Source organism: Modestobacter sp. NPDC049651, assembly GCF_040659695.1.
Taxonomy (GTDB): domain Bacteria; phylum Actinomycetota; class Actinomycetes; order Mycobacteriales; family Geodermatophilaceae; genus Modestobacter.
The window spans coordinates 1-55,835 of record NZ_JBFAOG010000011.1 but is presented as its reverse complement, the minus strand read 5'-3'; the positions used below and the strand labels follow the sequence as shown (position 1 = coordinate 55,835).

At 75.1% G+C, this 55,835-nt stretch carries 53 protein-coding genes, 4 tRNA genes, 1 other RNA gene and 1 pseudogene (1 of these 59 running past the window's edge); 33 read left to right on the top strand and 26 right to left on the bottom strand.

Annotated features, from left to right (window positions below):
* The 6 genes from AB0J00_RS15645 to AB0J00_RS15620 form a co-directional block, all read right to left on the bottom strand.
* Window positions 1-146 carry the 5' end (the start) of a glycosyltransferase family 2 protein gene (locus AB0J00_RS15645; RefSeq protein WP_357746128.1) on the bottom strand. Its footprint begins 895 nt before the window's first position, so 146 of the gene's 1,041 nt are visible here — the first part of the coding sequence; its start codon is at window positions 144-146; its stop codon lies off the left edge, out of view.
* The gene (locus AB0J00_RS15640) at window positions 143-1,078 is read right to left on the bottom strand and encodes a glycosyltransferase family 2 protein (protein WP_357746125.1); all 936 of its coding nucleotides are present in this window, start codon (window positions 1,076-1,078) and stop codon (window positions 143-145) included. The genes AB0J00_RS15645 and AB0J00_RS15640 overlap by 4 nt, the downstream gene beginning before the upstream one ends.
* Window positions 1,079-1,442: 364 nt before the next feature.
* Window positions 1,443-2,996 carry a hypothetical protein gene (locus AB0J00_RS15635; RefSeq protein WP_357746123.1) on the bottom strand — a complete coding sequence of 518 codons (1,554 nt, stop codon included), beginning with the start codon at window positions 2,994-2,996 and terminating at the stop codon, window positions 1,443-1,445.
* 207 nt (window positions 2,997-3,203) lie between these two features.
* The gene (locus AB0J00_RS15630) at window positions 3,204-4,241 is read right to left on the bottom strand and encodes a PHP domain-containing protein (RefSeq protein WP_357746262.1); all 1,038 of its coding nucleotides are present in this window, start codon (window positions 4,239-4,241) and stop codon (window positions 3,204-3,206) included.
* Between the two features lie 11 nt (window positions 4,242-4,252).
* Entirely contained in the window at window positions 4,253-4,801 is a 549-nt protein-coding gene (locus AB0J00_RS15625) for a DoxX family protein (RefSeq protein ID WP_357746121.1), read from the bottom strand.
* A gap of 119 nt (window positions 4,802-4,920) precedes the next feature.
* Window positions 4,921-5,103: a hypothetical protein gene (locus tag AB0J00_RS15620; protein ID WP_357746119.1), complete on the bottom strand. Its 183-nt coding sequence runs from the start codon at window positions 5,101-5,103 to the stop codon at window positions 4,921-4,923.
* A 194-nt stretch (window positions 5,104-5,297) separates the two neighbouring features.
* Here AB0J00_RS15620 and AB0J00_RS15615 point away from each other — a divergent pair, with 194 nt between their 5' ends.
* Together AB0J00_RS15615 and AB0J00_RS15610 are read left to right on the top strand one after the other, a co-directional pair.
* A complete protein-coding gene (locus AB0J00_RS15615) occupies window positions 5,298-5,711 on the top strand; it encodes a VanZ family protein (protein ID WP_357746116.1) in 414 nt (137 codons plus the stop codon).
* Between the two features lie 60 nt (window positions 5,712-5,771).
* Window positions 5,772-5,930, top strand: a complete 159-nt coding sequence (locus tag AB0J00_RS15610; protein WP_357746114.1) for a hypothetical protein — start codon at window positions 5,772-5,774, stop codon at window positions 5,928-5,930.
* Here the strand turns inward: AB0J00_RS15610 and AB0J00_RS15605 are convergent.
* The 4 genes from AB0J00_RS15605 to AB0J00_RS15590 form a co-directional block, all read right to left on the bottom strand.
* Complete coding sequence (locus tag AB0J00_RS15605) at window positions 5,921-6,382, bottom strand: hypothetical protein (protein WP_357746111.1); 462 nt, start codon at window positions 6,380-6,382, stop codon at window positions 5,921-5,923. The two genes, AB0J00_RS15610 and AB0J00_RS15605, sit on opposite strands and share 10 nt — an antisense overlap.
* Before the next feature lie 473 nt (window positions 6,383-6,855).
* The gene (locus tag AB0J00_RS15600) at window positions 6,856-7,434 is read right to left on the bottom strand and encodes a DUF6318 family protein (protein ID WP_357746109.1); all 579 of its coding nucleotides are present in this window, start codon (window positions 7,432-7,434) and stop codon (window positions 6,856-6,858) included.
* A gap of 104 nt (window positions 7,435-7,538) precedes the next feature.
* Window positions 7,539-8,975, bottom strand: coding sequence for a phosphatase PAP2 family protein (locus AB0J00_RS15595; protein ID WP_357746106.1), 1,437 nt, complete (start codon window positions 8,973-8,975; stop codon window positions 7,539-7,541).
* A 54-nt stretch (window positions 8,976-9,029) separates the two neighbouring features.
* Window positions 9,030-9,560 (bottom strand): CGNR zinc finger domain-containing protein, encoded by a 531-nt coding sequence (locus AB0J00_RS15590; protein WP_357746104.1) that lies wholly within the window; start codon window positions 9,558-9,560, stop codon window positions 9,030-9,032.
* A gap of 105 nt (window positions 9,561-9,665) precedes the next feature.
* On the opposite strand from AB0J00_RS15590, the gene AB0J00_RS15585 reads away from it, so the two are divergent.
* From AB0J00_RS15585 to AB0J00_RS15570, 4 genes are all read left to right on the top strand, one after another.
* A complete protein-coding gene (locus AB0J00_RS15585) occupies window positions 9,666-10,877 on the top strand; it encodes an MFS transporter (RefSeq protein ID WP_357746101.1) in 1,212 nt (403 codons plus the stop codon).
* A 98-nt stretch (window positions 10,878-10,975) separates the two neighbouring features.
* Window positions 10,976-11,065, top strand: a tRNA-Ser gene (locus tag AB0J00_RS15580).
* Window positions 11,066-11,092: 27 nt separating this feature from the next.
* A tRNA-Arg gene (locus AB0J00_RS15575) sits at window positions 11,093-11,165 on the top strand.
* A gap of 106 nt (window positions 11,166-11,271) precedes the next feature.
* Window positions 11,272-12,543, top strand: coding sequence for an FAD-binding protein (locus AB0J00_RS15570; protein ID WP_357746098.1), 1,272 nt, complete (start codon window positions 11,272-11,274; stop codon window positions 12,541-12,543).
* Window positions 12,544-12,710: 167 nt separating this feature from the next.
* Here AB0J00_RS15570 and AB0J00_RS15565 read toward each other — a convergent pair whose 3' ends face one another.
* A complete protein-coding gene (locus AB0J00_RS15565; protein WP_357746095.1) occupies window positions 12,711-14,006 on the bottom strand; it encodes an alpha-hydroxy-acid oxidizing protein in 1,296 nt (431 codons plus the stop codon).
* A 220-nt stretch (window positions 14,007-14,226) separates the two neighbouring features.
* On the opposite strand from AB0J00_RS15565, the gene AB0J00_RS15560 reads away from it, so the two are divergent.
* The 10 genes from AB0J00_RS15560 to AB0J00_RS15515 all read left to right on the top strand — a co-directional run bounded on the left by AB0J00_RS15560 (window position 14,227) and on the right by AB0J00_RS15515 (window position 24,972).
* Window positions 14,227-15,303 carry a hypothetical protein gene (locus AB0J00_RS15560; RefSeq protein ID WP_357746093.1) on the top strand — a complete coding sequence of 359 codons (1,077 nt, stop codon included), beginning with the start codon at window positions 14,227-14,229 and terminating at the stop codon, window positions 15,301-15,303.
* A gap of 4 nt (window positions 15,304-15,307) precedes the next feature.
* Window positions 15,308-15,829, top strand: coding sequence for a MarR family winged helix-turn-helix transcriptional regulator (locus AB0J00_RS15555; RefSeq protein ID WP_357746091.1), 522 nt, complete (start codon window positions 15,308-15,310; stop codon window positions 15,827-15,829).
* A 128-nt stretch (window positions 15,830-15,957) separates the two neighbouring features.
* Entirely contained in the window at window positions 15,958-17,079 is a 1,122-nt protein-coding gene (locus AB0J00_RS15550; RefSeq protein WP_357746088.1) for an acyltransferase, read from the top strand.
* A gap of 174 nt (window positions 17,080-17,253) precedes the next feature.
* On the top strand, window positions 17,254-18,753 hold the full coding sequence (locus tag AB0J00_RS15545) for an HAD-IIIA family hydrolase (protein WP_357746085.1): 1,500 nt from the start codon (window positions 17,254-17,256) through the stop codon (window positions 18,751-18,753).
* Between the two features lie 41 nt (window positions 18,754-18,794).
* On the top strand, window positions 18,795-19,784 hold the full coding sequence (locus AB0J00_RS15540; RefSeq protein WP_357746082.1) for a glycosyltransferase family 9 protein: 990 nt from the start codon (window positions 18,795-18,797) through the stop codon (window positions 19,782-19,784).
* Window positions 19,781-20,758: a glycosyltransferase gene (locus AB0J00_RS15535; RefSeq protein ID WP_357746080.1), complete on the top strand. Its 978-nt coding sequence runs from the start codon at window positions 19,781-19,783 to the stop codon at window positions 20,756-20,758. The genes AB0J00_RS15540 and AB0J00_RS15535 overlap by 4 nt, the downstream gene beginning before the upstream one ends.
* Window positions 20,755-21,963: a glycosyltransferase gene (locus AB0J00_RS15530; RefSeq protein WP_357746077.1), complete on the top strand. Its 1,209-nt coding sequence runs from the start codon at window positions 20,755-20,757 to the stop codon at window positions 21,961-21,963. Before AB0J00_RS15535 ends, AB0J00_RS15530 begins: the two co-directional genes overlap by 4 nt.
* Window positions 21,960-22,643 carry an SIS domain-containing protein gene (locus AB0J00_RS15525; RefSeq protein ID WP_357746074.1) on the top strand — a complete coding sequence of 228 codons (684 nt, stop codon included), beginning with the start codon at window positions 21,960-21,962 and terminating at the stop codon, window positions 22,641-22,643. Before AB0J00_RS15530 ends, AB0J00_RS15525 begins: the two co-directional genes overlap by 4 nt.
* Window positions 22,640-24,013 (top strand): D-glycero-beta-D-manno-heptose 1-phosphate adenylyltransferase, encoded by a 1,374-nt coding sequence (gene rfaE2 / locus AB0J00_RS15520; protein ID WP_357746072.1) that lies wholly within the window; start codon window positions 22,640-22,642, stop codon window positions 24,011-24,013. The genes AB0J00_RS15525 and rfaE2 overlap by 4 nt, the downstream gene beginning before the upstream one ends.
* A gap of 50 nt (window positions 24,014-24,063) precedes the next feature.
* A complete protein-coding gene (locus AB0J00_RS15515; RefSeq protein ID WP_357746069.1) occupies window positions 24,064-24,972 on the top strand; it encodes a glycosyltransferase family 9 protein in 909 nt (302 codons plus the stop codon).
* Between the two features lie 46 nt (window positions 24,973-25,018).
* Here the strand turns inward: AB0J00_RS15515 and AB0J00_RS15510 are convergent, their stop codons facing one another.
* From AB0J00_RS15510 to AB0J00_RS15480, 7 genes are all read right to left on the bottom strand, one after another.
* On the bottom strand, window positions 25,019-26,653 hold the full coding sequence (locus tag AB0J00_RS15510; protein ID WP_357746067.1) for a substrate-binding domain-containing protein: 1,635 nt from the start codon (window positions 26,651-26,653) through the stop codon (window positions 25,019-25,021).
* A 170-nt stretch (window positions 26,654-26,823) separates the two neighbouring features.
* Window positions 26,824-27,795: a UDP-glucuronic acid decarboxylase family protein gene (locus AB0J00_RS15505; RefSeq protein WP_357746065.1), complete on the bottom strand. Its 972-nt coding sequence runs from the start codon at window positions 27,793-27,795 to the stop codon at window positions 26,824-26,826.
* A 150-nt stretch (window positions 27,796-27,945) separates the two neighbouring features.
* Window positions 27,946-29,301 (bottom strand): ABC transporter substrate-binding protein, encoded by a 1,356-nt coding sequence (locus AB0J00_RS15500; RefSeq protein WP_357746063.1) that lies wholly within the window; start codon window positions 29,299-29,301, stop codon window positions 27,946-27,948.
* A gap of 105 nt (window positions 29,302-29,406) precedes the next feature.
* Window positions 29,407-30,555 carry a branched-chain amino acid ABC transporter permease gene (locus tag AB0J00_RS15495; protein WP_357746061.1) on the bottom strand — a complete coding sequence of 383 codons (1,149 nt, stop codon included), beginning with the start codon at window positions 30,553-30,555 and terminating at the stop codon, window positions 29,407-29,409.
* A 2-nt stretch (window positions 30,556-30,557) separates the two neighbouring features.
* Window positions 30,558-31,442 carry a branched-chain amino acid ABC transporter permease gene (locus AB0J00_RS15490; protein ID WP_357746058.1) on the bottom strand — a complete coding sequence of 295 codons (885 nt, stop codon included), beginning with the start codon at window positions 31,440-31,442 and terminating at the stop codon, window positions 30,558-30,560.
* A gap of 36 nt (window positions 31,443-31,478) precedes the next feature.
* Window positions 31,479-32,231, bottom strand: coding sequence for an ABC transporter ATP-binding protein (locus AB0J00_RS15485; protein ID WP_357746055.1), 753 nt, complete (start codon window positions 32,229-32,231; stop codon window positions 31,479-31,481).
* A complete protein-coding gene (locus tag AB0J00_RS15480) occupies window positions 32,228-32,995 on the bottom strand; it encodes an ABC transporter ATP-binding protein (RefSeq protein WP_357746052.1) in 768 nt (255 codons plus the stop codon). The genes AB0J00_RS15485 and AB0J00_RS15480 overlap by 4 nt, the downstream gene beginning before the upstream one ends.
* 258 nt (window positions 32,996-33,253) lie before the next feature.
* Between AB0J00_RS15480 and AB0J00_RS15475 the strand changes: the two genes are divergently transcribed.
* Window positions 33,254-34,519, top strand: coding sequence for a helix-turn-helix domain-containing protein (locus AB0J00_RS15475; RefSeq protein ID WP_357746050.1), 1,266 nt, complete (start codon window positions 33,254-33,256; stop codon window positions 34,517-34,519).
* Here AB0J00_RS15475 and AB0J00_RS15470 read toward each other — a convergent pair.
* Both AB0J00_RS15470 and AB0J00_RS15465 read right to left on the bottom strand, forming a co-directional pair.
* A complete protein-coding gene (locus AB0J00_RS15470) occupies window positions 34,507-34,740 on the bottom strand; it encodes a DUF2630 family protein (protein WP_357746048.1) in 234 nt (77 codons plus the stop codon). The two genes, AB0J00_RS15475 and AB0J00_RS15470, sit on opposite strands and share 13 nt — an antisense overlap.
* Window positions 34,741-34,855: 115 nt before the next feature.
* Window positions 34,856-35,782: a prephenate dehydrogenase/arogenate dehydrogenase family protein gene (locus AB0J00_RS15465; protein ID WP_357746046.1), complete on the bottom strand. Its 927-nt coding sequence runs from the start codon at window positions 35,780-35,782 to the stop codon at window positions 34,856-34,858.
* A 12-nt stretch (window positions 35,783-35,794) separates the two neighbouring features.
* On the opposite strand from AB0J00_RS15465, the gene AB0J00_RS15460 reads away from it, so the two are divergent.
* The 4 genes from AB0J00_RS15460 (at window position 35,795) to AB0J00_RS15445 (ending at window position 37,498) form a co-directional block, all read left to right on the top strand.
* The gene (locus tag AB0J00_RS15460) at window positions 35,795-36,313 is read left to right on the top strand and encodes a tRNA adenosine deaminase-associated protein (protein ID WP_357746043.1); all 519 of its coding nucleotides are present in this window, start codon (window positions 35,795-35,797) and stop codon (window positions 36,311-36,313) included.
* Window positions 36,310-36,948, top strand: coding sequence for an HAD family hydrolase (locus tag AB0J00_RS15455; RefSeq protein WP_357746042.1), 639 nt, complete (start codon window positions 36,310-36,312; stop codon window positions 36,946-36,948). Before AB0J00_RS15460 ends, AB0J00_RS15455 begins: the two co-directional genes overlap by 4 nt.
* Window positions 36,945-37,403 (top strand): nucleoside deaminase, encoded by a 459-nt coding sequence (locus AB0J00_RS15450; protein ID WP_357746040.1) that lies wholly within the window; start codon window positions 36,945-36,947, stop codon window positions 37,401-37,403. The genes AB0J00_RS15455 and AB0J00_RS15450 overlap by 4 nt, the downstream gene beginning before the upstream one ends.
* Window positions 37,404-37,413: 10 nt before the next feature.
* Window positions 37,414-37,498 (top strand) — tRNA-Ser (locus tag AB0J00_RS15445).
* Window positions 37,499-37,554: 56 nt separating this feature from the next.
* Here AB0J00_RS15445 and AB0J00_RS15440 read toward each other — a convergent pair.
* The 3 genes from AB0J00_RS15440 to AB0J00_RS15430 are packed head-to-tail and all read right to left on the bottom strand — an operon-like array spanning window position 37,555 to window position 40,261.
* Window positions 37,555-38,082, bottom strand: coding sequence for a hypothetical protein (locus AB0J00_RS15440; protein ID WP_357746038.1), 528 nt, complete (start codon window positions 38,080-38,082; stop codon window positions 37,555-37,557).
* Between the two features lie 48 nt (window positions 38,083-38,130).
* Complete coding sequence (locus tag AB0J00_RS15435) at window positions 38,131-39,864, bottom strand: serine/threonine-protein kinase (RefSeq protein WP_357746035.1); 1,734 nt, start codon at window positions 39,862-39,864, stop codon at window positions 38,131-38,133.
* Window positions 39,865-39,907: 43 nt separating this feature from the next.
* Window positions 39,908-40,261 (bottom strand): hypothetical protein, encoded by a 354-nt coding sequence (locus AB0J00_RS15430; protein WP_357746033.1) that lies wholly within the window; start codon window positions 40,259-40,261, stop codon window positions 39,908-39,910.
* Window positions 40,262-40,425: 164 nt separating this feature from the next.
* On the opposite strand from AB0J00_RS15430, the gene AB0J00_RS15425 reads away from it, so the two are divergent.
* Window positions 40,426-40,510, top strand: a tRNA-Ser gene (locus AB0J00_RS15425).
* A gap of 66 nt (window positions 40,511-40,576) precedes the next feature.
* Here the strand turns inward: AB0J00_RS15425 and AB0J00_RS15420 are convergent.
* Window positions 40,577-41,395: pseudogene (locus AB0J00_RS15420) on the bottom strand (EamA family transporter); the annotation flags it as partial.
* 203 nt (window positions 41,396-41,598) lie between these two features.
* Here AB0J00_RS15420 and ffs point away from each other — a divergent pair.
* The 5 genes from ffs (at window position 41,599) to recR (ending at window position 45,968) form a co-directional block, all read left to right on the top strand.
* An RNA gene (ffs, locus tag AB0J00_RS15415) (signal recognition particle sRNA small type) lies at window positions 41,599-41,694 on the top strand.
* 95 nt (window positions 41,695-41,789) lie between these two features.
* Window positions 41,790-42,461 (top strand): YceI family protein, encoded by a 672-nt coding sequence (locus AB0J00_RS15410; protein WP_357746030.1) that lies wholly within the window; start codon window positions 41,790-41,792, stop codon window positions 42,459-42,461.
* 57 nt (window positions 42,462-42,518) lie between these two features.
* Window positions 42,519-44,915 (top strand): DNA polymerase III subunit gamma and tau, encoded by a 2,397-nt coding sequence (locus tag AB0J00_RS15405; RefSeq protein WP_357746027.1) that lies wholly within the window; start codon window positions 42,519-42,521, stop codon window positions 44,913-44,915.
* Window positions 44,916-44,974: 59 nt separating this feature from the next.
* Entirely contained in the window at window positions 44,975-45,304 is a 330-nt protein-coding gene (locus tag AB0J00_RS15400; protein WP_357746025.1) for a YbaB/EbfC family nucleoid-associated protein, read from the top strand.
* 64 nt (window positions 45,305-45,368) lie between these two features.
* Window positions 45,369-45,968, top strand: coding sequence for a recombination mediator RecR (gene recR / locus AB0J00_RS15395; RefSeq protein WP_357746022.1), 600 nt, complete (start codon window positions 45,369-45,371; stop codon window positions 45,966-45,968).
* 44 nt (window positions 45,969-46,012) lie between these two features.
* On the opposite strand, the gene AB0J00_RS15390 is transcribed toward recR, so the two are convergent.
* Window positions 46,013-46,366 carry a Rieske (2Fe-2S) protein gene (locus tag AB0J00_RS15390; RefSeq protein ID WP_357746020.1) on the bottom strand — a complete coding sequence of 118 codons (354 nt, stop codon included), beginning with the start codon at window positions 46,364-46,366 and terminating at the stop codon, window positions 46,013-46,015.
* A 155-nt stretch (window positions 46,367-46,521) separates the two neighbouring features.
* Here AB0J00_RS15390 and AB0J00_RS15385 point away from each other — a divergent pair, with 155 nt between their 5' ends.
* Together AB0J00_RS15385 and AB0J00_RS15380 are read left to right on the top strand one after the other, a co-directional pair.
* Complete coding sequence (locus AB0J00_RS15385) at window positions 46,522-47,283, top strand: VOC family protein (RefSeq protein ID WP_357746019.1); 762 nt, start codon at window positions 46,522-46,524, stop codon at window positions 47,281-47,283.
* A 38-nt stretch (window positions 47,284-47,321) separates the two neighbouring features.
* A complete protein-coding gene (locus AB0J00_RS15380; RefSeq protein ID WP_357746017.1) occupies window positions 47,322-49,478 on the top strand; it encodes a TPM domain-containing protein in 2,157 nt (718 codons plus the stop codon).
* 22 nt (window positions 49,479-49,500) lie between these two features.
* Here the strand turns inward: AB0J00_RS15380 and AB0J00_RS15375 are convergent, their stop codons facing one another.
* A complete protein-coding gene (locus AB0J00_RS15375; protein WP_357746015.1) occupies window positions 49,501-49,941 on the bottom strand; it encodes a PPOX class F420-dependent oxidoreductase in 441 nt (146 codons plus the stop codon).
* Between the two features lie 182 nt (window positions 49,942-50,123).
* Between AB0J00_RS15375 and AB0J00_RS15370 the strand changes: the two genes are divergently transcribed.
* The 4 genes from AB0J00_RS15370 (at window position 50,124) to AB0J00_RS15355 (ending at window position 55,722) form a co-directional block, all read left to right on the top strand.
* Window positions 50,124-51,779 carry an ABC transporter substrate-binding protein gene (locus AB0J00_RS15370; protein WP_357746013.1) on the top strand — a complete coding sequence of 552 codons (1,656 nt, stop codon included), beginning with the start codon at window positions 50,124-50,126 and terminating at the stop codon, window positions 51,777-51,779.
* 127 nt (window positions 51,780-51,906) lie between these two features.
* Window positions 51,907-53,016, top strand: a complete 1,110-nt coding sequence (locus AB0J00_RS15365; protein ID WP_357746011.1) for an ABC transporter permease — start codon at window positions 51,907-51,909, stop codon at window positions 53,014-53,016.
* A gap of 1 nt (window position 53,017) precedes the next feature.
* Window positions 53,018-54,049, top strand: a complete 1,032-nt coding sequence (locus AB0J00_RS15360; protein WP_357746008.1) for an ABC transporter permease — start codon at window positions 53,018-53,020, stop codon at window positions 54,047-54,049.
* Complete coding sequence (locus tag AB0J00_RS15355; RefSeq protein ID WP_357746005.1) at window positions 54,046-55,722, top strand: ABC transporter ATP-binding protein; 1,677 nt, start codon at window positions 54,046-54,048, stop codon at window positions 55,720-55,722. Before AB0J00_RS15360 ends, AB0J00_RS15355 begins: the two co-directional genes overlap by 4 nt.
* The last annotated feature ends 113 nt before the right edge of the window (window positions 55,723-55,835 follow it).

The following is a 55,835-nucleotide window of genomic DNA, read 5'->3' as shown; positions in this document are numbered from 1 at the left end:
AGCCGCTCCAGCAGCAGGTCGTTGTGGTCGACGACGACCACGACCTCGGCCGGGTGGGTCTGCGCCTGCACCGACCGGACGGCGCCGACGATCTCGCCCCAGCGCTGCTCGGTGAAGCAGGGTATGACGACCGACACCGAGGTCACGCGACACCCCGCTGCTGGCCGGCGACCTCGTTGTGCGCGGCGCCGAGCAGGTCGGAGACCGTGTTCCCGGCGTCGTGCAGCACGGTGTTCGGCTGGAGGACGGTGTTCGGCTGCACGCTGAACTCGGCCTCGAGGCGGGCGGCGTCCTGCAGCTCCTGGGCCCGGCGGCGGTTGACCGCGGTGCCCCGGCCGATGCCGTTGAACCGCTCCACCAGGAGGGCGCGGAGCACGCGCATGCCGTCCCGCCAGGTGTTGAGGTTGCTCTCGCCGTGGATGCGCTCGAACTCGAAGCTCGGCACCTCGGAGATCAGCAGGCCGGCCTTCGCGACGCGGGTGTTGATGATCGTCTCGATCTCGAACCCGTCACCCCACAGCTTGCCGTCCTTGCCGACGTCCGACGGGTCCAGCTGCAGCACCGGCAGGCAGTGCGCCCAGAAGGCGTTGTAGCCGTAGCAGAGGTCGGTGTACGAGGTGCCGAACAGGACGTTCACCGCGCGGTTGAGCCAGCGGTTGCCCCAGGCGCGGGTGGCGGTGATGTCCGAGCTGCCGCCGCCCCCGGCGAACCGGGTGCCCTTGGCGAAGTCGGCGCCCTCGGTGAGGGCGGCGACGTAGCGGGCGATCTCCCGCGGGTCGGCCGAGCCGTCGGCGTCGAGCATGACGATCACGTCACCGGTCGCGGCGGCGAAGCCGCAGGCCAGTGCGTTGCCCTTGCCGCGGCGGTTCTGCCGGACGATGACCACGTCCGAGCGCAGGGACTGGGCCATCTCGATGGTGCCGTCGACGCTGCGGCCGTCGACGACGATCACCTCGTGCAGGTCGTCGGGCAGCAGGCCGAAGACGTGCGGGAGGTTCTTGGCCTCGTTGTAGGTCGGGATGATCACGCTGATGCGCGGCGTCATGGTGGTGCGGGCCGTGCTCTCGTGGGGGGCCATGCCGGTCCTCTCTTCGAAAGACGGGTCCGGTTTCGCCACTGCTCACCGTCGGGCATGCGGCGACCAGGTCGCCCGACGGGTCATAGCTACCCGTGTTGCTGTTGTGTGTTCGGCGCTCGGTGCGGTCGTGGACGGTTCACCGGCGCGGGTGGGACGTAGGTCACATCGCGGGCTCCCGCTGGCCCGGCCTGCTTCGACACTACGCAGAGTCACGCGCACGAGGTCATCCCGCGGAGGGAGACCCACCCGGTCGTGTGACCGGGCCCCTGGATCGGGTGACATGCCGACGACGACGGTCGCCGGCCGGCGCGGACCCACCGGCGCGGCTTGCGGGAGCAGCCGGTCCGGGGTCGGGGGCGGGAGATCAGTCGGGGTGCCGGCCGGGCTCGTCCGCGCCGCTGACGACCGCCGGGGCGGACGCGCTGAGCTGGGAGAGGCCGGGCTGCGGCGGCGTGAGCGCCGTGCCGGAGGTCAGGACGGCGTCGAGGTGCAGCTCGCTGCCGGAGTGCGCGGCGCCGGCACCGGCGGAGCTGCCGCCGTAGCTGCCGCACGGGGCGGTCGGTGCGGGCGGGGGAGCCGCGGGCCCGGGGTCGACCGGCGCGCGCAGCGGGACCACGGGGAGCTCGTCCGGGTCGCTCGACGCGGCGACGGGCACGTGCCCGGAGGAGTGCACGGACGCCGTCCGGTGGGCCACCGGGTGCGGCCGCGGTGCGGTGCCCGCCCGGGTGGGGGTGAGCACCGCACCCTGCGCCGTGAGGGCGATGGGGGCGCACAGCGGCGAGGCGGTGACGACGGGGCCGGTGAGCGGCGCGGGCGCGGGCTTCGGTGCCGCCTGGACCGGAGCCGGGTCCGGCGCGGTGGCCGGCTCCTCCACGACGTGCGCCTTGGGGGCGGTGGGGGCGGTGCCCGGGCGCTCCACGGCCGGGGTGGCGGGAGCCGTGCAGCCGGTCGCGGGCGTCGTGCTCGTGGTGGCCGTGGTCGTGGTGGCCTTGCTCGTGGTGGCCGTGGCTGTGGTCGCTGTGGTCGAGGCCGGCGTTGCGGTGGTGGTCGCCGCCGTGGTGCTCGCTGTGGTGGTCGTCGACGTGGTGCCTGACGTGGTGGTCTTGGTGGTGACCGGGCAGGCGGAGGCCGTGGCCGTGGCGGCCGGAGCCGTGGCCGCCGGGGCGGTCGCGGCCGGGGCCGGCGTGGCCGGGGTCGTGGCCGCCGGGGCCGGCGTCGCGGGTGCAGGGGTCACGGGGGCCGGCGTGGCCGGGGCGGGCGTCGGCGTGGCCGGCGGGGTCGTGCCCTTGCCGTTCCCGCCGGTGGCGGGCGTGCTGCCGGTGCTCGTGCTGCCCTTACCGCCGGTGCTGCTCTGGCCACCTGTGCTGCTCGCGCCACCGCTCGGGACGCCGGTCCCGGTGCCGCCGTTCGCGGTACCGCCGGTGTTGGTGCTGCCGGTGCCGTTGCCGCTGGTCCCGTTGTCCGTCGGGTGCTGGGGCGGCGAGGCAGGGGTGTCGGGGGTGCTCGGCTGCTCGGCCGGCTGCTCGGCCGGCGGCTCGTCGGCGGGAGCCGGCTCGTCGGCGATGTCGTCGGTCGCGGCGTGCTCGGGCTCGTCGGCCGTGACGTCCGCGTCCAGCGCCGGGGCGGCGTCCGGGCCCACGGGGGGCCGGGGCGGGCAGGGCGGGCTCGGGATCCGCGCGGGCACGCCGGGGGCGCAGGCGCCGGGCGTCGGGGCGCCCCCGGAGGTGGACGACGTCCCCTCGTCGGCGCGGGCGGCGCCGGCGACCACGGCCAGGACCAGCCAGGAGGCGACGAGGAGACCGGCCCCGACGAGGGCACGCAGCAGCAGCTCCCGGCCGCGACCGGCAGCAGGAGAGGCGTTCCCCCGCGCCAGGCCGGAGCCGGGAGCTGCGACTGTGCTCCCCCTCAGGCTGTCCACTCTCGTCCTCGTGCTCCCCGTGGTCTCGGAACCGGACTGCACCGCACCTTGTCGGGCCGGAGGCGGCGAGGGGAAGTGCGTAGCGGTGTGAAACGATCTGGACGAGCCTGGGGCGGAGTGTTGGTCACAGGCGGTCACTGACGAAACGCGCGACGCAATGTTGCAGGTCACGGGCGCGATGTCGTCCCGCGTCGGAGCGGTGACAGGTCAGCCGCGGGTGCGCGTGAGCAGCTCGTCGGCCGGTGCGGTGTTGATGACCCGGTCGGCGGTCACGCCGCACTCGACGGCACGCACGCAGCCGTTGTCCTGCCAGTCGAGCTGCCCGGGCGCGTGCGCGTCGGTGTCGATGGAGAAGTCGCAGCCGAGCTCGACGGCGAGGGTCAGCAGCCGGCGCGGCGGGTCGAGCCGCTCAGGGCGGGAGTTGATCTCGACCGCCGTCCCGTGCTCGACGCAGGCGCGGAAGACGGCGTCGGCGTCGAACTCGCTCTCCGGCCGCGGGCGCTGGCTGCCGTTGCGCTGCCGGCGGCCGATGACCAGCCGGCCGGTGCAGTGGCCGAGCACGTCGGTGTGCGGGTTCGCGACGGCGGCGAGCATCCGCTCGGTCATCTGGGCGCGCGGCGCCCGCAGGTCGGAGTGGACGCTCGCGACGACGACGTCCAGCCGGCCGAGCAGCTCGTCGGTCTGGTCCAGCGAGCCGTCGGCGAGGATGTCGACCTCGATGCCGGTGAGGATGCGGAACGGCGCGAGCTCCTCGTTCAGCACCGCCACGACGTCCAGCTGCTGCTCCAGCCGCTCGGGCGTGAGCCCGTTCGCGACCGTCAGCCGGGGGGAGTGGTCGGTGAGCGCCAGGTACTCGTGGCCCAGGTCGATCGCCGTCTCGGCCATCTCCCGGATCGGGCTGCCGCCGTCGGACCAGTCGGAGTGCGCGTGCAGGTCGCCGCGGAGCGCGGCGCGCAGGGCGGCGGCGTCGTCGGCCAGCGGGGCGAGCTCGGCGTGGGAGTCCTCGAGCGCGGCCAGGTAGGCCGGCACCTCGCCGCGGTGCGCCTCGGTGATGACCGCGGCGGTCCTGTCGCCGATGCCCTTGAGGTCGGTGAGCGTCCTCAGGTGCACCCGGCGGTCGAGGTCGGCGTCGTCCAGGGCGGCGACCACCGTGGCCGCCGTCCGGAACGCGTTGACCCGGTAGGACGGCTCGCGGGCGCGCTCCAGGAGGAAGGCGATCCTCCGGAGCGCGCCCGCGGGCGTCAGCGCCCTGTCGTTCAGGACGTGAGCTTCTTCGCCTGCTTGGCGGCCTTCTTCTGGGCCTTGGCCGCCTTCTTCGCTGCCTTCTCGTAGCTGGCCTCGGCGCCGGCGACGACGCTGCCGGCGGTCTGCTTGGCCCGGTAGCCCACCGACGGCTTGCCCTCGGTGTCGACGGCGGCCAGCAGCAGGCCGCCGAACATCGACAGGTTCTTCAGGAAGTTGCTCGTCTGCCCGAACTTCTCCTTCGGGTCGTCGTGCTCCCAGAACCGGTGGCCGGCGAAGGTCGTCGGGACCAGCGACGTGGCCAGCGCCAGCGCGGAGAACCGCGGGAACCGGCCGAGGGCCAGCAGGCTGCCGGCGGTCACGTGCACCCCGGCGTTGACCTTGACCCAGAGCTCGACGTCCTTGGGCACCTCGATGGGCAGCTGCTTGTCGGCGATCTCCGTGATCTGCTCGACGATCGGGGCGGCTCCGGGAACCCGGCTCTGCGGGTTGCGCAGCGTCTGGATGCCCCCGTAGATGAACGTGCCGGCGAGCAGGGGCCGGGCGATCCGGCGGACCAACATGGAGAACCTCTTCCCTCGGTGGCGTCAGCGGGTGATCAGTGCCCGGGCTGCGGCCCGGGCAACCGTTGATCGGCGACGCTAGCGAGGGGGCGGGGTGTCCGCCGGGTGAGCGCGGCGGCTCAGTGCTGGGGCTGGGTGACGTTCCGGCCGACGATGTCGGCGACGGTGAGCTCCGCGGGCAGCCCGGCGAGGTGGTCGGTCATCGGAGCGCGGCGGTCGGCGAGCCGGATGGCGCCGGCGACCACCAGGGCAGCCGCAACGGCGAGGACCATCCACGCGACGGCGATCAGCACGAAGATCACACGTCCTTCCTACTGGTGAGGCCTTGGGGCAGTCCGAGCGTTCCCCGGGCGATTCCTGCCAAAGCCCGGCGAGGCATGTTGGGGTGTCCCTTTCCCCGTGCGGCCTGGCTCACACCTGGCTTCCCGGAAGGGGCGGGAGACTCGTCCTGGGGCCGCTGAGGCGTCCACCCGTACCGACGTCGAGAGGCCGGTTGATGCGCGATCGCACCGCGGCCGTGGTGCTGCGGGCGCGGGTGCTGCTGGTCGCCTATCTCGTCGTCGTCGCGGCGCTGACCGTTGCGCCGTTGGTCGAGCCCTGGGTGCTGTCGACGCTCGTGCGGCTGGTCGGCGAGATCTCCGGCCAGCGCGGGCACCGGACCGGCGTGTGGGTGGAGCGCGGGTCGAACGTCGCGTTGTTCGTGCCGCTGGCGCTGCTGCTGTGCTGGGCGCTGCCGCGGGTGCCGCGGACGGCGGTGTGGCTGGGGTGCGTGCTCGTCTCCGCAGCGGTGGAGCTTGTGCAGTGGGCTTTCCTGCCGGACCGGACGGCGTCCGCGGTCGACGTCGTCACCAACGCCGCGGGGGCGGCCGTCGGGGTGGGGCTGCACTGGCTGCTGACCCGGCGGCGCTGATCTCCTGATCTCCTCGTCGACCTGCTGGAAGTGTCAGAGGGCCGGTCCAGCGTCCGGTTCGTGATCGAGGACTGGGAACCCCCGCTGCCCGAGGGCTGGGTGCTCGATGACGTCTTCGCCGGGGAGCCGGTCGACGACCGGGACACCCGGCTGCTGCTGTCGGGTCCGGACGCACCGCCTGACCCGCTGGCCGAGCGCCGAGGGCCGGGTCAGTCGTAGGGGTTGGTGAGCACGGTGCGCGCCTGCAGCACCGTGAAGGTGATCGGCGGTCCGTCGGTGGTCGTGGTGCCCGGGACGTCCTGCGGTGGGCCGCCGTCGACCGTGAACCGTGCGCCCCAGGTGGTGGTCAGGGAGGCGGTGTAGGTGCCCGACCGGTAGTCGTGGGTAACCGTCTGGTCCGGGTAGGGCCTGCCGGGATCGGTGGTGGTGAGGTCGGTGCCGTCGCCGGTATGCCAGGTGAACCGGGTGGCGGCGGCGCTGATCTGCACGGTGAAGCCGCGGATGTCGACGGTGAACGTCTGCGCCTGCGCGGACTCCGTGTAGAAGATGACCGGCAGCCCCACCAGGCCGTTGCCCGGCGGCTGCTGCTTGGCCACCAGTTCGGGCAGCGGCAGCGTCTGGAAGTACCGGAACACCTCGTCCGGCGACGGCGGCGGATTCAGGTCCGTCACGTCCACGCAGTCTTGCCCGTCATTGACCCAGTTCCCGTACGGAGTTCCCGGCGCAATGGGCATGTTCGGCGAGACGCTATCGACGGCCGGCTGAGTGCCATCTTGGGCCAGTGGCTGAGCCAGCCTCTGACGCTGAATGATGTAAAGACCAATCTGGCGACCCGCGATGACTGGGCAAGCGGCGACGTTGGAGTTGCAGCCACCGACGACTGGATCCGACAGTTCACATGGCGCCCGCATTCGCCAGCGGTAGCGAGGGACGAGTGGCACCGTGTTGGTCGCGGTACGGACGCCTTCTTGCCCAGGGGGAGACACATCGGCCGCCTGCAACAAGACGGACCCGTCATCGAGTCCGGTCTCCAGGCAACCGAACGTGGGGCAGGTCCCGGGGGGAGCCGCATGGGCGCTCGTCGCCAACGACATGTAGGACGCGATGAGCAGAATGACCGCCAGTCCAAGCCGCGACCGCATGCTCATCGTCCGATGGTTAGGTCGGAGACCCGCCAGACCTCGGTTGCCCCCTGCCACGTGAGCGAGACTCCGGAAGCTGGGTATTCGACTGCCTCCGATTTGAGGTCGAGAACCTCTGCGCCGGCTGAATTGAGGATGCGGTAAGGCGCTTGCTCGAAGTTGACAGAGATGTCTACGCGCTGCTCGATGAAAGCGGGTTTCGAAGCCGACCGAAGTGAGATGTCACCGCCGTCGAACCGGTAGCCCTGCTGCCTGTAGTTGGCGATACCGTCTACGAACTGGTCGCAGGTAGTGCAGTTCGCGCTGAACGGGCGGAGATCTTCGGCGTCCATCCGCATTTGAGCACGATTCATAAGTTCTAGGTAGTACTGCACGAATGCCTTAGCGCCGGCTTCAGTCTGCTGCCGGGCCTCTGCGGGCACCGGGAAGTCGGCCGGGCCCAGGGGTGGCAGGGTCTCGCTCGGCGACGCGGCGGTCCGCGAGGTCGACGGCAGGGTCTGGCTGGCCTCCTCGCCGTCCGAGCACCCGGACGCCCCGGCCAGCACCGCAGCACCGACCAGCCCTGCGACCGCCAGTCGCACCCGCCGCATCCGTCGTCCTCCGCTCACCCGGCACGCTGAGTGCGACGGAGACTACGCAGGTCAACGGCTCGCTGTAGACACCCTGTGGACGGAACCGACCCGGTTCAGCGACAGCAGTACACAGTGAGCCGCCGCCGCTTCCGGAACACGAACTCGGCCGCCGCGTCGCCGGTCTCGCCGTCGTAGGCGACCTGCTCCGCCCCCGACACCAGCCGCACCCGCAGCTCCGGCGTCTGGAACTGCTGGTACACCCGCAGGTGCTGGCTCACCCCGAGCAGGCTGCCCAGCACCGCGCGGGTCCGGGCGAACGTCAGGTCGGAACGCAGGTACTGCACGTCCAGCAGCCCGTCCTCCAGCCGCGGCCGCCACGCCGGCGCCAGCCCGCGCGGCTCGTACACCCCGTTCCCGACGAACAGGATCCACGCCGACACCCGCTTCTCGTCGAGCTCCACCTCGACCGGCGACCCGTTCCGCATCACCTGCGCGGCGGCGATCGTCAGCGCCGCCCACTTGCCGATCCGCCCGGCCAGCCGGTCCCGCCGGGCGACCATCTCCGGGTACACCCCGATCGACGCGGTGTTCAGGAACGGCGTGCCGTTCACCTCGGCGACGTCCACCTCCGCCGCTTGGCCGGCCTCGACCGCCGCCGCGGCCTCCGGCGGTGTCGCCACCCCGAGGTCCCGGGCGAAGTGGTTCAGCGTCCCGGCCGGCACCACCGCCAGCGGCAGTCCGTGCTCCAGCGCCACCGCCGCAGCCGCCGCCACGCTCCCGTCCCCACCGGCCACGCCCAGCGCCCGCGCCCGCCCCGACCGCGCCGCCTCGCCCAGCAGCTCGCGCACCCCGGCGTCCTCGCTCAGGGTGAGCACCTCCGCCTCGGGCAGCAGCTCCGCGATGTCGGCCGCCGGGTCGTAGTCCTCCCGCCCCGAGCGCGGGTTCACCGCGACCACCAGCCCGGCCCCGCGGGGCAGCGCCGGCGCCTCGACCGCCGTCCGCACCCGCGCCGGCTCGGTGGGCCGCACCCGCCACCAGTGCTGCGTGGCCAGCGCGACCGACGTCCCCACTGCCATCCCGGCCAGCACGTCACCGGGGTAGTGCACCCCGACGTGCACCCGCGAGTAGCCGACGCCCAGCGCCAGCGGCGCGAGCGCCGCCCCGGCCAGCGGGCTCTCCAGTGCGACGCCGGTTGTGAACGCCGCCGCCGACGCCGAGTGCCCGCTCGGGAACGACCGCGAGCGCGGGTTCGACCGCAGCGCCCGCGACGGCGCGACCGCCGCGTAGTCCGGCCGCGACCGCCGGAAGACCGGCTTGAGGACGGCGTTCGCGAGCGTGCTGGTCAACGCGATCGCCCCCAGCCCCCGGACGGCGGCCCGCCGCAGCCGGCTCGACCCCCGCTGCGCCCCCAGCGCCCCGCCGATCAGCAACCAGAGCTTCCCATTGTCGGCGAACGTCGACAGCCGCCGCAGCCAGCGGTCGACCCGGGTGGTGGGCAGCCGGCCGACCCGCGCGTAGAGCGCGGCGTCCCAGCGGTGGGGGAACGGCACGCCCGGACGCTAGTGGAGTCCCAGCGCGACGAAAACCGAGCGCTGGGACTCCGCTCACACCTTCTGGCGGGCGCGGTAGGCGGCCACGGTCGACCGGCTCGCGCACGTGTTGGAGCAGTACCGGCGGCTCGCGTTGCGCGAGGTGTCCACGTAGACGTTGCCGCACCCCTCGGCCGCGCACACGCCCAGCCGCTGCCAGCCGTGCTGCACGACCACCTGCGACAGCCCCATCGCAACCGTCGTCGTCAGCTGCTCGACCGCGCCGGCGTCGGGGCGCGCGTAGTGCAGGTGCAGCTCGCCGTCGTGGTCGGTCGCGTACGGCCGGGGGGAGGCGAGCGCCAGCAGGTCGTTGAGCCGGTCCCGCACGTCGGGCTCCGACTCGGCCTCCGCGACCCGTCGGATCAGCCCGGACGTCGCGGCCACCGACGCGCGGTCGCCGCTGCTCAGCCGCACCGCCGTCCCCTCGGTGAACCACTCGTGGTGGGCCTCGAGGAAGACCTGGACGGCGTCGGCCGACCCGAGGTCCGCGTTCGCCAGGTCGATGGCCAACTCGACGGCGTTCGACCCGTAGGTGTCGTAGTTCATTTGACTCCCTACCGGAGACTCCGTAGCCTCCGGAATGTGTAGGGGGTCAACGGGCGTTGGCCACCTACGATTCCCGACCTTGCACGACCTGAAGCGAGTTTGAGCATGCGTTCGTACCTCACCGTGTGGCGGTCCCCGTCCGCCCCGGTGCTCCTGCTGGCCGGCTTCGCCGGCCGGTTGCCCTCGTCCATGGTGCCGCTGGCGCTGCTGCTGATGGTGCAGCAGAGCAGCGGTTCCTTCGCGATGGCGGGCGCCGTCTCGGCCACCTACGGCATCGCGACCGCGGCGATGGCGCCGGTCCTCGGCCGCCTCGCCGACCGCCGCAGCCCCCGCAACGTCCTGCTGGTGCAGGCCGTGGCGTACCCGTTCCTGCTCGTGCTGGCCGCGGTCGCCGTGCTCACCGATGCGCCTTTCGGCCTGGTGCTCGCCGCCTCGGCGGGCGTCGGTGTCGGCACCCCGCTGATCTCCGGCACCGTGCGGGCGCTGTGGTCGCGGGCCGACCTGCGCATCCGCCCGACCGCCTTCGCCCTCGACGCGACGGCGACCGAGCTGGTGTTCGTCGCCGGCCCCGCCGTCGTCGCCGCGCTCGCCTTCCTCGCCAGCCCGGTGATCGCGCTCGCCGTCGCGGGGGTGTTCGGTGTCGCCGGCGCGGCCGCGGTCGCGCTGAGCAAGCCGATGCGTGCCTGGGTGGTGCCGGTCGTGGCCGAGCGGCGTCCGCTGTTCGGCACGGTCGCCGCGCCCGGCATGCCGCGGGTGCTGCTCAGCGGCACCGGCCTGATGCTCGGCATCGGCATCCTCGAGGTGAGCCTGCCCGCCTTCGCCGAGGAGTCCGGCGCCCCGGGCATGTCCGGCCTGCTGCTCGCGGTCTGGTCGCTCGGCTCGGCCGTCGGTGGCCTCTGGTTCGGCGCCCGGGTGCTCAGCACCACGCTGCCGCGGCAGTACCGCTGGGGCCTGCTCGGCGTGACGATCGGCATGGCGCCGCTCGCCGCCGTCGGCAACCCGCTGCTGCTGGGCCTGCTGCTCTTCCTGGGCGGGACGGCGATCGCGCCGACCCTCACCGTGCAGAGCTCGCTGGTCGGGGCGATCGCCCCCGCATCGGCCAGCACCGAGGCCTTCACCTGGCTGTCGACGGTCTCCTTCGGCGCCTCGGCGATCGGCGCCGCCATCGGTGGCGCGGTCATCGACGGCACCTTCGGCGTCAACGGCGCCCTGGTCGCGGCCACCGTCGCGGCCGCGCTCGGTGTCGCGGTCACCCTGCTGCCCGGTCGCCGTCCGGCCCCGCGCCGGGCGGTCGAGCGGGACGTCGTCGCCGTCTGACGAGGAGCTCGGCTCCCGCCGGGGGGACCCGGTGGGAGCCGCTCCGGAGGGGCTGGTAAGGTTTCTTCTCGGCGGTTACGGGGAGACCCGAGACCCCGGGAGGCTTCGCCTAGTCCGGTCTATGGCGCCGCACTGCTAATGCGGTTTGGGGTAACCCCCCATCCCGGGTTCAAATCCCGGAGCCTCCGCGCACCACAACTGAACACGCAGTACACGCACCCGTAGCTCAACGGATAGAGCATCTGACTACGGATCAGAAGGTTAGGGGTTCGAATCCCTTCGGGTGCACGTCTGGTTGAGACAGCGACGGCCCCGCACTCCTGAGGGAGTGCGGGGCCGTTCGTGTTCCTGCGCGCGCGGCGGCGGGGCCGGAGGGGCGGCCTACCCTCGGCTGGTGAGCACCGACGTCGACGTCACCGAGATCGACTGGGCCGGCACCTACCGGTTCCAGGCCCCCGTGCTGCGGCCGGCCAGCATCGCCGAGCTGCAGGACGTCGTCCGCACGAACGCGTACGTGCGCGCGCTGGGCACCCGGCACACCTTCAACGGCCTGGCCGACTCCCCGGGCGTGCTGGTCGAGACCGGCGGCATCGCCCCGGACGTCCAGGTGGACGCCGACGCGCGCACGGTCACCGTCGGCGCCGGCACCCAGTACGGCGAGCTCGCCCGCGAGCTGGACCGGCAGGGCTGGGCGCTGTTCAACCTCGGCTCGCTGCCGCACATCTCCGTCGCCGGCGCGGTGGCCACCGGCACCCACGGATCCGGCAACACCAACCCGGTGCTGGCCACCGCCGTCCGGGCGATCGAGTACGTCGACGCGGACGGCGAGCTGCGCACCGTCCGCGCCGGTGACGAGCACTTCGGCGGTCTGGTCGTCGCGCTCGGCGCCTACGGCGTCGTCGTCCGGCTGACCCTGGCGATCGAGCCCGCCTACCAGGTCCGGCAGGACGTGTACCGCGGCATGCCGTGGACGGCGCTGGAGGACTGGGCTGCGGTGCAGGGCGCCGGCTACAGCGTCAGCGGGTTCACCCTCTACGACCCGGCGGCCCTCGGTCACGTGTGGGTCAAGCGCCGGGCCGACCAGCTCGACGGCGGGGTCCCCGACACCCTCGCCGGCGCCACCCGCGACCCGGTCTCGGCCGACTGGCTCACCGAGGACATCCGCGGCAACGTCACCGTGCAGGGCGGCGAGCCCGGCCCGTGGTGGCAGCGGCTGCCGCACTTCCGCTTCGACGCCATGCCCAGCAACGGCGACGAGATCCAGTCCGAGTACTTCGTCGAGCGCTCCCGCACCGCCGAGGCCATCGCCGCCGTCAAGGGCGTCGCCGACCGCTTCCGCGACGTGATCATGGTCGGCGAGCTGCGCAGCGCCGCCGCCGACGACCTGTGGCTGAGCCCCGCGTTCGGCCGGGACACCGGCATCCTGCACTTCACCTGGCACAAGGTCGACGAGGTCTACTCGACCGCCGTGCCCGCGGTGGAGGAGGCGCTGGCCGGCCTCGACGCCCGCCCGCACTGGGGCAAGGTGCACGGCTACGACACCGCGGCGATGGAGCGGGCCTACCCGAACCTGCCGCGGGCCCGCGCGCTGTTCGACTCCCTCGACCCGGCCGGCAAGTTCTCCTCGCCGATGCTCGAGCGGCTCGGGGTGCGCTCACCCCGCTGACGCCCCTCGGGGCGTCGTGGCGGGCGGGGGGCCGGTCGCTGCGGTCTGGCCGCGTTGGTCGATCCGCCCAGCAGTGGACGGCCACTCGTTCCCGGCACCCCCCACCCGCACGCCTACTGTGACCCAGGCCACAGTCCGGCGTCAAGAGCGGGCCGGGGTGTCGCGGCTCAGCGGCGGACGAGCACCTCGGGGGTGAGCTGGTCGACCGACGTCAGCCCGGCCAGGCCCAGCGACAGGTCGAACTCCCCGATCACGTTGTCGACGACCTGGCGGACGCCGTCCTCACCGGCCACCCCCAGCCCGAACGCGAACGGCCGGCCCAGCAGCGCCGCCCGGGCCCCCAGCGCGACCGCGACCGGCACGTCGGCGCCGCTGCGCACCCCGCTGTCGAACAGCACCGGCACCCGCCCCCCGACCACCTCGACCACGCCGGGCAGCGCGTCGAGCGCCGCGATCGAGCGGTCCACCTGCCGGCCGCCGTGGGTGCTCACCACCAGCCCGTCGACGCCCTCGTCGACCGCGCGCCGGGCGTCGTCGGGGTGCAGGACGCCCTTGAGCACCACCGGCAGCCGGGTGTGCTCCCGGAGGAAGGCGAGGTCCGCCCAGGTGATCGAGGGCCGGGAGTAGATCGCCAGGAACGTCTCGACAGCGGCCCGCGGCAGCGGCGAGCGCAGCGCCTCGCGGAACGGCGTGCCGGTGCCCCGCGACCACGCCCGGGCCATGCCGACCAGCGCCCGGACGGCGGCCGGCGTGGGCCGCGGCTGCGGATCGCGGCCGGTGCCCGCCGCCGCGGCCCGCTCGCGCACCAGCCGCTGGAACACCGGGTCGGAGACGTACTGCGCGATGCCCTTGCCCAGCGCGAACGGCAGGTGGCCGAGGTCGAGGTCGCGGGGCCGCCAGCCGAGCATCGTGGTGTCGAGGGTGACGACGACGGCCTCGCAGCCGGCCGCCTCCGCCCGCGACAGCAGGCTCGCCACCAGCTCGTCGGACGTCGACCAGTACAGCTGCATCCACCGCGGGCTGGTGCCCATCGCCGCTGCGGTGGTCTCCATCGGCACCGACGCCTGGTTGGAGAAGACCATCGGCACCCCCGTCGCCGCTGCAGCGCGGGCGACGGCGAGGTCGGCCTCCGGGTGCACCAGCTCCAGCGCCCCCACCGGCCCGAGCAGCAGCGGGGCCGGCAGCCGGCGTCCGAACAGCTCGACCGACGTGTCGCGCACGCTGACGTCGCGCAGCACCCGGGGCACCACCGCCCACCGGTCGAAGGCGGCGCGGTCGGCCCGCTGGGTGTCCTCGTCGCCCGCCCCGCCGGCCACGTAGCCGTACGCCCGGGCGTCCAGCCGCCGCTTCGCCTCGCGGGCCAGCGCCCGGTACACGGTGGGCACCCGGGGGATGCGGCCGTAGACCCCCGCCCGGTAGATCGCGTCCTGCCGCTGCCGCCCGGTCCCCGCCGCTGAGGTCACCCGGCCACCGTAGTGAGCGGCGTCGCACGGGGCGCCCGCCGGCCGACACGCCGCGGGCGGCGACACGCCGCCGACACGCGTGTGACGGGTGTGGCGGAACGGCACGGCGCAGGTCGGCCGGGGAATGGTCGGGGCAGTTGCTGGGCAGGCAGGAGTCGCGGAGGCCGCACGGGGCGGCCGCCGCAGCGCCCAGGAGCGGCGCCGAGGACGGGGGAGTGCCGTGCCGACAGCCACCCGGGGGCGCGCCCCCAGCCGGGGCGTGCTCGCCCGCGCCGCGCTGCCGGCGACCGTGCTCGGCGCCTCCGTCGCCGCCGCCGTCACCGCCGGGGTCGCCCTCGCCGGCCCGGCCGCCGCCCTCGAGGACCCCCGCCGGCCCGCCGTCGAGGTCACCGCCGGCCCCAGCTGCGGACCGGCCGTCGTCCGGGTGCAGGTCACCAACGGCCGCACGGCGCAGCACGTCGCCCTGGTCTTCGACGGCACCGCCGTGCAGCAGGAGGCCGACCTCGGCCCCGGCGAGCAGGTGGAGCTGGGCAGCGCGGACGTCGACTGGGGGGTCACCGTCGACGTCTCCGTCACCGCCGTGGCCGCCGACGGCGCAGCGCCCGAGCCGGTGGAGCTGGGCACCTACACCCGCCCGGCGCAGGCCGACTGCGACGCCGTGTCGGCCCCGACCACCGACGTCGTCCCCACGCCGGAGGACGTGCCGCCGGCCGCGCCGACGACCGGCACCGCCGAGCCGGCCCCGCCGGCGACCACCTCGGCGCCGACCACCCCGGGCGGCTCCGCCACGCCCTCGGCGCCGCGCACCCCGTCGGCGCCGGCCAGCTCCGCACCGGGCAGCTCCGACAGCTCGGGCAGCTCTGCGCCGGGCAGCTCGGCCGGCGGCGGCGCCAGCAGCTCCTCCGGCGGCACGGTCGCCCCGGGCGGCGTGGTGCGGGTGCGGGCCACCGGCTTCACCCCCGGTGAGCAGGTGACGGTGAGCCTGGCCGGCCGCACCGCCCCGCTCGCCACCGTCGCGGCCGGCCGGGACGGCAGCGTCGAGGCCGTCGTCCAGATCCCGCGGGCCGCGTCGACCGGCACCGCCGACGTCCGGCTCGTCGGTGCCGACTCCGCCGCGACCGCCGGCCTGGCGCTGCAGGTCGCCGCCCGCAGCGCGCCCGTCGGCGCCGCGCCCGCGTCGTCCCCGCCGGTGGCGACGATGGCCGGCGTCGCCCTGCTCGTGGCCGCCGGCGGGCTGGGGATCTCCGCGCTCCGGCGGCCGCGGGACGGCGAGCAGGCCGCCGACCTGGGACGCTGAGCCCGTGGACGCCGATCGCGAACCCGGAGCGGTCTCCGACGACGCCCCGCCGCGGGGTGTGCCGCGCGACGTGCGGGGGCTGTCCGGCGCCGGCCCGACCGCGCCGGAGACCTGGCTGCGGATCGTGCAGGTGCACGACCGGATCACCCGCCGCGTCGACTCCGCGCTGCACCGCCAGCACGGCCTGTCGCTCACCGGTTTCGAGGTGCTGCGCCGGATCGCCGAGTCGCCCGGCGAGGGCGCGCCGATGGGCGACCTCGCCGAGGCCGTCGGGCTGTCCCGGCCGGGGATCACCAGCACGGTGAACCGGCTGGTCGCCGACGACCTGGTCACCCGGGAACGCCTGGGCGGCGACCGGCGGCTGCTGTTCGCCCGGCTCACCGACGCCGGCCGGGAGCGGGTGCGCGCCGCGGCCCGCACCCACGACGACCTGGTCGCCCACCTGCTCACCCTGCTCGGCGACGACGCCGGCGTGGTCACCGACGCGCTGGCCCGCGTCTCCGCCGCCGCCCGCCGCCCCCGCTGACCCGCGCGTTCACCCGTTCGGGTGGGTCTCGCGCAGGCGTGCGGGAATCCGTGGACCGGGCGTTCCGGATCCCCTAGCGTCCGCCCCGCTCGCGACCCGGAGGTGGGACGCCGTTCGACGGGGGACCCGTGCTCCATCTCCGCTCGCTCACCGGGCTGCGCTTCGTCGCCGCGCTGCTCGTCGTGCTGTGCCACTGCTCGCAGTACGTCTCCGGGCTGGAGCCCGCCCAGGGCGTCGTCGCGCTGGGGTACGTCGGTGTGACCTTCTTCTTCGTCCTGTCCGGGTTCGTGCTGGCCTGGACCGCCCGGGACGGCGACACCGCCGGCCGGTTCTACTGGCGCCGGTTCTCCCGGGTCTGGCCGCTCACCGCGGTCAGCACCGTGCTGGCGGCCGGCGTCCTCGTGCTCGAGGGCACCCGCCAGTCGCTGCCGAGGTTCGGCGTCTCGCTGGCCCTGCTGCAGTCGTGGTTCCCGGCGGAGGACTGGCACGACGCCTACAACGGGGTCACCTGGTCGCTGTCGGACGAGGCGTTCTTCTACGCGCTGTTCCCGGTGGCGTTCCTGGTCCTGCGACGCCTGCCGCTGCGCCGCTCCGCCATCGTGCTGGTCGGGCTCGCCGTGGCCGGGACCGCGCTGGTCGTCGGCCTCGCCCCCGTCCTGGCCCCGCTGGCCGGGATCCCGGCGGACGGGTTCCGCGACTTCCTGCTGTACGTCTTCCCGCCGTTCCGGCTGCTTGAGTTCCTGCTGGGCGTCGTGCTGGCCCTGGCGGTCAAGCGCGGCTGGCGGCCGGCGCTCACCTTCCGCCAGGCCACCTGGCTGACCGCGGGCACCTACGCGGCGCTCTGCGTCCTCGCCCTGGCCGTCGGTCACGGGCACGTGCTGGCGTTCCCGCTCGGCATCGCCGACCTGGGCATGCTGGTGCCGCTGGCCCTGCTGATCGCCAGCGCGGCCGCGCGCGACCTGGACGGGCTGCGGCCCACCCCGATGGCCCGGCGGAGCATGGTGCGGCTCGGGCAGTGGTCGTTCGCGCTGTACCTGCTGCACGAGCTGGTCCTCCGGGTCACCGGTCAGCTGATGGACGACGGGACGCTCGCCACCTCCCTGCTCCGCCTGGTGGTGTCGCTGGCGGTGTCGATCGCGCTGGCCGCCCTCGCCTACGAGCTGTTCGAGCGGCCGGTCGAGCGGTTGCTGCGCAGCCTGGGCGGCCGGCGGGCCGCCGCGCCCGCACCCGCGCCCGCCGCCGGGGCCTGACCCCTCCCCACTTTCCGCGCCGAAACCGGGAACGCTTTCCGCGCCGGAAGTGGGGTCGGGAACACGCCGATGACACGCGTGTGGTTCACCTGGTCGGGGTACAGCGCCTTTCGCCGTCGGAAAACTTCAAGGCCGTAGTGTTTCGCCGACGATCTCCCGGGCACCGACCCGGGCATGACGGGTGACCTGAGCAGCTGCACCGTGGTGGTGCCGACGATCGGCCGTCCGTCCCTCGACGTCCTGCTCGACGCGCTGGCGACCGGTACGGGGCCGCGACCGGCGGAGATCGTGCTCGTCGACGACCGGCCCACCGGGGAGCCGCTGCACCCGGAACGCCCCGGTCTGCCGCCCGTGCGCGTCGTGCGCACCGGCGGTGGCGGGCCCGCGCGGGCCCGCAACCTCGGCTGGCGGGTGGCCCGCACAGAGTGGATCGCCTTCCTCGACGACGACGTCGTCCCCGACCCCGACTGGTACGCGGCGCTGGCCGCCGACCTGGCCGCGCTGCCCGCCGACGTCGCCGGCACCCAGGGCCGGGTGCGCGTCCCGCTGCCTGCGCACCGCCGGCCCACCGACTGGGAGCGCGGCACCGCGGGCCTGGCCACCAGCAGCTGGATCACCGCCGACCTCGCCTACCGCCGCGCCGCGCTCGCCGCTGTCGGCGGGTTCGACGAGCGCTTCCCCCGCGCCTTCCGCGAGGACTCCGACCTGGCGCTGCGGGTCATGGACACCGGCTCGCGGCTCACCCGCGGCGAGCGGTGGATCACCCACCCGGTGCGCCCGGTCGACCGCTGGGTGAGCGCCCGGGTGCAGGCCGGCAACGCCGACGACGTCCTGATGCGCCGGCTGCACGGGTCCACCTGGCGCGACCGCGCCGACGCCGCCGTCGGCCGCCGCCCCCGCCACCTCGCCGTCACCGCCGCCGCCCTCGGTGCGGCCGGCCTCGCGCTGGCCGGGAAGCCGAAGGCCGCCGCGCTCGCGGCGCTGGGCTGGGCCGCCGGGACGGCGGAGTTCGCCTGGGCCCGGATCGCCCCCGGCCCGCGCACCCGCGACGAGGTCACCACCATGGCCCTGACCAGCGCCGCGATCCCGCCGCTGGCCACCTGGCACTTCCTGCGCGGCGCCGTCGTGCACCGCGGCGTCCCCCCGTGGCGCGGGCTGCCGGAGCTGGTGCTGTTCGACCGCGACGGCACCCTCGTGCACGACGTGCCCTACAACGGCGACCCGGCGCAGGTGCGGCTGGTCGACGGTGCCCGCGGGGCCGTCGACGCGCTGCGCGCCCGCGGGGTGCGGATCGGGCTGGTCACCAACCAGAGCGGGGTCGGCCGCGGGCTGATCACCCGGGAGCAGGCCGACGCGGTCAACGCCCGGGTCGCGGAGCTGCTCGGCGGCTTCGACACGGTCCAGGTCTGCCCGCACGCCCCGGAGGACGGCTGCGACTGCCGCAAGCCCGCCCCCGGCATGGTCAAGGCCGCCTGCGCCGCGCTCGACGTCGACCCCGCCCGCTGCGTGGTCGTCGGCGACATCGCCGCCGACCTCGGCGCCGCCGCGGCCGCCGGCGCGCACGGCATCCTCGTCCCGACCCCCGTCACCCGGCCGGAGGAGGTCACCGCCGCCGCGCACCGGGCGCCCACGCTGACCGAGGCGGTCGACGACGTCCTGGCCGGCCTGTGGTGACCGCTCCCTTCCCCGGTTCCTCGCGAGAGACCGGGGGGACGGTGCTCGTCGCGCGGCTGGACAACGCCGGCGACGTCCTGCTGCAGGGCCCGCTGGTCCGCGCGGTGGCGCACGGCGCTCACCGGGTCGTGTTCCTCGCCAGCCCGCAGGGCACCGCCGCCGCCGGGCTGCTGCCCGGCGTCGACCAGGTGCTCACCTGGCACTGCCCGTGGATCGACGGCAACCCGCAGCCGGTCGACGCCGCCGACCTCGCCGCGCTCGCCCAGCGGGTGCGCGACGCCGGCGTCACCGAGGCGGTGCTCAGCACGAGCTTCCACCAGTCACCGCTGCCGCTCGCGCTGGTGCTGCGCACCGCCGGGGTCGGCCGGATCTCCGCGATCAGCGTCGACTACCCCGGCTCGCTGCTCGACGTCCGGCACCGGGTCGACGACGACCTGCCCGAGCCCGAGCGCGCCCTGTCCCTGGCCCGCGCGGCCGGCTTCGACCTCCCGGACGGCGACGACGGCCGGCTCGCCGTCCGCCGCCCGCTCCCGCCGAACCCGCACGCGCCGGGCTACGTCGTCCTGCACCCCGGTGCGTCGGTGCCCGCCCGAGCGTGGCCGGCGCAGCGCTGCGCGGAGGCCGTCGCGGCGCTCGCCGACGCCGGGTACCGGGTGCTGGTCACCGGCGGGCCGGGGGAGCGGGAGCTCACCGCCGCCGTCGCCGGCACCCGCGGCGTCGACCTCGGCGGGGAGACCACCCTCGCCGAGATGGCCGCGCTGCTCGACGGCGCCGCCGCGGTCGTCGTCGGCAACACCGGCCCCGCGCACCTGGCCGCCGCCGTCGGCACCCCCGTCGTCTCGCTGTTCTCCCCGGTCGTCCCGGCCGTGCGGTGGGCGCCCTACGGCGTCCCCACCGTGCTGCTCGGCGACCAGTCCGCCCCCTGCCGCGACACCCGGGCCCGCGAGTGCCCGGTACCCGGCCACCCCTGCCTGTCGTCGGTCACCGCCGACGACGTCGTCGCCGCCGTCGGAAAGCTGGTCGCCGCATGAAGGTCCTGCTCTGGCACGTGCACGGCTCGTGGACGACAGCGTTCGTCCAGGGGCGGCACGAGTACCTGCTTCCCGTCGTCACGGGCCCTGACGGGGTGCGCAGCCCGGACGGTCTCGGCCGGGCCCGCACCTGGGACTGGCCCGCGTCCGCCCGCGAGGTGACTCCCGCGCAGCTCCGAGAGGAGCGGCCGGACGTCGTCGTCCTCCAGCGCGAGCGCGACCTGCAGCTGGTGCGGGAGTGGCTGGGTGCGGAGCCTGGCCGCGACCTGCCCGCGGTCTTCCTCGAGCACAACGCGCCCGACGGGGGAGTGCCGGACACCCGGCACCCGATGGCCGACCAGTCGACGGTCCCGATCGCGCACGTCACGTACTTCAACCAGCTGTTCTACGACAACGGCAGCGCGCCGACCGTGGTCATCGAGCACGGCATCGTCGACCCCGGCGAGCGCTACACCGGCGAGCTCGCCCGGGGCGGCGTCGTGGTCAACGAGCCGGTCCGCCGCGGCCGGTACACCGGCGGCGACCTGCTGCCGCTGCTGAGCCAGGCCGCGCCGCTCGACGTCTTCGGCATGGGCCTGACCGGCCTGCACGAGGCCTACGGCCTCGACCCCGACCGGGTCGGCCTGCACGACGACCCGCCGCAGGCCGCGATGCACGCCGAGCTCGCCCGCCGCCGCGTCTACGTGCACCCGGTGCGCTGGACGTCGCTCGGGCTCTCCCTGCTGGAGGCCATGCACCTGGGCATGCCGGTGGTCGGGCTGGCCGCCACGGAGGCCGTCGAGGCCGTGCCCGCCGACGCCGGGGTGCTCTCCACCAACCCGGAGGTGCTGGCCCGCGCGCTGCGGCACTTCGTCGACGAGCCGGACGCCGCCCGGCTCGCCGGCAAGGCCGCCCGCGCCGCCGTCCTGGAGCGGTACGGGCTCGACCGGTTCCTGGCCGACTGGGACGCACTCCTGGGAGAGGTGACCCGATGAAGATCGATCTGGTCAGCGAGCATGCCTCGCCCTTGGCCGCCATCGGCGGCGTCGACGCGGGCGGGCAGAACGTCCACGTCGCGGCGCTCGCCGCGGGCCTGGCCAAGCGCGGCCACGACGTCACCGTGCACACCCGCCGGGACGACGCCGACCTCCCGGCCCGGGTGGAGACCGCCGACGGGTACACCGTTGCGCACGTGGACGCCGGCCCGCCCCGCGCCGTCCCGAAGGACGACCTGCTGCAGCACATGGGCACCTTCGCCGACGTGCTGCGCGCGCAGTGGGCGGCCGACGCCCCCGACGTGGTGCACGCCCACTTCTGGATGAGCGGGCTGGCCTCGGTGCAGGCGGCGTCCCGGCTGGGCATCCCGGTGCTGCAGACGTTCCACGCCCTCGGCTCGGTGAAGCGCCGCCACCAGGGCGACGCCGACACCTCGCCCGAGCAGCGCATCGACCTGGAGCGCGGGCTGCTGCAGGACGTCACCCACGTGGTCGCCACCTGCACCGACGAGGTGTTCGAGCTGCGCCGGCTGGGGGTCGCCACCGAGAAGGTGTCGATCGTCCCGTGCGGCGTCGACACGTCGGTCTTCACCCCGCGCGGCCCGGTCGCGCCCAAGAACGACCGGAAGCGGCTGCTCGTGCTCGGCCGGCTGGTCGAGCGCAAGGGCCAGGAGGACGCCGTCCGCGCGCTGGTCGAGGTGCCCGACGCCGAGCTCGTCGTCGTCGGCGGCCCGCCGGTGCCCGAGCTCGGCACCGACCCGGAGGTGCAGCGGCTGCGCGCGGTCGCCGAGCGCCTCGGCGTCGCCGACCGGCTGGTGTTCACCGGCTCGGTGTCCCGCGCCGACGTCCCGTCCTGGGTGCGGTCGGCCGACGTCGTGCTCGCCGTCCCGTGGTACGAGCCGTTCGGCATCACCCCGCTCGAGGCGATGGCCTGCGGGCGGCCGGTCGTCGCCACCGCCGTCGGCGGGCTGGTCGACAGCGTCGTCGACGGCGTCACCGGCGACCTCGTGCCGCCGCGCGACCCGCACCGGCTCGGCGAGGTGCTCGCCGCGCTGCTCGCCGACGACGACCGGCGGACCGCCTACGGCGCCGCCGGCGTCAAGCGCGCCCGATCCCGCTACCGCTGGTCGCGTGTCGTCGCCGACACCGACGCCGTCTACCGCCAGGTCCTGTCCCAGCGCGCCCCCGTGGAGGCCGTCCGATGAGTGCTGTCCCGTCCGAGAAGCTCCCGCTGCGCAGCGCGGAGGTCGTCTCGCCGGACTCCTGCACCCACCTGGTCGGGCACGACCACGTGGCGTCGCTGACCGCGGCGCTGAGCAGCCTCACGGAGCAGGTCGGGACGCTGGACCGCTGGGGTGCGCTGCTGGCCGGCGTGCTCACCGGCCCGGGGCGCGGTCGGCTGCTGGCGGCCGGCAACGGCGGGAGCGCCGCGCAGGCGCAGCACCTCACCGCCGAGCTGGTCGGCCGGTACCGCGCCGACCGCCCGCCGTTCTCCGCGATCTGCCTGACCGCGGAGACCTCCTCGCTCACCGCGATCGCCAACGACTACCCGGCCGACGAGCTGTTCGCCCGGCAGGTCGAGGCGCACGGCCGCGCCGGTGACGTGCTGGTGCTGCTGTCGACGTCCGGCCGCTCGCCGAACGCCGTCGCCGCCGCCCGGCGGGCCCGCGAGTGCGGGATCACCGTGCTCGCCATGACGGGACCTGCGCCCAACCCGCTGGCCGCCGTCGCCGACGACACGGTGGCGATCGACTCCGAGTGGACGGCGACCGTGCAGGAGTGCCACCTGGTGGCGCTGCACCTGCTCTGCGCCGCGTTCGACCAGGCCGTGCTCGCCGACTCGCCGCGGGTCTCCACGACCAACCACGTCGAGGTCATCAAGTGACGCGCTCGACGCCGCGGCCGGTGGTCGTCGTCGGCGACGCGCTGCTGGACGTCGACCTGGTCGGCAGCGCCTCCCGGCTGACCCCCGACGCGCCGGTGCCCGTGGTCGAGGACGTGCAGCGGCACGAGCGTCCCGGCGGCGCCGCGCTGGCCGCCGTGCTCGCCGCGCAGTTCTCCGGCGCCGAGGTCGTGCTGGTGACGCCGCTCGCCGACGACGACGGCGCCGCCCGGCTGCGCGAGCTGCTCGACGGGCGGGTGCGGCTGATCGCCATCCCGGCCGACGGTGGCACCCCGGTCAAGCAGCGGATCCGGGTCGGTGACCACTCGGTGGCCCGGCTCGACAGCGGCGCCCCGGTCGCGGAGATCGGCACCCTGCCGGCGGCCGCCGTCCGGGCCATCCGGGACGCCGCGGCCGTGCTCGTCGCCGACTACGGCCGCGGGACGACGGCCGACCCCGCCGTCCGGGCCGCGCTGGCCGCCGCCCGCGGCCCGGTGGTCTGGGACCCCCACCCGCGCGGCGCCGACCCGGTGCCCTCCACCCGGCTGGTCACGCCCAACGGGTCCGAGGCGGCCCGTGTCGTGGGTGCCGAGGTGACCGGCGAGGGGCTCGCCGCCGTCGGCGCCCGCGCCGAGGCGCTGATCCGGCACTGGGGGGTGGGCGCGGTCGCGGTGACCATCGGCTCGCGCGGCGCGCTGCTCTCCTACGGCGAGGGGGCGCCCATGGTGGTGCCCGCCGTGCCGGTGACCGGCGGTGACCCGTGCGGTGCCGGCGACTCGTTCGCCGCCGCCGTCACCGTCGCACTGGCCTCGGGTGCGGTCACCGGTGACGCGGTCACCGCTGCGGTCGCCGCCGCCGGGGCGTTCGTCGGCCGCGGCGGGGCGACGGCGTGGGACCAGGTGCCCGCCGCCCCCGACCAGCCCGCCGACGGCGTCGAGGAGCTGCTCGCCCGGGTGCGCGCCGCCGGCGGCACCGTCGTCGCCACCGGGGGGTGCTTCGACCTGCTGCACGCCGGGCACGTCGCGACGCTGCGGGCCGCCCGCGGGCTCGGCGACTGCCTGGTCGTGTGCATCAACTCCGACGCGTCGGTGTCCCGGCTCAAGGGCCCCTCGCGGCCGCTGGTCACCGCCGGGGACCGCGCCCGGGTGCTGGAGGCGCTGGAGTTCGTCGACGCGGTGGTGGTCTTCGACGAGGACACCCCCTCGGCGGTGCTCGAGCAGCTCCGGCCCGACGTGTGGGCCAAGGGCGGCGACTACGCCGGCGCGGACCTCCCCGAGGCCGCGGTGCTCCGGCAGTGGGGTGGCCAGGCCGTCGTCCTGCCGTACCTGCCCGGCCACTCGACCACCGCCCTGGTCGAGCGCTCGAAGGTGTGACCGACCCCATCTCCCCACTTCCGGCGCCGGACGTGGGGGACGGGCGGCCGGTGGCGGTCGTGCTGCGGCCGCTGGGGCTCGGGGACCTGCTCACCGGGGTGCCGGCGATCCGTGGCATCCGGGCCGCGGTGCCCGACCACCGGCTGGTGCTGGCCACGACGCGCGCCCTCGAGCCGCTGGCCGGCCTGGTCGACGCGGTCGACGAGGTGCTGCCCGCGGTCGAGCTCCAGCCGCTGCACTGGTCCGGGCCGCCGCCGGAGCTCGCCGTCGACCTGCACGGGAAGGGCCCGCTCTCGCACGTGGTGGTCGCCGACCTGCACCCGCAGCGGCTGCTCACCTTCGACAGCCCCGGCTACCCCGGCCCGACCTGGTACGCGGGAGAGCACGAGGTGCGGCGCTGGTGCCGGCTGGTCAGCGAGGGGCTGGGCGTCGACTGCGACCCGGACGCGCTCGACCTGCGGGTGCCGGACGTCGCCCCGCCGGTGCGCGACGTCGCGGTCGTGCACCCCGGCGCCGCCTTCCCCGGCCGGCGCTGGCCGCCGGACCGGTTCGCCGCCGTCGCCCGGCACCTCGCCGCGGCCGGGCACCACGTGGTGGTCACCGGTGGCCCGGCCGAGCGGGAGCTGGCGCAGCAGGTCGCGTCGCTCGCCGGGCTGCCGGACGACGCCGTCCTCGCCGGGACGACGACCTCCCTGGAGCTGGCCGCGGTGGTCGCCGCCGCCCGCGTCGTGGTCTGCGGCGACACCGGAGTGGCCCACCTGGCGACCGCCTACCGCCGTCCCTCGGTGGTGCTGTTCGGCCCGGTGTCACCCGAGCTGTGGGGGCCGCCCCGGCGCCCGCAGCACGTCGTCCTCTGGCACGGCGACGGCACCGGCGACCCGCACGGCACCGAGCTGGACCCGGCCCTGGACGAGATCGGCGTCGACGAGGTCACCGCCGCCCTCGACGCGCTGCTGTAGCGGAGTCCCAGCGCATCACCTCCCGAGCGCTGGGACTCCACCCAGCTCACCCGCGGCGGCGGATGGCGTCGAACAGCACGCTCTGCAGGTCGTTGGGGTCCAGCGCCGGGTAGGCCGCGCCGCCGGTGGCGTCGCCGATCTGCCGCAGCGCGTCCAGGTCGGCGTCCGGGCCGAGCGCGATGCCGATGACCTTGACCGGGCGCTGCGGGTCGGCCTCGGCGCGCAGCGTGTCCAGCAGCGCGGGCAGCTGGATGCCGGCGTCGTCCTCGTTCTTCCCGTCGGTGATCAGCACGACGCTGTTGACCGACTGCGGGTCGAACGCGTCCCGCGCGGCCCGGACGGCGGCCAGCGTCGTGTCGTAGAGCGCGGTGCCGCCGGGGGCGAGCCGGTCGGGCAGCGTGTCGAACTGCTCGTCGATCGCCTGCCGCTGCGACTTCCCGTCGCCGGCGTCCGCGTCGAACCGGCGCAGCGGCACGAGCTCCTGCCAGTCCTGGTCGCCCTGCAGCCGGTACGCGAAGTCCCAGACGCCGCCGGAGTACGAGTCCGGCAGCAGCGCGAGCGCGCTCTTGGTGGCGTCGCGGGCCAGCGTCACCCGGGTGCCGTCGCCGACCCGGGCGTTCATCGAGGTGGAGACGTCGATGACGGTGAGCAGCCGGGTCGGGGTGGCGAGGCTGCTGATCCGGGTGAGCAGCGAGCCCAGCCCGGCGGGGTCGAGCCGCATCGCCCGCGGCGCCTGCTCCTGGACGCCGCGGTCCGCCGACACACCCTCCGGCGCGGCACCCGAGGAGTCGCGGAACCCGGCCTCGCGGGCCGCCCGCTGCGCCTCCGGGGCGGTCAGCGCGGCGACGACCGCGTCGACGGCCGCCTGCTCCGCGCCGTCCTGCTCGCCGACCCGCAGCACCGGGTAGTCCAGCGCGGGCGAGCCGTCGCTGGGGTAGACCGCGACCAGGTCGCCGCCGTCGTCGGCGGCCAGCAGCTCCTGCTCGCTCACCGGCACCAGCGGGGCGTCGGCCCCGCCCTCCCGGGCGGCGGTCAGCGCGTCCTGCGGCGAGGGCACCTCACCGCGGCCGGCGGCGAGGACCGCCTGGACGACGGCGTTGTCGGCGTCCTCGTCGCCGCCCAGCGACTGCCGGACGGCGGCCAGCGCGGACAGCCCCTCGGCGCTGGCGGTGATGTCTGGGACGGCGAGCGGCCGGCCGGTGCCCAGCGCCTGCCCCCAGCTCGGCGCCGACCGGGTCCAGCCCAGCTGGTCGGCGGCGGCGCGGCTGGTGGCCAGCACCAGCGGCGAGCTGGCGAGCTGGCCGGCGGCGTCCAGCGGTGCGTCGCCGGCGCGGTCGGCCCACAGCGACGAGTCCGGCACCCACACCTGCGGCAGCGAGCCGCTGCGCAGCGAGCCGAGGGTCTGCAGCGGCTCCTGGCCGGTGACCTCGGCCGTCGCGCACGACCCGTCGTCCAGCCGCTGGTCGGCGTCCAGCAGCCGCTCCACCAGCCCCGCGGCCTCGGGCGCGACGGTCACCCGGACGGTCTGCCGGTCCTCGCACGAGCCGGCGGCCCGGGAGTCGTCGTGGCGGGTCCAGAGGACGAGCAGGGTCGCGGCGACGGCGACCACCACGACCGCGACCACGATCCCGAGCACCGCCGGGCTCCGGCGTCCGGCCCGCACGTCGGCGTGGCGCCCCATCAGTCGTTCTCCGTTGCGTTCAGGCCCCGCGGCAGGGTCCCGGGACGGCGCGCGACGGCGCTCCCGGGGCTCGGTCGGCAGCGACTGTACCCAGCCGGAGCCCCGGGAGTGAGGTCGATCCCGTCACACAGTGCAGAGAGGGTGACGCTCTGTGTGCAGAGTTGCCAGCGTCAGCCGGCGGCGACCAGCGCCTCGCGGCGGGCGGCGAACCACTCGACGGTGCGGCGCAGCCCCTCGGCGGAGGGCACCTCCGGCCGCCAGCCGAGCTCGGTCTCGGCGAGCGTGGTGTCCGGACGGCGCACCTTCGGGTCGTCGACCGGCAGGTCGATGAACTCGATCGGCGAGGCCGAGCCGGTCATCTCCTTGATCCACTCGGCCAGCCGCAGCATCGACAGCTCGTCGGGGTTGCCGATGTTCACCGGCCCCGGGTGGCCGGAGGAGGCCAGTGCCAGGATGCCGCGCACGGTGTCGTCGACGTAGCAGATCGAGCGGGTCTGCGAGCCGTCGCCGGCGACCGTGATCGGACGGCCCTCGAGCGCCTGGTTGGCGAACGCCGGGATGGCGCGGCCGTCGTCCGGGCGCATCCGGGGGCCGTAGGTGTTGAAGATCCGCACGATGCCGGTGTCGACGCCCTGCGAGCTGCGGTAGGCGGTGGTCAGCGCCTCGCTGAACCGCTTGGCCTCGTCGTACACACCGCGCGGGCCGACCGGGTTGACGTTGCCCCAGTAGTCCTCGCGCTGCGGGTGCACCAGCGGGTCGCCGTACACCTCGGAGGTGGAGGCGATGACGTAGCGGGCGTCCTTCTCCTTGGCCAGGCCCAGCGTGTGCAGGGTGCCGAGGCTGCCGACCTTGAGCGTCTCGATCGGCATCTTGAGGTAGTCCAGCGGGCTGGCCGGCGAGGCGAAGTGCAGCACCAGGTCGACCGGGCCGGGCACGTGCACGTAGTCGGTGACGTCGCAGCGGACCAGCCGGAAGCCGGGGTGCTCCATCAGGTGCAGCACGTTCTCCGGGGAGCCGGTGAGGAAGTTGTCGAGGCAGACCACCTCGACACCGCGGTCGAGCAGCTGCTCGCACAGGTGCGACCCCAGGAAACCGGCGCCTCCGGTGACCACCGCCCGACGGATCTCCCGCGCTGCCCGCATCGTCACAGTCCTCTGCCCCGGCGCGGCCGACCCGCGCATCACCGAGAGCGCTACCCCTAGATCAACAACGGAAACACTTAAAGCCCGAAGTGTTGTCCCCCGATGAGGTGGACCGGGCCACCGCCTCCCCGGCGGTGGCCCGGTCCCCGGTCAGTCGACCGGCTTCTCGTCCGGGATGCCGTCCTTCGGCGGCGCGGCCTCCTTGCCCGAGTACTCCTTGATCGCCGCCTTGCCGAGGTCGGTGGTCTGCACCGGGCGGACCTCCTCCGTCCCGGTGCCCTTGATCCGGCTGATCGACATGCCGCTGGTGCCCATGTGGCTCTTCTCCGAGTACCGGAACGGCGCCAGCACCGGACCCTCCCAGTCGCCGCCGGCCTGCTCGATCGCGTCGACCAGCCCCTCCCGCGTCGGGTTCTGCCCGGCGGCCTGGAGGGCCTGCACGGTCGTGTAGGCCATGCTCATGCCGTAGATCCGGTAGTTGGTCAGCGGGCTGCCGTCACCCTTGGCGTCCCAGATCGCCTGGAACTGCTTCACCCAGGGGTCGTCGGGCTGGTCGACGGTGGGCAGGTAGTCGGTCGTCAGCGCGCCGTCCAGCAGCGCGGCGTCGCCGACCTTGCCCTGCGAGAAGTTCTTCAGCAGCGCGCCCACGAGCGTGGGGTCCGAGCCGACGTTCGAGTAGAACCACTGCGGCTTGTACCCCAGCTGCAGCGCCGTCAGCTGCGACAGCGCGGTGTAGCTGGGCACGTTGAAGCCGACGACGAAGTCGGCGCCGGCCGCCTTGAGCGCAGCGATCTGCGGGCCGACGTTGGTGTTCCCCGGGGTGTACCGCTCCGCTGCGACGACCTGGCCGTCGACGAACTGGCGGATGCCCTTCTCGCCGTCCTCGCCGAAGTCGTCGTCCTGGAGGAACAGGCCGACCTTGGCGTCGGGGAACTCCTCGGAGATGTACTTCCCGATGATCTTCCCCTCGCTCTCGTAGTCGGTCTGCCAGCCGAACGTCTCGGGGTTGGTCTTCGGGTCCTCGCCCCAGAGCCGGGAGCCGGAGGCGACGAACAGGTCGGGGACACCCTCGCCGTTGAGGAAGTCCAGGACGGCGCTGTGGGTCGGCGTGCCGAGCCCGCCGACCATGGCGAAGACCTCGTCCTCGAGCACCAGCTTGTTCACGACCTGGCTGGTGTTGGTCGGGTTGTAGGCGTCGTCCCGGTAGACGTACTCGATCGTCCGGTCGTTCACCCCGCCCTTGTCGTTGACCCAGTCGAAGTAGGCCTTGATGCCGGTCGGGATCTCGCTGTACCCGGGCGCCGCGACGCCGGTCAGCGGGAAGTGGCCACCGAGCTTGATGCTGGTCTCGGTGACGCCGGTGTCGGACGCCTCGTTGGCGCCGCCGGCGTCCTGGGCGTCGGACCCGCCGTCCCCGCCGCCGCAGGCGGCCAGCGAGGCGGCGACGGTGGCGGCGGTGAGCAGGGCGAGGGGGACCGAGCGGAGTCGGCTGGGGGATCGGGCCACGGGTGCACTCCTTTGTGCGGCCGGGCGGGGTCGCCCGGGTGGTCGAACGGTTCAGGTGGTCCGGTCCGCTGACGCGGGCCGGGAGAGCGGTCGGCTTCCCCCGGGTCACCCCCCGTCCTGACGGGTGGCCGCCCGCCCGGCGCGGCGGGCCTGCCACCGCAGCCGGAGGGTGCCGACGAGGCCCGCCGGGGCGAAGACCATCACCACGACCAGGACGACGCCGTAGACGAACGGCGCCAGCTGGGCGGCCTCCGTCTGGTCCAGGCCGAGGTCGCCGCCGAGGTCGGTGACGAACGGCGGGAGGAAGACCAGCACCGCCGAGCCGAGGAGCGCCCCGACGAGGCTGCCCAGGCCGCCGATCACCACCGCGGTGAGCAACGACAGGGACAGCACCAGCGTGAAGCCGCTGGGTGCGGCCAGCCGGACGACGAGGGCGAGCACCCCGCCGGCCAGCCCGGCCGCGGCCGCGCTCACCACGAAGGCCAGCACCCGCCAGGCGCCGAGGTGGATGCCGGCCAGCTCGGCCGCGACGTCGGCGTCGCGCACCGCCCGCCAGGTGCGCCCGATCCGGCTGCGCGCCAGGTTGGCCAGCAGGAAGTACGTGATCAGCAGGCAGATCGCGCCCACGTACGCCAGCCACTTCGTGGTGGTCGCCGAGGCGCCGGAGACCGCGTCGACGAAGCTGCGGAACGACTCCGGCGGCCGCGGTGCGCGCACCCGCAGCCCCTGCTCGCCGCCCAGGGTGTCGTGGAAGTAGACGGCCAGGCCGGGCAGGCCCACCGCGAGCGCCAGCGTCGCGCCGGCCAGGTAGGGCCCGTGCAGCCGGGCGGCGGCCGCCCCGACCAGCGCACCGACGGCCGCGGTGGCCACGACCGCGGCGACGAGCACGACCGGCAGCGGCAGGGGGTCGTCGGCCTGCAGCATCAGCGCGGTCGTGTAGGCGCCGACCGCCATCAGCGCGCCGTGGCCCAGCGAGATCTGCCCGTTGAGCCCGGTCAGCACGGTCAGCCCGCCGGCGGCGATGGCGTAGTAGCTCAGCGTCGCGAGCTGGGAGTTGGTGTACGCGTCGGTGACCTCGAGCAGCACGACCACGCCGAGCGCGGCGAGGACCAGCACCACCAGGTGGCGCAGCAGGGTCGAGCGGGGCAGCAGCGACCGGCGGCCGGCCGCCGCCGGGGCCGGCGCCACGTCGGCGGCCGCGGTGGCGGCGCCGGTCGGGGCGGTGGCCGTCGCGCCCGGGGGGAGCTCGCTCATCGTCACGCCCTCCGGGCCGTGCTGCCGGCGAACAGCCCGCCGGGCCGGACCAGCAGCACCACCATGAGCACGGCCAGCGCGGCGACGTTGACCAGGGCGCTGCCCCGGGGCACGTAGCCGCTCACGTAGCTCAGCGCGAGGCCGAGCAGCAGTCCGCCGACGATCGCGCCGACGGGGGAGTCCAGCCCGCCGAGCACCGCGGCGACGAAGCCGTAGACGATGAGGCCGTCCATGTAGCCGGGGTGGACGAACTCCCCGCCGGCGATGAGGATCCCGGCGAGCGACCCGACGACGGCGGCGAGCGCCCAGCCGAGGGTGAGCATCCGGCCCACCCGGACGCCCAGCAGCCGGGCCACCTCCTGGCCGAACGCCGCCGCGCGCATGGCCAGCCCCACCCGGGTGAACCGGAACAGCACGACCAGCGCGGTCATGGTCACCAGCACCGCCACCAGCACGTACACGCTGGTCGGGTTGAGCGCGATCCGGTCACCACCGACCTCGAAGCCGGCCAGCCCGAACGGCGTCGGGAACGACTGGAAGCGGGACCCGAAGACGATGGCGATGCCGGCCTGGACGGCCACGAACAGCCCGAGCGTGACGATCACCGCGTTGAGCTCCGGGCCGCCCTCGACCGGCCGGACGACGACCCGCTCGACCACCGCCCCCAGCACGAAGCCGGCGGCGAGCGCGACCGCCAGGGCCGCCCAGTAGGACCAGCCGGAGTGGATCAGCGAGAGGGCGATGAACGCGGTCAGGGCGGCCATCGAGCCCTGGGCGAAGTTGACCACGCGGGTCGACCGCCAGATCAGCACCAGGGCGAGCGCGAAGGCTGCGTACACGGCGCCCTCGGTCAGCCCGGTGAGCGTGACGTCGATGAACTGTCGCACGGGGGAGTGCCTCCAGGTGTGGCGCGTGGGCCGGGGTCAGAAGCCGAGGTAGGCGTGCCGGAGGGCCTCGTCGGCGAGCAGCCGGCGAGCCTCGTCGGTGGCGACGACCCGGCCGAGGTCCAGGACGACGCCGACGTCGGCGACCGACAGCGCGCTGCGGGCGTTCTGCTCCACCAGCAGGACCGCCAGGCCGTCGGTGTCCACCAGCCGGCGGAGCAGGGCGAAGATCTGCGCCACGATCCGCGGCGCCAGGCCCAGCGACGGCTCGTCGAGCAGCAGCACCCGCGGCTGGGCGAGCAGTGCCCGGGCGATCACGAGCATCTGCCGCTCGCCCCCGGACAGCGTGTGCGCCGGGTTGTCCCGCCGGTCCACGAGCCGCGGGAAGAGGTCGTACACCCGGTCGAACTCGCTGCGCGCCACCTTGCCGCGGAACAGCGCGCCGACCCGCAGGTTCTCCTCGACGGTCAGCTCGGCGATGACCCCGCGGCCCTCCGGCACGTGCGCCAGGCCCTTGCCGACCATCGCCTCGACGGGCGCTGCGGTGATGTCCTCACCGTCCAGGGTGACCCGGCCGGCGACCGGCCGGACCAGGCCGCTGATGGTCCGCAGCAGGGTGGTCTTCCCCGCCCCGTTGGCACCGAGGACCGCGGTGATGCGGCCGGGCGAGGCGTCCAGGGTGACATCGTCGAGCGCCCGGACCGGCCCGTAGGCCGACGTCAGGCCGGTGACCGCGAGCAGCGGCGGCGCCGGGGTCCCGGGCCCGGCGGTGCGGGTGGAGGTCTCGGTCATGCCGCGCCGTCCCCGGCCACCTCGACGTCGTCCCCGAGGTAGGCCTCGGTGACCGCCGGGTCCGCCTGGACCTCCGCGGGTGTGCCGCCGGCGATCCGGCGGCCGGAGTCGAGCACCGTGATCCGGTCGCAGACCCGCATGACCAGGTCCATGTGGTGCTCGACGAGCAGCACGCTCATCCGCCCGGACAGCGTGCGGATCAGCTCACCGAGCTCGTGCATCTCGTCCTCGGCCAGCCCGCTGGCCGGTTCGTCGAGCAGCAGCAGCTCCGGTTCCAGCACCAGCGCGCGGGCGAGCGCCACCCGCTTCTGCACCGGGTAGGGGAGGCCGCCGGGGTACCGGTCCGCGTACCGCTCGGCGTCCAGCCGGGCCAGCGCCGCAGTCGCCCGCTCGCGCAGCGCCCGCTCGTCGCGGTCGGCCCGGGGCAGGGCCAGCAGCGCGGAGAGGAAGCCGGCCCGGGCGTGCCGGTGCGCGCCGACCATCACGTTCTCCAGCACGGTCATGCCGGGGAAGAGACCGACGCCCTGCAGCGTGCGGGCGATGCCGTGGCCGGCGAGCTGGTGCGGTCGCAGCCCGCGGAGCGGGCGGTCGCGCCAGGTCACCGAGCCGCCGGTGGGCCGCACGAGCCCGCAGGCGACGTTGAACAGCGTCGTCTTGCCGGCCCCGTTCGGGCCGATCAGCCCGTGCACCTGCCCGGGCTCGACGGTCAGCGAGACGTCGGACAGCGCGGAGACACCGCCGAAGGCGACCGAGATGCCGGCCATCTCCAGCCGGTGCCGCGGGGCCCCGGCGGCCGGTCGGTCGGGTGCGGAGGTCCCTGCGGTCGGGCTCGGCTGCGCCAACGGGCCCACGGCTCCCTCGCCTCGGTCGACCGCCCGTCGCGGCGTTGCGCCGGGCGAGGTGCCGGGGCGTCCCCCGACGGGTCGAGCCTCCGGTGCGGTGAGGCAGGTCACAATGGGCGCGCAGCACAGTGATCACACATCAGCGATGTGCCATCAGCCGCGTGTCACGAAGGGGTGACCATGCAGCCGTTCCCGTCCCACGTCGCCGACCGCCTGGCGGAGCTGGCGCCGCCGCTGCTCGACCAGCTGGACGCCATGGCCACCCGGGTGGTGGCGATCCTGGAGCGCACGGAGTGCGCCTACGCGCAGCAGGGCCCGGCGGTGGTGGCCGAGCTCCACGCGTCCAGCCGGGCCAACCTCGAGCGCGGCGTGCGCACGTTGATGGGTGACACCGGCGACGGCGGTCGCGCAGCGATGGCGGCCGCCCGGGAGGTCGGCCGGCGGCGCGCCGCGCAGGGCATCCCGCTGGAGACGGTGCTGCGCGCCTACCGGCTCGGCGGGCAGGTGACCTGGGAGGCGCTGCGCGACGTGGCCCGCCGGGCGGAGGCGCCCGGGGACAGCGAGGTGCTGCTCGAGGTGGCCGGCTCCGTCTGGCACGTCAACGACGTGCAGTGCGCCGCGCTCGCCGAGGCCTACCGGCTGGAGCAGCGCCGGCTGGCCGACGTCGACGAGGAGGCGCGCCAGCAGCTGCTCGACGGCCTGCTCGACGGCCGCGGCGGCGACCCGTCCTTCGCCCGGACGGCGGCCGACCTGCTCGCGCTGCCGCTGGAGGGACGGTTGGTGTGCGCCGTGGCGCCGGCCGGGGACGACGACGGCGCTGCGCTCGCCGACGCCCCCGCCCAGCTGCTGCGTCGCGGTGTGCGCTCGGTGTGGGGCCGGCGCGCGGGAGCCCGGGTCGGCGTCCTGGCGCTCGGGGGGCGCCGGGTCGAGGACGTGCTCAGCTCGCTGCGGGAGCTGGCGACCGGTCCGGTCGGCGTCTCACCGGTCGTCGAGGGCGCCGCGGAGGTCGCGGCCGCCTGGCGGCTCGCCGACGCAGCCGCGCGCACGCTGCCCGCCGGCCGGCCGCAGGTGGCGGGCATCGACGAGCGGCTGCCCGAGGCGCTGCTCGCCGGGTCGCCGGAGATCGCCGCGCGGCTGGCCGACCAGGCGGTCGGCCGGCTGCTGGAGCTGCCGGGTGAGGAGCCGGCGGTGCTGCTGGAGACCCTCGCGGCGCTGCTCGCCGCCGACGGCTCGCCGACGCGGGCCGCGGACGCGCTGTTCTGCCACCGCAACACGGTCATGCACCGGCTCCGGCGGATCGAGCGGGTGACCGGCGGCTCGCTGGCCGACCCGCGGGCGCGGCTGCTGTGGCAGCTGGCGCTCCTGCAGGCCGGCCCGCGGCGACCGGCACCGGCCTGCCGGCCGGACTCCGTCCCGGCCCCGGGCGCCGGCGGCTACTGGAGGTAGTTCTCGACCTGCGGCTCGGGTCGCTCCGTGGCCTCGTCCGGGTCCTCGCCGTACTGCCGCTTGGCGTCCCGCTGGCGCAGCAGGTCCCAGAGCTGGTCGAGGTCCTGCTCGAGCTGGGTCATCCGGGCGCGGGTCTCGTCGGTGTGCTCACCGGCGTTGCGCAGCCGGTGCTCCTCCTCGACCAGCTCGTGGATGTGCTGGCGGATGTCCTTGTCGTCCATGTCCTGCCCCTCGTCGGTGCGGTCCCCGGCGCCGGGCCGGGCTTCGTCTGCCCCCAGCTTGCCCGGTCCGCGCTCCCGGCACACCGGCGGTGGTCGTCGCACCGGTCACCCGGTGTCACGGCGTGTCGGGCACCCAGCCCTCGACGAACGCGGCCAGCCGCCGGGTCAGCGCGCCCCCCGCCCGGCCGACGCCGAGCAGCGCGCCGCGCTCCAGCGGCACCCGCACCGGCCGGCGCTCCGGCGCCGGCGCGGCCCGGACCGCGTGCCCCGCGGCGACCAGCTCGGGCACCGGGCGGTCGAGCTGGGCGCGCACCCGGCCCAGCGCCGCCGCGGCCGGGCCGGCGTTGCCCTGGACCAGCGCGGTGACGAACGCCGGGTCGCTGGCGATGACCCGGGTGCCGTCGCGGAAGCTGCCGGCGGCCAGCGACAGCGCCAGCGGGCCGGCCTCGGCCGCGGCGGCGGCCAGTGCCGCGGCCAGCAGGTGCGGGACGGCGCTGATCGCGGCCACCGCCTCGTCGTGCTCCGCCGCGGTCACCGGCACCACCTCCGCGCCGACGGCCAGCGCGATCTCCGCGACCCGCAGCCAGCGGCGGACGTCGGTGTCCGGCTCCAGGCACACCGCCCACCGGGCGCCGCGGAACAACCCCGGGTCGACGGCGTCCGGGCCGGACCGTTCCGTCCCGGCCATCGGGTGCCCGCCCACGTAGCGGTCGCCGTACCGGGCGCCGAGCTCGGCGAGCACCGGCGCCTTCACCGAGCCCAGGTCGGTGATCGTCGCGCCGGGGTCGGTCCGCAGGCCGTCCAGCGCGGTCGCCATCACCGGCAGCGGCACCGCCAGGACGACGACGCCGGTCAGCTCCGGGCGCACGTCGACGCCGCGGTCTTCGGCGGCGGCGCGGGCCCGCGGGTCGACGTCCCAGCCGGAGACCGGCCGCCCGGCGTCCACCAGCGCGGCGGCGAGCGACCCGCCCAGCTGGCCCAGGCCCACCACCGACACCGGCGGGACGGGCATCGTGGGCACCGGGAAGCGCGGGTCGGCCATGATCTACAGGCTATGACCCATCCCGATGCCGACCCCGGCGCCACGGGGCTGCGGACGAGCTTCGCCGTCCGGGTGGCCAAGGACGGCGACCGCTGGGAGTGCGCGCTGCTGGCCGCGGACGCCGACGACGAGCTGCCGGTGCTGGAGCGGGCGCTCGGCGAGCCGGGCGACGCCGGCTGGCCCGGCCCGTTCGTGATCGTCGTCGACAGCCGGCTGTACTTCGTCGTGCTGCGGCACGGCCCCGGCGGCATGGTGCGCGCGCTCATCTCCGACGCCACCTTCCAGGAGTGGGTGCTCGCCGCGGAGGTCGTCGAGCGCTACGGCATCCCGGTCGACGACGCCACCGCCTTCGACGAGGACGAGGAGGGCTGGCCCGGCGGCGACCTCGACGTCTTCGCCGACGCGGGCCTGCCCGCCGACGAGCTCACGGCGCTGCTCGCCGCCGACGACCTGTGGGCCGACGAGATGGTGCTGCAGATCGCCGGCCGGCTCGGCTTCGCCGAGCAGCTCACCCGGGTCGCGGCCGCGTGAGCGTCCGCGCCGTCGTCTTCGACCTCGGTGGGGTGCTCACCGACAGCCCCCTGGCCGCCTTCGCCGCGTACGAGGCGGCGGCCGGGCTGCCCGACGGGCTGATCCGCCGGCTCAACAGCACCGCCCCCGACACCAACGCCTGGGCCCGGTTCGAGCGCGGGGAGCTGGACGTCGCCGGGTTCCGGGCCGCGTTCGAGGCCGAGGCGGCCGCCGCCGGGCACACCGTGGACGCCGGCCGGGTGCTCGCCGCGCTGGCCGGTGACCTGCGCCCGCCGGTGGTCGCCGCGGTGCGCCGGCTGCGGGACGCCGGGTTCCCGCTGGGCCTGCTGTCGAACAACGTGCGGCCGATGGAGCGCACCGGGCCGCTGGGCGAGCTGCTGGCGCTGTTCGACGCGGTCGTCGAGTCCTCGGTCGAGGGGGTGCGCAAGCCCGAGCCGGCGATCTACACCCGCGCGCTGGACCGGCTGTCGGCCGCCGTCGGCCGGCCGCTCGCGGCCGCGGACTGCGCCTACCTCGACGACCTGGGCATCAACCTCAAACCGGCCCGGGCGCTGGGCTTCACCACGATCAAGGTCACCGACCCGGCGGCGGCGCTGGCCGAGCTGTCGCAGCTGACGGGGGTGGACCTGGGATGACCGACGACGAGGCGATGCTGCGGGCGCTGGAGCTGGCGGCGGCCGCGCAGGAGTGGGGGGACACCCCGATCGGCGCCGTCGTCCTGGGGCCGGACGGCGCGCTGCTGGCCGAGGCCGCCAACGAGCGGGAGAAGCGCGGCGACCCGACCGCCCACGCCGAGGTGCTCGCGCTGCGCGAGGCGGCCCGGGTGCACGGCGACGGCTGGCGGCTGACCGGCGCGACCCTGGTGGTCACGCTCGAGCCCTGCACCATGTGCGCCGGCGCCAGCGTGCTGTCCCGGGTGGCCCGGGTGGTCTACGGCGCGGACGACCCGAAGGCGGGTGCGGTGGGGTCGCTCTGGGACGTCGTCCGCGACCGCCGGCTCAACCACCGGCCCGAGGTCGTGGCCGGTGTCCGGGACGCCGAGTCGGCCGCTCTCCTACGTGCCTTCTTCCGCGCGAGACGGGCCATGTAACCTCTTCGGCGGTGGCGTGTCCGAGCGGCCGAAGGAGCACGCCTCGAAAGCGTGTGAGGTGCAAGCCTCCGTGGGTTCAAATCCCACCGCCACCGCAGGTCGACGGCGGCGTCCCGGTTCCCCGGGGCGCCGCCGTCGTCGTACCGGCCGCTCAGCAGTTGGCCTTGCCCCAGTCGTCGATGGCCGACCCGCCGTCGATCAGCCCGGGCCGCAGCGCCTCGAGCTCGTCGGCGTAGCCGGTGTTGGCCTGCGGGTTCGACAGGTCCAGCTTGCCGACCAGGTCGCGCATCCCGGTCACCGCGCCGACGAAGCGCTGCCACTGCGGGGCGACGCCCGGCGGCGGCTGCAGCTGGTTGAGCTGGTCGACCGCGGCGGCCAGCCGCTGGGGCGCCTCCTGCGGCGCCTGCTGCACCGAGCCCAGGTCGGTCGACACCTGCTGCAGCACCATCGGCGCCTGCCGGCAGAAGTCGTCCTGGAGGTCGTCGGCCGACGCCGACGAGGACGGCGCAGCTGAGGACGACGACGCCGCCGACGACGACGCCGCCGACGAGGACGAGGACGACGAGCTCGCGGCGCCGGCGGCGTCGGCCGGGTCGTCGCCCCCGCACGCCGTCCCGAGCAGCAGGACGGCGCCCAGCGGGAGGGCGGTCAGGGCACAGCGCGTTCTGGCGGTGATCACAGGGAGACACCCTGCCGCCGGACCGGCCGGTCCGCGCGTCGGGGCCGGTCAGCCGATCGGCTCGTCGCGGTCCATCAGCAGCGAGCCGTCGCGGGCGCGGGTCAGCGTGAACTGGTGCAGCTCGTCGTGCCGGTCGCCGTTCTTCTCGACGAACACCACCCGTCCGGTCGCGGTCAGCTCGCCGGTCTGCTGCACGCCGGACAGCTGCACCGAGCGGAACCGGTTCCAGAACGAGACGTAGTTGCCCCGGCTCTCGACGTCCTGCAGGTAGGGGCCGGTGCGGGCGTACGCCGACGCCGCATCACCGGGCAGCAGCGCGTAGTAGCTGGTCACGAAGCCGGCGACGTCCGCGGCCGGTGCCTCGCTGGTCGGCGGCGGCTCGGACGGCGGCGGCTCGGACGACGGCGGCGGCGGGCTGCTGGACGGCGCGGTCTCCGGCGGCTCCTCGCTCGTCGACGGCGCCGGGGAGCTCTCCTCCGCCGGGCTGGGCGTCGGCTCGGCCGCCGGGGCGCTGGTGGCCGCCGGGGTCCGGTCGGCCGGGGGCGTGGCCGTGGAGTCGGTGTCGCGGTTCGCCCAGACGCCGACCAGCACGCCGGCGACCGCGAGCACGAGCAGCGCGGCCAGCAGCACCGGCCAGCGGCGGCGCCGCCGCGCGGGCTCCCCGGCCGGCGCGGTGGCCGGCGGTGGGGCCGGCGGCGTGGCGGCGGGTGCGTCGTCGGGTGCCGCGGCCGGCGGGCCCGCGGCAGGGTCCTGCTCGGCCGGCGCGGGGGCGGTCGCGACCGGCGCGGCGGTGACGGCCGGAGCGGGGGCTGCGGTGGCAGACGGGGTCGCGGTGGCAGACGGGGTCGCGGTGGCGGGCGGCGGCGTGGGCGCACCGATCGGCCGGACGTCGGTGAGCGTCGGAGGCAGCGGCGTCCGGGCGTTGAGCACGTCGGTGACGTCGCGGTCCCGGCCGGCGGCCAGCCGGGCCAGCTGGTCGCGCACCTCCGGCATGGTCGGCCGCTTGGCCTCGTCCATCGCCAGCATCCGCATCAGCGGGCGGGTGAGCGCCCCGGCGTGCCGCGGCTTGGCGAAGTCGCCGCCGGAGACCCGGTAGAGCATCTCCAGCGGGTTCTCGGTCATCCCGAACGGCGGGCTGCCCTCGAGGCAGGCGTAGAGCGTCGCGCCGAGGGAGAAGACGTCGCTGGCCTCGTCGGGCTCCTGGCCGCGGGCGACCTCGGGGGCCAGGAAGGCCGGCGTCCCCTTGACCACGCCGGTCTGGGTGAGCGACACGTCGCCCTGGGCCCGCGAGATCCCGAAGTCGGTGATCTTGACCAGGCCGTCCTTGCCGGGACCCTCGCCGATCAGCACGTTGCCCGGCTTCACGTCGCGGTGGACGATCCCCGCCGCGTGCGTGGCCGCCAGCGCGTCGGCGACCTGCGCGCCGATCTGGGCGACCTGGGCCACCGGCAGCAGCCCGCGCTCGGCCAGCACCTGGGCCAGGCTGCGCGAGGGCAGGTACTCCATGACCAGCCAGGGCTGCTCCTGGTCGAGCACCATGTCGTAGACCGAGATGGCGTGCGGGTGGCTCAGCCGGGCGGCGATCCGCCCTTCGCGCATCGCCGCCTGCCGGTGCTCCTCGGCCACGCGCGGCTCGACGCCGAGCGGGACGAGCACCTGCTTGACCGCGACGTCCCGGCCCAGCAGCTCGTCGCGGGCCAGCCAGACCGCGCCCATCGCGCCGCCACCGAGCCGGCTGCGCAACCGGTAGCGCCCGGCGACGAGCGAGCCCGGTGCGGTCACCGGCGGGACGGCGGGGTCATGACGGGCAGCGCGCCGGCCGGGGTCAGGCGGTGACCGGCGTGCCGAAGCGGCGCGCGTACTCGGCCTGGGCTCCCTCGGGCAGCGCGTCGAACAGCTCGCCGAGCTCCGTGACCGAGCTCTCCGGCAGCTCGTCGAACAGCGAGCTCCAGCTCGGCGGCTCGTCGTGCCCGCGGGTGAGCAGCAGCTCCCAGGCGCGGGTCTGCCGCTCGCGCTGGGCGCGCCCGGCGACCAGGCCGGTGAGGTACTGGTCCTTGGCCGCGTCCTTCTCCGCGCGGGTCGCGTCGTCGGGCAGGTTGCTCGGGTCGGTCTCCTGCAGCGCGGTCACGATCGCCGCGACGACCTCGGGGCGCACCTGCGTGCTGTCCGCGTCGCTCATCGAATGCCTCCTCGGCCGTTCCGGGCCCTCCGGTTGCGGCCCGGCGACACCCGCCGGGCCCGGTGGCGGTCGGGTCTACTCAACCACCCCCGGGGCCGCCGGGCCGGGTGACCCCGAGGTCGACGTCCGCACCTCCGCCCCCGCCCGCTAGACTGCCCAGCACTGGAGGATTCGCCTAGTGGCCTATGGCGCTCGCTTGGAAAGCGGGTTGGGGGCAACCCCTCGGGAGTTCGAATCTCCCATCCTCCGCAGGTAGAGCGCCGTCACGGCGCCGAGCATCACGACCCCGCCCGCCAGCGCGGTCGGGGTCAGCCGCTCGCCCAGCAGGGCGACGGCCAGCACGGTCGCGGTCAGCGGCTCGAGCAGCGTCACGATCGACGCGACCGCGGCCGGCACCGCGCGCACCCCGGTGAAGAACAGCCCGTAGGCGAGCGCGCTGGGGACCGCACCCAGGTAGAGCAGCAGCAGCAGGGCCAGCGGGTCGCCGGTGACGTCGAGCCCCGCGCCCAGCGCGACCGGGGTCAGCAGCACCGCGCCGACGACGAAGCCGACCGTCGTCGTCGGCACACCGTCGGGCACCCCGGACGACGCCACGACGACGCCGGCGTAGGCGACCGCGCAGCCCACCGCGGCGAGTGCGCCGAGCAGCACGGTGTCCCCGCCGCCGCCGGCCGACACGCCCACGAGCAGCACCAGCCCGACGAGCGCGGCCGACAGCGCGAGCACGGTGGCCCGGTCGGGTCGGCCGTGACCGAGCGCCGCCGCGCCGACGGCGACCAGCAGCGGGGCCAGCCCCAGGGCGACGAGCGTGGCGATGCTCACCCCGGCGGCGGCGACCGCGGCGAAGTAGGCCGCCTGGTAGGTGGCCAGGCCGGCGGCCACCAGCAGCAGCCGCACCCGGACGGCGCGGCTGCGCACCACCGGAGCGGGCTGCCGGCGGCGGGTGAGCAGGGTGGCGGTGCCGAGCACGACGGCCGCGACCGCCATCCGGTACCAGGCGACGTCGAGCGGGTCGAGGTCGGTGCGGCGCGCGATCACGTCGCCGGTGACACCGGAGGTGCCCCAGCAGAGGGCGGCGCCGACGACGAGGGCGAACCCGCGCGCGGCGGGGGTGGGCTGGGTGGGGGAGGACATGACGCTCCTGGGCGAGCCGGGCCGGTGGACTCGGGAGCCGGAGCGCAGCGCGACCCCGCCGCCCGGCGAGGCGGCGGTCAGGCCCGCGGGGCTCCGGTCAGGAGCGCGGCGGGGGCAGGACGAGGGCGCGACCGGGCGTCATGCCGGGGGAGCGTAGCGGCACCGGCCCGCGTGCCGGCGTCCCCGCGTCGACTACGATGGTGCGCGACCCCTCGTGCGGCGTCACCCTGTGAACCTCCCCAGGGCCGGAAGGCAGCAAGGATAAGCGGGCTCTGGCGGGTGTGCGGGGGGTCCCTTCTTTTGCGGTGCACAGCTGTTCGACAGGTGCAGACCCCCTCCCGTGCGGTTGACTTCCATGAACGTTCATGGAAGTTGCACGACGAGAGGAGTGGTCATGCCCCGTCGCCGGACCTGGTGGATCGTCGGTGGAGTGGTGGGTGTCGTCGTGGTCGGCGTCGTCGCCGGCCCGCTGGTCTACGCCGCGCTCGAGGACGACGCCCCGCCCGCGGCCACCGTGCAGGCCCAGCCCTCGGACGTCGCCCTGACCCCCGCGACCGACGGCACCTGGACCGTCGTCGCCGGGTCGAGCGCCGGGTACCGGGTGCACGAGGTGCTCAACGGTGCCGACGTCACCGTCGCCGGCACCACCGACCAGGTCACCGGCCAGGTGGTGATCACCGGTGGTGACCTCACGTCGGCGCAGGTGGACGTCGACGTCGCCAGCATCCGCACCGACCGCAGCCAGCGCGACGGCTACTTCCGGGACGACGTCATGCACGTCGACGAGAACCCGACGGCGACCTTCCGGGTCGACCAGCCGGTCGACGTCCCCGAGCTGTCCGGGACGCCGGTGACGGTGCAGGTCCCCGGCGACCTGACCCTCGCCGGCCAGACCCGGGAGGTCACCGCGCCGCTGTCGGTGGTGCGCACCGCCGACGGCGTCGACCTCTCCGGGTCGATCCCGGTCACCTTCGGCGACTACGGCATCGAGGCGCCGAACCTCGGCTTCGTGCGGGTCGACGACCAGGGTGCGGTGGAGTTCCTGCTGCACCTCGCCCAGCAGTGACCCGCACCGGGCGGCGGCGCGCCGGGAACGTCGGTCCGGCCACGTAATGTCGGTGGCGTGGCGCTGGCTCTCTACCGGAAGTACCGCCCGGCGACGTTCGCCGAGGTGGTGGGCCAGGAGCACGTCACCGCACCGCTGATGAACGCCGTCGACGGCGGGCGGATCAACCACGCGTACCTGTTCAGCGGCCCGCGCGGCTGCGGCAAGACGTCCTCGGCGCGGATCCTGGCCCGCTCGCTGAACTGCGAGCAGGGCCCGACGTCGACGCCGTGCGGCGTCTGCACCTCGTGCGTCTCGCTCGCCCCCGACGGCCCCGGCTCGATCGACGTCATGGAGATCGACGCCGCCAGCCACGGTGGTGTCGACGACGCCCGCGACCTGCGCGAGAAGGCGTTCTTCGCGCCGGTGAACAGCCGCTACAAGGTCTACATCGTCGACGAGGCGCACATGGTGACGACGCAGGGCTTCAACGCCCTGCTCAAGGTCGTCGAGGAGCCGCCGGAGTTCCTCGTCTTCGTCTTCGCCACCACCGAGCCGGACAAGGTGCTGCCCACCATCCGGTCGCGCACCCACCACTACCCGTTCCGGCTGGTGCCGCCGAGCACGCTGCGCGGCCTGCTGGAGAAGACCTGCGCCGCCGAGGGCGTCCAGGTCGAGCCCACCGTCTTCCCGCTGGTCGTGCGGGCCGGCGGCGGCTCCGTGCGCGACTCGCTGTCGATCCTCGACCAGCTGCTGGCCGGTGCGGGCGCCGGCGGCGTCACCTACCGCGATGCCGTCGGCCTGCTCGGCGTCACGGACGAGGCGCTGCTGGACGAGGCGGTCGACGCGCTCGCCGCCTCCGACGCGCCGGGGGTGTTCCAGGCCGTCGACCGGGTGGTCGAGGCCGGGCACGACCCCCGCCGCTTCGCCACCGACCTGCTCGACCGGCTGCGCGACCTGATCGTGCTCGACGCCGTGCCCGAGGCCGGCGGCAACGGGCTGCTCGACTGCCCGCCCGACCGGCTGGACCTGATGACCCGGCAGGCCCAGGCGCTGGGCGCGGCCACGCTCTCCCGGCTGGCCGACACCGTGCACGAGGGGCTCACGGAGATGCGCGGCACCACCGCGCCCCGGCTGCTGCTCGAGCTGGTCTGCGCCCGGATGCTGCTGCCCGCCGTCGACGGCTCGGCGCAGGCCACCCTGCAGCGCCTCGAGCGGCTGGAGCGGCGGATGTCGATCGCCGGCGAGCACGCCGGCCGGCCCGCCGGGTCGTTCACCGCCCCGGCGCCCGTCGCCGCGCCCGTTCCTGCGGCCGCCCCGCCCCAGGCCGCCCCGACCCAGGCCGCCCCGACCCAGGCCACCCCGGCGCGCCCGCCGGCCGCCGACACCGGCAACCGGCCGGCGTACGTGCGGCCGTCGCAGCGCGGCCAGGCGGACCCGGCCCCTGCCCCTGCTGCGCCCGCCGCCGCGGCCCCCCGGGCCCCCGAGCCCGCGGCCGCCGAGCAGCCCCCGGCCTCCGCCGCGCCGGAGCCCGCCACCCCGGCTCCGGCGCCGGAGGGCGACGACGGCTGGCCGACCCCCGCCCGCCCCGGCGCCGCCGCGGCCCGCCGTCCCGCCCCGGCTCCCGCGCCGGAGGGTGACGACGGCTGGCCGGTGCCCGCGCAGCCCGGTGGCGGCCGCCGCGAGGCAGTCGCGACCGCGCCGGCGAGCGCCCCGTCCGCGCCCGCAGCCCCGGCCGAGGAGCCGCGCCGGCCCGCCGCCGCCACCTCCGAGCCGGACATCCCGCTCCCGCCCGAGCCCACCGACGACGAGGACTGGCCGCAGCCGGCCCGTCCCGCCGCCGCGGCCCGGCCGGCCGCCCCGCAGCAGCCCGACCCGCAGCCGGCAGCACCCCAGCGGGCGGCCGCCGAGTCCGCGCCCGCGCCGCGCGGCGGGGAGCCGACGCCGGTCGTGTCGGCCAACCCGCCCGAGCCGGCCGGCGGGTCCGACGAGCTGACCACCGCCGACGTGCGGCGGATCTGGCCCGAGCTGCTCGGCGTGGTCAAGAAGCACAAGCGCACCACCGAGGCGCTGCTCAAGAACGCGCAGGTGCAGGAGCTGGCCAACGGGACCCTGACGCTGGCCACCACCTCCCCGGCGCTGGCCCGCCGGCTCGGCGACGACCTCAACAAGGACGTCATCCGGCAGTCCCTCGAGGAGCTGCTCGGGGTGCGCTGGAAGGTGCAGGCGGTCGTCGACGGCGGTCCGGGGGCGGCCGCCCCGCCCCCGGTCCGGGGCGGCATCAGCGCGGCACCCGACCCGGTCGCCGCCCGCGCCGCGGCGGAGGCCGCCGAGACCGCCGAGGCCGCCGAGCTGCTGGCCGAGCGGGACGCGAGCCCCGACGTCGACGACCACTCCCCGGCGGTCGACGCCGAGCAGGCCGCGCTGGCGCTGCTGCGCGCGCAGCTCGGGGCCCGCCCGATCGAGAGCAGCTAGGACAGGGCCACCTCGCCGCGCCACCGCGGTTCGTCGGCACCAGCACCTACGCTCGGAGCATGCCCCCGCAGCCGAACATGCAGCAGCTGATGAAGCAGGCGCAGAAGATGCAGCAGCAGCTCGCCGCCGCCCAGGAGCAGCTGGCCCAGGTCGAGGTCACCGGCACCGCCGGTGGCGGCCTGGTCAGCGCCATCATGACCGGCCAGGGCGAGCTGACCGCGCTCACCATCGCGCCGGCCGCCGTCGACCCCGACGACGTCGAGACGTTGCAGGACCTGGTCATCGCCGCCGTCCGCGACGCCAACCGCAACGCGCAGGAGCTCACCGCCCGGACGATGGGCCCGCTGACCGGCGGGATGGGCGGCGGCCTGGGGCTCCCCGGCCTCTGATCCACCCCACAGGAGTGCCCGGGGCGCGTTCTCCGCGCCCCGGCACTCCGAGCGAAGGAGAACCGTGTACGAGGGCGCTGTCCAGGACCTGATCGACGAGCTCGGGCGACTGCCCGGCGTCGGGCCCAAGAGCGCGCAGCGCATCGCCTTCCACCTGCTGGCCGCCGAGTCGGCCGACGTCGGGCGGCTGGTCGCCGCGCTGCAGCGGGTGCAGGCCGAGGTCCGCTTCTGCGTGACCTGCTTCAACGTCGCCGAGGGCGAGCAGTGCCGGATCTGCCGCGACCCCCGGCGGGCCGACGACGTCATCTGCGTCGTCGAGGAGCCCAAGGACGTCGTGGCGGTCGAGCGCACCCGCGAGTTCAAGGGCCGCTACCACGTGCTCGGCGGCGCGATCAGCCCGATCGAGGGCATCGGCCCCGACGACCTGCGGGTCAAGGAGCTGATGACCCGGCTGATGGACGGCACGGTCACCGAGCTGATCATCGCCACCGACCCCAACCTCGAGGGCGAGGCGACCGCCGCCTACCTGGCCCGGCTGGTCGCCCCGCTGGGCATGGCGGTCTCCCGGCTGGCCAGCGGCCTGCCGGTGGGCGGTGACCTCGAGTACGCCGACGAGGTCACCCTCGGCCGGGCCTTCGAGGGCCGCCGCCGCATCGATGCCTAGTCGGAGTGGATCCGTCGCGCTGAGCTCGACGGATCCACTCCGCCTCAGCCCTCGACGACGTAGTCGTCGCCGCGGCGGACGGCGCGGCGGACGCGGAGCCGCACCACCTGGCCGACCCGCTTGACCAGGCCCGAGTAGCCCGGCGCCGGGCCGTGGTAGCCGAGGAACCCGCGCGGTCCGGACACCATCTCGCCGGTCGACAGGTCGTAGCGGCTCTGGTGCCACGGGCACACCAGGCACCCCTCGGCGTCGAGGTGCCCCTCCGCGAGGTCGGCGAACTGGTGCCGGCAGCGGCGGGAGACGGCCGTCGTGCGGTCGCCGGTGTTGGCCACCGCCCACTGGCCGGCCCGCCGGACGGCGCCCGGGGGCAGGTCGGCGGCGGGGACGTGGTCGGGCACGGTGCCTCCAGGGCGGGTGGGTGCGCGAGCGGTGGGTGGGCGGTGCCCTACCCAGCGCAGCGACGTGCAGACCTCGCGCGGGCGGCGGCCGAGAACGTCGGACGCCGGTGGGACGGTTCGGCGGTCGAGCAGATCCGCCCGTCCGAGGAGGAACCATGCCCACCCGCGACGTCCCCTGGCCGGCCGGCACCCCCTGCTGGGTCGACTACAACGCCGTCGAGCTCACCGCTGCCCGCGCCTTCTACTCCGACCTCTTCGGGTGGGAGTACGCCGGCGGCGACCCGTCGTCCGGCGGCTACCTGTTCGCCGTGGTCGACGGCCGCCCGGCGGCCGGGCTGATGCCGCGGCAGAGCGAGGACGACGGCCCCGCCGCCTGGACCACCTACTTCGCCACGGACGACGCCGAGGCCACCGCCGAGCGCATCACCGCGGCCGGGGGCACGGTCGTGGCCCCGCCGATGGCGGTGCTCGACCAGGGCAGCTTCGCGATCGCGCTCGACCCGGAGGGCAACGTCTTCGGCCTGTGGGAGGCCGGCGGGTTCATCGGCGAGAACGTCTTCAACGAGCCCGGGACGGTGGTCTGGAACGAGGCCGCGGTCGAGGACCCGGCCGGCGCCCGCGAGTTCTACAGCGCGGTGTTCGGCCACCGCTGGACCGAGATCCCGGAGTCGGGCGGCTACTCCACCTTCGCCGTCGACGACCGGCCGCTCGGCGGTCTCGGCGGTCTCGGGCCCGACCTGCCCCGCGGCTGGACCACCTGCTTCTCCGTCGTCTCCGCGGACGACGCGGTGCGGCGGCTGGAGGCCGGTGGCGGCAAGGTGCTGCTCGCCGCGCAGGACAGCCCCTACGGGCGGTTCGCGGTGGGAACCGACCTGTGGGGTGCGCCGTTCTCGGTCATGCAGGAGACGGACAGCTGACGGCGGCTGCTGAGCACGACGACGGGGAGGTGGGCACGATGGAGCGCGTGCCCCACCTCCGCCGTCCGTCCGCCCCCCGTCCCGTCGCCCTCCTGCTGGCCGTCCTGACGGCGCTCGCCGCCGTGCTCCTCGTCCCCGGCACCGCCTCCGCCGAGGCGCCGGGCCGGCTGACCGAGCGGGTCACCGACTCCGCGGGCGTCCTGGGCAACGACGCCGACGAGGTGCGCGACACCGTCGACCGGCTCGCGTCCGACGAGGGCATCGGGCTCTACGTCGTCTTCGTGAACCGGTTCGACGGCACCGCCGATCCCGACGCGTGGGCGGCCCAGGCCGCACGGGCCACCGGACTCGGCCGCAGCGATGCGGTGTTCGCGGTCGCCACCGGGGAGCGACGCTTCGGGGTCTACGCCGGCGGCGCGTTCGCCGTCGACGAGGTGCGCCAGCTCGACCAGCAGGACGTCCGGCCCCAACTGTCCGACAGCGACTGGGCAGGCGCGGTCTCCGCGTTCGCCGACGGGCTGCCCGGCGCCCGCCAGGGCAGCTCCGGCGCATCGAGCAGCTCGAACTCCGGCGGGGGTGGCGGCGGGGGAGCAGTCCTCGTGACGCTGGTCCTCATCGCGCTGGTCGGTGGCGGCGCCTACCTGTTCTTCCGCGGTCGCCGGCGCAAGGCCGCCGAGCTCGCCGCCCAGCCGCAGACCCGGGCCATCCCGCGGCCCGATCCGCACGCCGGTGTCCCCACCGAGCAGCTCAACTACCGGGCGAGCCAGGCGCTGCTCGACCTCGACGAGCGGGCGCGCACGGCGGGCCTCGACCTCGACTTCGCCCGCGCCCAGTACGGCGCGGAGGCGGTGCCCGGCCTGGACCAGGAGCTGGCCGCCGCGCGTGACGAGCTCGCCCGCGCGTTCGCCATCCGCCAGCTGCTCGACGACGAGATCCCCGAGGACGAGCCGACGCAGCGCCGGATGCTCACCGACCTGCTCGGCCTCACCGGCTCCGCCGACCGCCGGCTGGCCGCGCAGAACGACGCGCTCGGCCAGTTGCGCGACCGGGAGCGCACCGCGCCGCAGGCGCTGGAGGAGCTGACCGGCCGGATGGCCGAGCTGCAGCAGCGGCTCCCGCAGGCCGAGCAGCGGCTCGCCGACCTGCAGGGCCGTTACGCCGAGTCGGCGGTGGGCCCGGTGCAGGGCAACGTCGCCGAGGCCGGCACCCGGCTGGCCGCGGCCGGCCAGGCGCTGACCCAGGCGCGCACCGCCGTGGAGAGCGGGGAGACCGGGCGCTCGGTCGCCCAGCTGCGCACCGCCGAGGACGCCGTCGCCCAGAGCGCGACGCTGCTGGACAGCGTCGAGCGGCTGGCCGCCGACCTGGCCGCCGCTGAGCAGCGGCTGCCCGCCGCCCGCGCCGGGGTGGAGGGCGACCTGGCCGAGGCGCGCGCCGCCGCCGGCGGCCCGGGCGCCGGTGACCTGCGCGCCCCGGTCGCCCGGGCCGAGGCGGCGCTGGCCTCCGCCGACGAGCTGCTCCGGCCCCGTGACGGCAGCCGGCCCGACCCGCTCGCCGCGCTCCGCCGCCTCGAGGAGGCCGACACCGCCCTGGACCAGGCGCTGGAGAGCGCCCGCGATGCCCGCGTCCAGGCGCAGCGGGCCGCCGCTGCGCTGGACCAGGCGCTGCTCACCGCCCGGTCCGGGGTGGCCGCCGCCGGCGACTTCATCTCCACCCGCCGCGGCGCGGTGGGCAGCGAGGCCCGCACCCGGCTGGCCGAGGCCGAGCGGCACCTGTCGGCCGCGGTCAGCGGGGCGAGCAGCGACCCGGTCGCCGGGCTGCGCGAGGCCCAGCTCGCCGACCGGCTGGCCCAGGACTCGCTGCGGCTGGCCCAGGACGACGTGTCCCGGTGGTCGCAGCAGACCGGCTACGGCTGGGGTGGCGGCGGCTACGGCGGCGGGGGCTACGGCGGTGGCGGTTTCGGCGGCGGTGGCTACGGCGGTGGCTACGGCGGCGGCTTCGGCCGGCCCCGCGGCGGCGGGATGGGCAACGCCCTGGGCTGGGGGCTCGGCGGGCTGGTGCTCGGCGGGCTGCTGTCCGGCGGCGGCCACGACAACGACTACGGCGCCTTCGGTGGCGGGGACTTCGGCGGCGGCGACTTCGGCGGCGGGGACTTCGGCGGCGGCGACTTCGGCGGCGGGGACAGCGGCTCGTTCTGACCCCCCGCCGGGTGGCGCCGGCCTAGGAGTCCGCGCTGACCTGGCCGTACGCGTGCGTCGGGCGCAGCCGGACCACCAGCCGCCGCTCGGCCACCATGGCCCGGCGGAACTCGGCCCAGTCCGGGTGCTCGCCGGAGACGCCGCGGTAGTACGCGACCAGCTCGTCGGCGGTCGCGTCGTCCGGGTCGGCGCACGGCGGGGTGAGCTCCGCGGTGCCCTCGGCGACCACCCAGCTCCAGAAGTCCGGCGAGGTCACGTGCAGGCTGGCCCGCGGGTCGGCGAGCAGGTTGCGGGTCTTGGCCCGGTCGGCGGTGACGGAGATGCGGAGCAGCCCGTCGTCCCAGCTGTAGCCAACGTTGGACAGCTGCGGCCGGCCGTCCCGCTTCAGGGTGGCGAGCACGCCCCAGCGGTGGGCGGCGACGAACGCCAGCAGCCGGGGGTCGGGGGTGGGCGCAGCGGTCATCGAAGTCCTCCGGTCAACGCCGTGTTCGGCCGTGGGAACGCCATCACGAGACGGTAACGGGTGTGGATCATGTCGTTGACCGTTGGATCAGCTGTGCTAGGCATGTCTCCTCCCGATGGCCACAGTCGGCCCCGGTGGCGCCTCCGCGCCTGCGGCCGGCTCCCATGAGAACGAGGTAACGGATGACTTCGGTCCCGAACGGCGGCCGGCGTGCGCTGGTCGCAACGGCGGGCATCGCGGTGTCGGCGCTCGCGCTGACCGCGTGCGGCGGCGGCGACGGCGACAGCGGCAGCGGCGGCTCGAGCGGCGGCGGCACGCTGACGATCGGCACCAGCGACAAGATCGTGACCCTGGACCCGGCGGGCTCGTACGACAACGGCTCGTTCACGGTGATGAACCAGGTCTACCCGTTCCTCATGAACACCGTGCCGGGCAGCCCCGACGTCAAGCCCGACATCGCCGAGTCGGCCAGCTTCACCAGCCCGACCGACTACACGGTCAAGCTGAAGTCGGGCCTGAAGTTCGCCAACGGTCACGACCTGACCAGCTCCGACGTGAAGTTCAGCTTCGACCGGGTGCTGAAGATCAACGCGCCCGACGGCCCGGCCTCGCTGCTGGCGAACCTGGACAGCACCGAGGCGACCGACCCGACGACGGTCGTGTTCCACCTCAAGGTCGCCAACGACCAGACGTTCCCGCAGGTGCTGTCGACCAACACCGGCCCGATCGTCGACGAGGAGGTCCTGTCGCCCGACGCGCTGACCCCCGACGCCGACATCGTCAAGGGCAAGTCCTTCGCGGGGCCGTACACGATCACCAGCTACGACCAGAACAACCTGGTGCAGTACCAGGCGAACCCGGACTACAAGGGTGCGCTGCCCAAGCCGAAGACCGACAAGGTCAACGTCAAGTACTACGCCGACGCCTCGAACCTGAAGCTGGACATCCAGCAGGGCAACATCGACGTCGCCTTCCGCAGCCTGTCGGCCACCGACGTCGCCGACCTGCGCAAGAACGACGCGGTCAAGGTCGTCGACGGTCCCGGCGGCGAGATCCGCTACATCACGTTCAACTTCGACACCCAGCCCTTCGGCGCCAAGGCGCAGGGCGCCGACCCGGCCAAGGCGCTCGCCGTCCGCCAGGCGGTCGCCGACCTGATCGACCGCAAGGAGCTGTCGGACCAGGTCTACAAGGGCACGTACACCCCGCTGTACTCCTTCGTCCCCGAGGGCCTGACCGGGGCGATCACCCCGCTCAAGGACGCCTACGGCGACGGCAGCGGCGGCCCCAGCGCCGACAAGGCCAAGCAGCGCCTGCAGGCGGCCGGCATCACCTCCCCGGTGGAGCTGAGCCTGCAGTTCAGCACCGACCACTACGGCCCGTCCTCGGGTGACGAGTACGCGCTGATCAAGGACCAGCTGGAGAAGAGCGGCCTGTTCAAGGTCAACCTGCAGTCGACCGAGTGGGTGCAGTACTCCAAGGACCGCACCTCCGACGTCTACCCGGCCTACCAGCTGGGCTGGTTCCCCGACTTCTCGGACGCCGACAACTACCTCACGCCGTTCTTCCTCAACACGGCCGAGACCACGGCGTTCCTGAAGAACCACTACTCGAACCCGACCGTCAACGACCTGATCCAGCGTGAGGTCGTCGAGCAGGACAAGGACGCGCGCAAGCAGCTCATCGAGCAGGTGCAGACCGAGGAGGCCAAGGACCTCGCGACCGTCCCGTACCTGCAGGGCTCGCAGATCGCCGTCGTCGGCAAGGACGTCAGCGGCACCGAGGACACCCTCGACGCCTCGTTCAAGTTCCGGTACGGCGTCCTGAGCAAGGGCTGAGAACCACCGCACGGCCCGGGCCCCGGGTGACTCGCGCACACGCGAGGCACCCGGGGCCCGGTGCGTGTCCACGTGAGCGCACCATGACCGGCGACATCCCGGCACACGGCCCGGACGGCAGGGAGACATGACCACGACCACCAGCGAGCTGACCGGCAGCTCGACGCAGGGCGACGGCGCCGCCGCCGCACCGCCGGCGAAGCGCCGGCGCAGCGGGGGAGGACTGGGCAGCTACCTGCTCATCCGCTTCCTGCTGATCTTCCCGACGATCTTCATCCTGGTGACGACCGTCTTCTTCCTCATGCGCACGACCGGTGACCCGATCACCGCCGCGCAGGGCGGCCGGCTGACCCCGGAGCAGCTGCAGGAGCGCATCCACGCGGCCGGCTACGACCGGCCGGTCATCAGCCAGTACCTCGACTACCTCGGCGACATCCTGCACGGCGACTTCGGGACGACGCTGTCGGACCGCCGCCCGGTGACCGAGGTGCTCACCACCTTCGGCGCCGCGACGCTCGAGCTCGCCGTCTACTCGCTGATCGTCGCCTTCCTGGTCGGCATCCCGCTGGGCCTGGCCGCCGCGTGGTTCCGCGACCGCTTCCCGGACGCCGTGCTGCGGGTGTTCGCGATCCTCTGCTACGCCACCCCGGTCTTCTTCGCCGGCCTGATCCTGAAGCTGGTCTTCGCGGTCAAGCTGGGCTGGCTGCCGGTGTCCGGCCGCGCCTCGACCGGCTCGGAGATCGAGCTGTCGACGCTGCCCAGCAAGACCGGCATCTACCTGGTCGACGCGATCCGGCTCGGCAACGGCGAGGTCGTCCGGGACGTGCTCGAGCACGCCGTCCTGCCCGCCGTGGCGCTGGGCCTGCTGACCGCCGGTGTCTTCCTCCGGCTGGTGCGCACCAACGTCATCGGCACGCTGGGCACCGGCTACGTCGAGGCCGCCCGCTCGCGCGGCGTCCGGGAGTCGCGGCTGCTGCGCAAGCACGCCTACCGGCCGGCGCTCATCCCGATCATCACCGTCATCGGCCTGCAGGTGGCCATGCTGCTCGGCGGCGCGGTGCTCACCGAGACCACCTTCGAGTGGAAGGGCCTGGGCTTCCAGCTGGCCCAGTACCTGTCCAACCGCGACTTCGTGGCCGTGCAGGGCATCGTGGCCATGCTCGCGGTCATCGTCGCGGTCACCAACTTCATCGTCGACGTCGTCGCGGCGTTCATCGACCCGCGGGTGAGGTACTGAGATGGCCACCGCAGTGACCCCGCCCGCCGAGGCCCCGGCCCGCCGCCGGCGTGGCTGGCGCCAGCTGCCCGTCGTCCACCAGCTGCGGCAGAGCGTCGGCCTGCAGCGCGGCATGCTCGTCACCGGCCTGGTGCTGTCGGCCGTGTTCGTGCTCGCCGCTGTCTTCGCGCCGCTGCTCGCGCCCTACGGCTACAACCAGCTCCGCGACGCCGACGGGCCGTTCGGCGCGCAGGTGAGCCCGTCGGCGGACCACCTGCTCGGCACCACCGTCGGCGGCTACGACGTGCTGTCCCGGGTCATCTACGGCTCCCGGACGGCGCTGGCGGTCATCGTGGTCGCCGTCCTGCTGTCGATCGTCGTGGGCGTGCTGCTCGGTCTGGTGTCGGGCTACTTCGGCGGCTGGCTGGACCGGGTGCTGGTCGTCGTCTGCGACGCGATCTACGCCTTCCCCTCGCTGCTGCTGGCCATCGTCATGGCGATCGTGATCAGCGGCGGGCAGTCCAGCCTGTGGGGCGGCATCTTCGCCGCGGCCATCTCGATCACCGTGGTGTTCATCCCGCAGTACTTCCGCGTGGTGCGCGCCGAGACGGTGCGGATCAAGTCCGAGGCGTTCGTCGAGTCGGCCAAGGTCATCGGCGCCAGCAACTGGCGGATCATGGCCCGGCACGTGCTGCGCAACGCCACCCGCACGCTGCCGCTGATCCTCACGCTCAACGCCTCCGAGGCGATCCTCACCCTGGCCGGCCTGGGCTTCCTCGGCTTCGGCATCCAGCCGACCGCGGCCGCCGAGTGGGGCTTCGACCTGAACAAGTCGATCGCCGACGTCACCAGCGGCATCTGGTGGACCTCGATCTTCCCGGGTCTGGCGATCGTGCTGACCGTGCTCGCGCTGACCCTGGTCGGCGAGAGCCTCAACGACCTGGCCGACCCGCGGCTGCGCAGCCGGCGCGCCGCGGACGACCCGCCACCGGCCGGCGCCGTCGAGCCCGGCGGCGTGCTGCTCTCCGACGCGGCCGAAGGAGCTCACCCGTGACCGTCGTCGACATCAAGGACCTGCAGATCTCCTTCGCCACCGACGCCGGCACCGTGCCGGCGGTCAAGGGCGTGAGCCTGCAGGTGGAGGCCGGCGAGGTGCTGGCCATCGTGGGGGAGAGCGGCAGCGGCAAGACCGTCACCGCGCGCAGCATCCTGGGGCTGCTGCCGGAGACGGCCAGCGTCCGCGGCGCCGTCGTCCTCAGCGCCAAGGACGGGTCCAACGCCCAGGACGTCGTCCCGCTGCGCGGCGCGCAGCTGTCGGCGGTCCGCGGTGAGGACGCCGCGATGGTGTTCCAGGAGCCCTCGACCGCGCTGAACCCGGTGTACCCGGTGGGCTGGCAGATCATCGAGGGCCTGCGCGCGCACGGGAGGTACAGCCGCAAGGAGGCCCGCGCCAAGGCCGTCGACGTGCTGCGCCGGGTCGGGATCCCCGACCCCGAGGTGCGCATCGACCACTACCCGCACCAGTTCTCCGGCGGGCAGAAGCAGCGCATCGTCATCGCCCAGGCGCTGGTGCTCGACCCCGGCGTGATCATCGCCGACGAGCCGACCACCGCGCTCGACGTCACCGTGCAGGCCGAGATTCTCGACCTGCTGCGCCGGTGCCGCGACGAGTTCAACACCGCGATCGTGCTGATCACCCACAACATGGGCGTGGTCGCCGACCTCGCCGACCGGGTGGCGGTCATGTACCGCGGCGAGATCGTCGAGCAGGCGGACGTCGCGACGCTGTTCTCCGCCCCGCAGGAGGACTACACCAAGCAGCTGCTGGGCGCCGTGCCGCGGCTGGGCGAGGGCCGGGTGCGGACCGAGGAGCGGGCCGCGGCCCGCCGTCCCGGCTGGGCCGAGGCCACCCCCGTGGTCGAGGCCCGCGACCTGCGGATCGTCTACCCCGGTCGGCTGCGCAAGCCGGACTTCGTTGCCGTCGACGGTGTCAGCTTCAGCATCCGCCCCGGCGAGGTGCTCGGGCTGGTCGGCGAGTCCGGCAGCGGCAAGACGACGATCGGCCGCGCCATGGCCGGGCTGACCAAGGTGACCGGCGGGTCGCTGCAGGTGCACGGCGTGGAGATGAACGGCGTCAAGGAGAAGGTGTTCCGGCCGGTGCGCGAGCGGGTCGGGTTCGTCTTCCAGGACCCGGCGTCCAGCTTCAACCCGCTGCTGACCATCGCCGAGGCGGTCGCCGAGCCGCTGGTGGTGCACAAGCGGGCCAAGGACCCGCGGGCCGCGCGGCCCCGGGTCGACGAGCTGCTGGAGGCCGTGCAGCTGCCGAAGGCGTTCGGCGACCGGTACCCGCACGAGCTGTCCGGCGGGCAGCGGCAGCGGGCCAGCCTCGCCCGGGCCATCGCGCTGGACCCGGAGCTGCTGATCGCCGACGAGCCGACGTCCGCGCTGGACGTGTCGGTGCAGGCCCGGGTGCTGGAGCTGTTCGACGAGTTGCAGCGCGAGCTGGGCTTCGCCTGCCTGTTCATCAGCCACGACCTCGCCGTCGTCGACCTGCTCGCCGACCGGATCGCGGTGCTCTACCGCGGCCGGCTGGTCGAGGAGGGCACCGGCGCGCAGGTGCTGGGCGCGCCGCAGCACGAGTACACCCAGCGGCTGCTGGCCTCGCTGCCGGTGCCCGACCCGGTCGAGCAGGCCGCCCGCCGCGCCCGCTGGGAGCAGCTCACGTAGTCGGAGTGGGGGGGGGGGGGGGGGGGGGCGGGGGGGGCGCCGGGCCCGCGGCACGCGCCACCGCCCGGCCGGGGGGGTGCCGGCCCGCGTGGGGGTGGGGCGCGGGGGGGCCG

Coding starts and splice junctions, on each gene's coding strand:
- AB0J00_RS15640 (WP_357746125.1), bottom strand. CDS start 1,078: ATGGCCCCCCACGAGAGCACGGCCCGCACCACCATGACGCCGCGCATC.
- AB0J00_RS15625 (WP_357746121.1), bottom strand. CDS start 4,801: ATGTTGGTCCGCCGGATCGCCCGGCCCCTGCTCGCCGGCACGTTCATC.
- AB0J00_RS15615 (WP_357746116.1), top strand. CDS start 5,298: ATGCGCGATCGCACCGCGGCCGTGGTGCTGCGGGCGCGGGTGCTGCTG.
- AB0J00_RS15590 (WP_357746104.1), bottom strand. CDS start 9,560: ATGAACTACGACACCTACGGGTCGAACGCCGTCGAGTTGGCCATCGAC.
- AB0J00_RS15585 (WP_357746101.1), top strand. CDS start 9,666: ATGCGTTCGTACCTCACCGTGTGGCGGTCCCCGTCCGCCCCGGTGCTC.
- AB0J00_RS15545 (WP_357746085.1), top strand. CDS start 17,254: ATGACGGGTGACCTGAGCAGCTGCACCGTGGTGGTGCCGACGATCGGC.
- AB0J00_RS15535 (WP_357746080.1), top strand. CDS start 19,781: ATGAAGGTCCTGCTCTGGCACGTGCACGGCTCGTGGACGACAGCGTTC.
- AB0J00_RS15530 (WP_357746077.1), top strand. CDS start 20,755: ATGAAGATCGATCTGGTCAGCGAGCATGCCTCGCCCTTGGCCGCCATC.
- AB0J00_RS15525 (WP_357746074.1), top strand. CDS start 21,960: ATGAGTGCTGTCCCGTCCGAGAAGCTCCCGCTGCGCAGCGCGGAGGTC.
- AB0J00_RS15510 (WP_357746067.1), bottom strand. CDS start 26,653: ATGGGGCGCCACGCCGACGTGCGGGCCGGACGCCGGAGCCCGGCGGTG.
- AB0J00_RS15505 (WP_357746065.1), bottom strand. CDS start 27,795: ATGCGGGCAGCGCGGGAGATCCGTCGGGCGGTGGTCACCGGAGGCGCC.
- AB0J00_RS15495 (WP_357746061.1), bottom strand. CDS start 30,555: ATGAGCGAGCTCCCCCCGGGCGCGACGGCCACCGCCCCGACCGGCGCC.
- AB0J00_RS15485 (WP_357746055.1), bottom strand. CDS start 32,231: ATGACCGAGACCTCCACCCGCACCGCCGGGCCCGGGACCCCGGCGCCG.
- AB0J00_RS15480 (WP_357746052.1), bottom strand. CDS start 32,995: ATGGCCGGCATCTCGGTCGCCTTCGGCGGTGTCTCCGCGCTGTCCGAC.
- AB0J00_RS15475 (WP_357746050.1), top strand. CDS start 33,254: ATGCAGCCGTTCCCGTCCCACGTCGCCGACCGCCTGGCGGAGCTGGCG.
- AB0J00_RS15470 (WP_357746048.1), bottom strand. CDS start 34,740: ATGGACGACAAGGACATCCGCCAGCACATCCACGAGCTGGTCGAGGAG.
- AB0J00_RS15465 (WP_357746046.1), bottom strand. CDS start 35,782: ATGGCCGACCCGCGCTTCCCGGTGCCCACGATGCCCGTCCCGCCGGTG.
- AB0J00_RS15460 (WP_357746043.1), top strand. CDS start 35,795: ATGACCCATCCCGATGCCGACCCCGGCGCCACGGGGCTGCGGACGAGC.
- AB0J00_RS15450 (WP_357746040.1), top strand. CDS start 36,945: ATGACCGACGACGAGGCGATGCTGCGGGCGCTGGAGCTGGCGGCGGCC.
- AB0J00_RS15430 (WP_357746033.1), bottom strand. CDS start 40,261: ATGAGCGACGCGGACAGCACGCAGGTGCGCCCCGAGGTCGTCGCGGCG.
- AB0J00_RS15410 (WP_357746030.1), top strand. CDS start 41,790: ATGCCCCGTCGCCGGACCTGGTGGATCGTCGGTGGAGTGGTGGGTGTC.
- AB0J00_RS15400 (WP_357746025.1), top strand. CDS start 44,975: ATGCCCCCGCAGCCGAACATGCAGCAGCTGATGAAGCAGGCGCAGAAG.
- AB0J00_RS15385 (WP_357746019.1), top strand. CDS start 46,522: ATGCCCACCCGCGACGTCCCCTGGCCGGCCGGCACCCCCTGCTGGGTC.
- AB0J00_RS15380 (WP_357746017.1), top strand. CDS start 47,322: ATGGAGCGCGTGCCCCACCTCCGCCGTCCGTCCGCCCCCCGTCCCGTC.
- AB0J00_RS15375 (WP_357746015.1), bottom strand. CDS start 49,941: ATGACCGCTGCGCCCACCCCCGACCCCCGGCTGCTGGCGTTCGTCGCC.
- AB0J00_RS15370 (WP_357746013.1), top strand. CDS start 50,124: ATGACTTCGGTCCCGAACGGCGGCCGGCGTGCGCTGGTCGCAACGGCG.
- AB0J00_RS15365 (WP_357746011.1), top strand. CDS start 51,907: ATGACCACGACCACCAGCGAGCTGACCGGCAGCTCGACGCAGGGCGAC.
- AB0J00_RS15360 (WP_357746008.1), top strand. CDS start 53,018: ATGGCCACCGCAGTGACCCCGCCCGCCGAGGCCCCGGCCCGCCGCCGG.